The 57,671-nt window shown below is 52.9% G+C and carries 54 protein-coding genes and 3 pseudogenes; 37 read left to right on the top strand and 20 right to left on the bottom strand.

Annotated elements, in window-relative coordinates; translation table 11 throughout:
* Positions 1-302: 302 nt before the first annotated feature.
* The 4 genes from CUN67_RS05245 (at position 303) to CUN67_RS05230 (ending at position 3,547) form a co-directional block, all read left to right on the top strand.
* Positions 303-1,241: a glutamate/aspartate ABC transporter substrate-binding protein gene (locus CUN67_RS05245; RefSeq protein ID WP_208714300.1), complete on the top strand. Its 939-nt coding sequence runs from the start codon at positions 303-305 to the stop codon at positions 1,239-1,241.
* Positions 1,242-1,403: 162 nt separating this feature from the next.
* On the top strand, positions 1,404-2,144 hold the full coding sequence (locus CUN67_RS05240) for an amino acid ABC transporter permease (protein WP_208714299.1): 741 nt from the start codon (positions 1,404-1,406) through the stop codon (positions 2,142-2,144).
* Positions 2,144-2,821, top strand: a complete 678-nt coding sequence (gene gltK / locus CUN67_RS05235) for a glutamate/aspartate ABC transporter permease GltK (protein WP_208714298.1) — start codon at positions 2,144-2,146, stop codon at positions 2,819-2,821. Before CUN67_RS05240 ends, gltK begins: the two co-directional genes overlap by 1 nt.
* Positions 2,822-3,547, top strand: coding sequence for an amino acid ABC transporter ATP-binding protein (locus CUN67_RS05230; RefSeq protein WP_208714297.1), 726 nt, complete (start codon positions 2,822-2,824; stop codon positions 3,545-3,547).
* 119 nt (positions 3,548-3,666) lie between these two features.
* Here CUN67_RS05230 and CUN67_RS05225 read toward each other — a convergent pair whose 3' ends face one another.
* Positions 3,667-4,149: a zinc ribbon-containing protein gene (locus CUN67_RS05225; protein ID WP_208714296.1), complete on the bottom strand. Its 483-nt coding sequence runs from the start codon at positions 4,147-4,149 to the stop codon at positions 3,667-3,669.
* Between the two features lie 214 nt (positions 4,150-4,363).
* Here CUN67_RS05225 and leuS point away from each other — a divergent pair, with 214 nt between their 5' ends.
* From leuS to lipA, 13 genes are all read left to right on the top strand, one after another.
* The gene (gene leuS, locus CUN67_RS05220) at positions 4,364-6,946 is read left to right on the top strand and encodes a leucine--tRNA ligase (RefSeq protein WP_208714295.1); all 2,583 of its coding nucleotides are present in this window, start codon (positions 4,364-4,366) and stop codon (positions 6,944-6,946) included.
* A gap of 14 nt (positions 6,947-6,960) precedes the next feature.
* Positions 6,961-7,560, top strand: coding sequence for an LPS assembly lipoprotein LptE (lptE, locus tag CUN67_RS05215; RefSeq protein ID WP_208714294.1), 600 nt, complete (start codon positions 6,961-6,963; stop codon positions 7,558-7,560).
* Entirely contained in the window at positions 7,557-8,588 is a 1,032-nt protein-coding gene (gene holA, locus CUN67_RS05210; protein WP_208714293.1) for a DNA polymerase III subunit delta, read from the top strand. Before lptE ends, holA begins: the two co-directional genes overlap by 4 nt.
* On the top strand, positions 8,581-9,225 hold the full coding sequence (nadD, locus tag CUN67_RS05205) for a nicotinate-nucleotide adenylyltransferase (protein ID WP_208714292.1): 645 nt from the start codon (positions 8,581-8,583) through the stop codon (positions 9,223-9,225). Before holA ends, nadD begins: the two co-directional genes overlap by 8 nt.
* Before the next feature lie 161 nt (positions 9,226-9,386).
* Positions 9,387-9,704: a ribosome silencing factor gene (gene rsfS / locus CUN67_RS05200; protein ID WP_084873416.1), complete on the top strand. Its 318-nt coding sequence runs from the start codon at positions 9,387-9,389 to the stop codon at positions 9,702-9,704.
* A 3-nt stretch (positions 9,705-9,707) separates the two neighbouring features.
* Complete coding sequence (gene rlmH / locus CUN67_RS05195; protein ID WP_208714291.1) at positions 9,708-10,178, top strand: 23S rRNA (pseudouridine(1915)-N(3))-methyltransferase RlmH; 471 nt, start codon at positions 9,708-9,710, stop codon at positions 10,176-10,178.
* Positions 10,179-10,212: 34 nt separating this feature from the next.
* Positions 10,213-12,117 carry a peptidoglycan DD-transpeptidase MrdA gene (gene mrdA, locus CUN67_RS05190; RefSeq protein ID WP_208714290.1) on the top strand — a complete coding sequence of 635 codons (1,905 nt, stop codon included), beginning with the start codon at positions 10,213-10,215 and terminating at the stop codon, positions 12,115-12,117.
* 8 nt (positions 12,118-12,125) lie between these two features.
* Complete coding sequence (gene mrdB, locus CUN67_RS05185; RefSeq protein ID WP_208717073.1) at positions 12,126-13,238, top strand: peptidoglycan glycosyltransferase MrdB; 1,113 nt, start codon at positions 12,126-12,128, stop codon at positions 13,236-13,238.
* Positions 13,239-13,248: 10 nt separating this feature from the next.
* The gene (rlpA, locus tag CUN67_RS05180; RefSeq protein ID WP_208714289.1) at positions 13,249-14,340 is read left to right on the top strand and encodes an endolytic peptidoglycan transglycosylase RlpA; all 1,092 of its coding nucleotides are present in this window, start codon (positions 13,249-13,251) and stop codon (positions 14,338-14,340) included.
* A 131-nt stretch (positions 14,341-14,471) separates the two neighbouring features.
* Positions 14,472-15,683, top strand: a complete 1,212-nt coding sequence (dacA, locus tag CUN67_RS05175; protein ID WP_208714288.1) for a D-alanyl-D-alanine carboxypeptidase DacA — start codon at positions 14,472-14,474, stop codon at positions 15,681-15,683.
* A gap of 93 nt (positions 15,684-15,776) precedes the next feature.
* The gene (gene ybeD / locus CUN67_RS05170) at positions 15,777-16,040 is read left to right on the top strand and encodes a DUF493 family protein YbeD (protein WP_084873400.1); all 264 of its coding nucleotides are present in this window, start codon (positions 15,777-15,779) and stop codon (positions 16,038-16,040) included.
* Positions 16,041-16,109: 69 nt separating this feature from the next.
* Complete coding sequence (lipB, locus tag CUN67_RS05165) at positions 16,110-16,763, top strand: lipoyl(octanoyl) transferase LipB (RefSeq protein WP_208714287.1); 654 nt, start codon at positions 16,110-16,112, stop codon at positions 16,761-16,763.
* A 173-nt stretch (positions 16,764-16,936) separates the two neighbouring features.
* Positions 16,937-17,902, top strand: coding sequence for a lipoyl synthase (gene lipA / locus CUN67_RS05160; protein ID WP_208714286.1), 966 nt, complete (start codon positions 16,937-16,939; stop codon positions 17,900-17,902).
* 145 nt (positions 17,903-18,047) lie between these two features.
* On the opposite strand, the gene tatE is transcribed toward lipA, so the two are convergent.
* The 6 genes from tatE to CUN67_RS05130 all read right to left on the bottom strand — a co-directional run bounded on the left by tatE (position 18,048) and on the right by CUN67_RS05130 (position 22,747).
* Positions 18,048-18,251, bottom strand: a complete 204-nt coding sequence (gene tatE, locus CUN67_RS05155) for a twin-arginine translocase subunit TatE (protein ID WP_084873392.1) — start codon at positions 18,249-18,251, stop codon at positions 18,048-18,050.
* Positions 18,252-18,359: 108 nt separating this feature from the next.
* Positions 18,360-19,130 (bottom strand): amino acid ABC transporter ATP-binding protein, encoded by a 771-nt coding sequence (locus CUN67_RS05150; protein WP_254711379.1) that lies wholly within the window; start codon positions 19,128-19,130, stop codon positions 18,360-18,362.
* A complete protein-coding gene (locus tag CUN67_RS05145; protein ID WP_208714285.1) occupies positions 19,127-20,086 on the bottom strand; it encodes an amino acid ABC transporter permease in 960 nt (319 codons plus the stop codon). Before CUN67_RS05145 ends, CUN67_RS05150 begins: the two co-directional genes overlap by 4 nt.
* Positions 20,083-20,970, bottom strand: a complete 888-nt coding sequence (locus CUN67_RS05140) for an ABC transporter substrate-binding protein (protein ID WP_208714284.1) — start codon at positions 20,968-20,970, stop codon at positions 20,083-20,085. The genes CUN67_RS05145 and CUN67_RS05140 overlap by 4 nt, the downstream gene beginning before the upstream one ends.
* Before the next feature lie 20 nt (positions 20,971-20,990).
* A complete protein-coding gene (locus CUN67_RS05135) occupies positions 20,991-21,785 on the bottom strand; it encodes a deaminated glutathione amidase (RefSeq protein WP_208717071.1) in 795 nt (264 codons plus the stop codon).
* A 2-nt stretch (positions 21,786-21,787) separates the two neighbouring features.
* On the bottom strand, positions 21,788-22,747 hold the full coding sequence (locus CUN67_RS05130) for an ABC transporter substrate-binding protein (RefSeq protein WP_208714283.1): 960 nt from the start codon (positions 22,745-22,747) through the stop codon (positions 21,788-21,790).
* Positions 22,748-22,884: 137 nt separating this feature from the next.
* Here CUN67_RS05130 and CUN67_RS05125 point away from each other — a divergent pair, with 137 nt between their 5' ends.
* A complete protein-coding gene (locus CUN67_RS05125; protein WP_208714282.1) occupies positions 22,885-24,240 on the top strand; it encodes a PLP-dependent aminotransferase family protein in 1,356 nt (451 codons plus the stop codon).
* On the opposite strand, the gene CUN67_RS05120 is transcribed toward CUN67_RS05125, so the two are convergent.
* The 3 genes from CUN67_RS05120 to pagP all read right to left on the bottom strand — a co-directional run bounded on the left by CUN67_RS05120 (position 24,224) and on the right by pagP (position 25,929).
* Positions 24,224-24,649, bottom strand: a complete 426-nt coding sequence (locus CUN67_RS05120; protein WP_208714281.1) for a GNAT family N-acetyltransferase — start codon at positions 24,647-24,649, stop codon at positions 24,224-24,226. The two genes, CUN67_RS05125 and CUN67_RS05120, sit on opposite strands and share 17 nt — an antisense overlap.
* 347 nt (positions 24,650-24,996) lie before the next feature.
* A complete protein-coding gene (cspE, locus tag CUN67_RS05115) occupies positions 24,997-25,206 on the bottom strand; it encodes a transcription antiterminator/RNA stability regulator CspE (RefSeq protein ID WP_034829024.1) in 210 nt (69 codons plus the stop codon).
* A 150-nt stretch (positions 25,207-25,356) separates the two neighbouring features.
* Entirely contained in the window at positions 25,357-25,929 is a 573-nt protein-coding gene (gene pagP, locus CUN67_RS05110; RefSeq protein WP_208714280.1) for a lipid IV(A) palmitoyltransferase PagP, read from the bottom strand.
* Positions 25,930-26,882: 953 nt separating this feature from the next.
* Here pagP and CUN67_RS05105 point away from each other — a divergent pair.
* Entirely contained in the window at positions 26,883-27,128 is a 246-nt protein-coding gene (locus CUN67_RS05105) for a hypothetical protein (RefSeq protein WP_208714279.1), read from the top strand.
* Between the two features lie 107 nt (positions 27,129-27,235).
* Positions 27,236-28,318, top strand: a complete 1,083-nt coding sequence (locus tag CUN67_RS05100) for a malate/lactate/ureidoglycolate dehydrogenase (RefSeq protein WP_208714278.1) — start codon at positions 27,236-27,238, stop codon at positions 28,316-28,318.
* A gap of 39 nt (positions 28,319-28,357) precedes the next feature.
* On the opposite strand, the gene gntT is transcribed toward CUN67_RS05100, so the two are convergent.
* Entirely contained in the window at positions 28,358-29,674 is a 1,317-nt protein-coding gene (gntT, locus tag CUN67_RS05095; RefSeq protein ID WP_208714277.1) for a gluconate transporter, read from the bottom strand.
* A 271-nt stretch (positions 29,675-29,945) separates the two neighbouring features.
* On the opposite strand from gntT, the gene CUN67_RS05090 reads away from it, so the two are divergent.
* Positions 29,946-31,109 carry an iron-containing alcohol dehydrogenase gene (locus tag CUN67_RS05090; RefSeq protein WP_254711378.1) on the top strand — a complete coding sequence of 388 codons (1,164 nt, stop codon included), beginning with the start codon at positions 29,946-29,948 and terminating at the stop codon, positions 31,107-31,109.
* 105 nt (positions 31,110-31,214) lie between these two features.
* Here CUN67_RS05090 and CUN67_RS05085 read toward each other — a convergent pair whose 3' ends face one another.
* The 3 genes from CUN67_RS05085 to CUN67_RS05075 all read right to left on the bottom strand — a co-directional run bounded on the left by CUN67_RS05085 (position 31,215) and on the right by CUN67_RS05075 (position 33,713).
* On the bottom strand, positions 31,215-32,042 hold the full coding sequence (locus CUN67_RS05085) for a Cof-type HAD-IIB family hydrolase (protein WP_208717069.1): 828 nt from the start codon (positions 32,040-32,042) through the stop codon (positions 31,215-31,217).
* A gap of 110 nt (positions 32,043-32,152) precedes the next feature.
* A complete protein-coding gene (locus tag CUN67_RS05080; RefSeq protein WP_208714276.1) occupies positions 32,153-32,617 on the bottom strand; it encodes an RcnB family protein in 465 nt (154 codons plus the stop codon).
* 862 nt (positions 32,618-33,479) lie between these two features.
* Positions 33,480-33,713 (bottom strand): DUF1272 domain-containing protein, encoded by a 234-nt coding sequence (locus CUN67_RS05075; protein ID WP_208714275.1) that lies wholly within the window; start codon positions 33,711-33,713, stop codon positions 33,480-33,482.
* 183 nt (positions 33,714-33,896) lie between these two features.
* On the opposite strand from CUN67_RS05075, the gene CUN67_RS05070 reads away from it, so the two are divergent.
* Positions 33,897-35,000 (top strand): AI-2E family transporter, encoded by a 1,104-nt coding sequence (locus tag CUN67_RS05070; protein ID WP_208714274.1) that lies wholly within the window; start codon positions 33,897-33,899, stop codon positions 34,998-35,000.
* Positions 35,001-35,032: 32 nt separating this feature from the next.
* Here the strand turns inward: CUN67_RS05070 and CUN67_RS05065 are convergent, their stop codons facing one another.
* Positions 35,033-37,765, bottom strand: a complete 2,733-nt coding sequence (locus CUN67_RS05065; protein WP_208714273.1) for a cation-transporting P-type ATPase — start codon at positions 37,763-37,765, stop codon at positions 35,033-35,035.
* Between the two features lie 577 nt (positions 37,766-38,342).
* Here CUN67_RS05065 and CUN67_RS05060 point away from each other — a divergent pair.
* Entirely contained in the window at positions 38,343-38,513 is a 171-nt protein-coding gene (locus CUN67_RS05060; protein WP_208714272.1) for a hypothetical protein, read from the top strand.
* A gap of 85 nt (positions 38,514-38,598) precedes the next feature.
* Here CUN67_RS05060 and CUN67_RS05055 read toward each other — a convergent pair whose 3' ends face one another.
* Complete coding sequence (locus CUN67_RS05055) at positions 38,599-39,000, bottom strand: nuclear transport factor 2 family protein (RefSeq protein WP_208714271.1); 402 nt, start codon at positions 38,998-39,000, stop codon at positions 38,599-38,601.
* A gap of 167 nt (positions 39,001-39,167) precedes the next feature.
* Here CUN67_RS05055 and CUN67_RS05050 point away from each other — a divergent pair, with 167 nt between their 5' ends.
* From CUN67_RS05050 to CUN67_RS05035, 4 genes are read left to right on the top strand one after another with little or no spacing between them, the layout of a single operon-like run.
* Complete coding sequence (locus tag CUN67_RS05050; protein WP_208714270.1) at positions 39,168-40,346, top strand: ABC transporter substrate-binding protein; 1,179 nt, start codon at positions 39,168-39,170, stop codon at positions 40,344-40,346.
* Positions 40,347-40,357: 11 nt separating this feature from the next.
* Positions 40,358-41,221 (top strand): branched-chain amino acid ABC transporter permease, encoded by an 864-nt coding sequence (locus CUN67_RS05045; protein ID WP_208714269.1) that lies wholly within the window; start codon positions 40,358-40,360, stop codon positions 41,219-41,221.
* Entirely contained in the window at positions 41,218-43,701 is a 2,484-nt protein-coding gene (locus tag CUN67_RS05040; RefSeq protein WP_208714268.1) for a branched-chain amino acid ABC transporter ATP-binding protein/permease, read from the top strand. Before CUN67_RS05045 ends, CUN67_RS05040 begins: the two co-directional genes overlap by 4 nt.
* Positions 43,698-44,912, top strand: coding sequence for an amidohydrolase family protein (locus CUN67_RS05035; RefSeq protein ID WP_208714267.1), 1,215 nt, complete (start codon positions 43,698-43,700; stop codon positions 44,910-44,912). The genes CUN67_RS05040 and CUN67_RS05035 overlap by 4 nt, the downstream gene beginning before the upstream one ends.
* Positions 44,913-44,941: 29 nt before the next feature.
* Here the strand turns inward: CUN67_RS05035 and CUN67_RS05030 are convergent, their stop codons facing one another.
* On the bottom strand, positions 44,942-45,628 hold the full coding sequence (locus tag CUN67_RS05030) for a GntR family transcriptional regulator (RefSeq protein ID WP_208714266.1): 687 nt from the start codon (positions 45,626-45,628) through the stop codon (positions 44,942-44,944).
* A 239-nt stretch (positions 45,629-45,867) separates the two neighbouring features.
* Here CUN67_RS05030 and CUN67_RS05025 point away from each other — a divergent pair, with 239 nt between their 5' ends.
* From CUN67_RS05025 to CUN67_RS05010, 4 genes and pseudogenes are all read left to right on the top strand, one after another.
* Positions 45,868-47,304: an MFS transporter gene (locus CUN67_RS05025; protein WP_208714265.1), complete on the top strand. Its 1,437-nt coding sequence runs from the start codon at positions 45,868-45,870 to the stop codon at positions 47,302-47,304.
* A gap of 262 nt (positions 47,305-47,566) precedes the next feature.
* Positions 47,567-48,276, top strand: a pseudogene (locus tag CUN67_RS05020) (DUF4056 domain-containing protein).
* The gene (locus CUN67_RS05015) at positions 48,273-48,668 is read left to right on the top strand and encodes a hypothetical protein (RefSeq protein WP_208714264.1); all 396 of its coding nucleotides are present in this window, start codon (positions 48,273-48,275) and stop codon (positions 48,666-48,668) included. Before CUN67_RS05020 ends, CUN67_RS05015 begins: the two are co-directional and overlap by 4 nt.
* A gap of 699 nt (positions 48,669-49,367) precedes the next feature.
* Positions 49,368-51,170: a hypothetical protein gene (locus CUN67_RS05010; protein ID WP_208714263.1), complete on the top strand. Its 1,803-nt coding sequence runs from the start codon at positions 49,368-49,370 to the stop codon at positions 51,168-51,170.
* Between the two features lie 112 nt (positions 51,171-51,282).
* Here the strand turns inward: CUN67_RS05010 and CUN67_RS05005 are convergent, their stop codons facing one another.
* Positions 51,283-51,606, bottom strand: coding sequence for a helix-turn-helix domain-containing protein (locus tag CUN67_RS05005; protein WP_208714262.1), 324 nt, complete (start codon positions 51,604-51,606; stop codon positions 51,283-51,285).
* A 589-nt stretch (positions 51,607-52,195) separates the two neighbouring features.
* Here CUN67_RS05005 and CUN67_RS05000 point away from each other — a divergent pair.
* The 6 genes and pseudogenes from CUN67_RS05000 (at position 52,196) to CUN67_RS30350 (ending at position 55,718) form a co-directional block, all read left to right on the top strand.
* Complete coding sequence (locus CUN67_RS05000; protein WP_254711377.1) at positions 52,196-52,471, top strand: hypothetical protein; 276 nt, start codon at positions 52,196-52,198, stop codon at positions 52,469-52,471.
* Positions 52,456-53,109, top strand: a complete 654-nt coding sequence (locus tag CUN67_RS04995; RefSeq protein WP_208714260.1) for a hypothetical protein — start codon at positions 52,456-52,458, stop codon at positions 53,107-53,109. The genes CUN67_RS05000 and CUN67_RS04995 overlap by 16 nt, the downstream gene beginning before the upstream one ends.
* Before the next feature lie 979 nt (positions 53,110-54,088).
* Complete coding sequence (locus tag CUN67_RS04990; RefSeq protein ID WP_208714259.1) at positions 54,089-54,973, top strand: integrase domain-containing protein; 885 nt, start codon at positions 54,089-54,091, stop codon at positions 54,971-54,973.
* Complete coding sequence (locus CUN67_RS04985; RefSeq protein ID WP_208714258.1) at positions 54,970-55,167, top strand: AlpA family transcriptional regulator; 198 nt, start codon at positions 54,970-54,972, stop codon at positions 55,165-55,167. Before CUN67_RS04990 ends, CUN67_RS04985 begins: the two co-directional genes overlap by 4 nt.
* Positions 55,164-55,478 (top strand): annotated as a pseudogene (locus CUN67_RS30355) (ash family protein); the annotation flags it as partial. The gene CUN67_RS04985 and the pseudogene CUN67_RS30355, both read left to right, overlap by 4 nt.
* Positions 55,479-55,520: 42 nt before the next feature.
* Positions 55,521-55,718, top strand: a complete 198-nt coding sequence (locus CUN67_RS30350) for a hypothetical protein (protein WP_254711395.1) — start codon at positions 55,521-55,523, stop codon at positions 55,716-55,718.
* 3 nt (positions 55,719-55,721) lie between these two features.
* Here CUN67_RS30350 and istB read toward each other — a convergent pair whose 3' ends face one another.
* Together istB and CUN67_RS04970 are read right to left on the bottom strand one after the other, a co-directional pair.
* Positions 55,722-56,495, bottom strand: a complete 774-nt coding sequence (istB, locus tag CUN67_RS04975; protein ID WP_208714257.1) for an IS21-like element helper ATPase IstB — start codon at positions 56,493-56,495, stop codon at positions 55,722-55,724.
* A pseudogene (locus CUN67_RS04970) lies at positions 56,492-57,570 on the bottom strand (IS21/IS408/IS1162 family transposase). Before CUN67_RS04970 ends, istB begins: the two are co-directional and overlap by 4 nt.
* Between the last annotated feature and the right edge of the window lie 101 nt (positions 57,571-57,671).

Genomic DNA, 57,671 nt, shown 5'->3' with positions numbered 1-57,671 from the left:
TTTATTTCAGTGTTTTTCGCAAACATCAGCTTTTGTCAGCGTTATGTTCGCAACGAAGCACCGTAATAAGGCAACAATGCGCACCATCGTGGCGCATGGGTCAATTTTTGCTTTTTATTGGTGCGGAGCGGCTCGCAAAAAAGAAACTTTTTTGTTTCATTACGTTAACAATTCGCTATGTTAAACACTATCCTGCGTGTAGTTGCGCTATAGGATGACCAGAAAAGCAGCGAAAAATACACACAACATCACAATCTGCGCAGTTTTATCTGCTGTGCACCAGCAATACGAAGGAGTTGGAGATGAAATTACGGAAACTGGGCCTTTGCCTGGCTCTGGCTGGCCTCGCCTCCGTGGCTCATGCGGAAGATGCCAAACCGGCAACTGCTGCACCAGCCGCCACCCCAGCAGATCAGCAAGTCAGCACGCTGGAAAAAATCAGCAAAAATGGCGTGATTGTCGTCGGGCATCGCGAGTCGTCTGTTCCCTTCTCTTACTACGACAATGAGCAAAAAGTCGTTGGTTATTCGCAGGATTATTCCAACGCGATCGTTGAAGCTATCAAGAAAAAGCTGAACAAGCCGGATCTGCAGGTCAAAATGCTGCCGATCACCTCGCAGAACCGCATCCCGTTGCTGCAAAACGGCACCTTTGATTTCGAGTGTGGCTCCACGACCAATAACCTGGAGCGTCAGCAACAGGCCGCGTTCTCTGACACCATCTTCGTGGTCGGTACGCGTCTGCTGGTGAAAAAAGGCGGCGAGATCAAAGATTTTGATGATCTGAAAGGTAAAACCGTCGTTGTCACGTCAGGCACCACTTCTGAAATTCTGCTGAATAAGCTGAATGACTCGAAAAAAATGGGCATGCGTATTATCAGCGCGAAAGATCACGGTGACTCATTCCGCACGCTGGAAACCGGTCGTGCCGTGGCCTTTATGATGGATGATGCGCTGCTGGCCGGTGAACGCGCCAAAGCGAAGAAACCGGATAACTGGGTGATCCTGGGTACACCGCAGTCACACGAAGCCTATGGCTGTATGCTGCGTAAAAACGATCCGGAATTTAAGAAGCTGATGGACGATACCATTGCGCAGGCTCAGACCTCTGGCGAAGCTGAGAAATGGTTCGACAAATGGTTCAAAAATCCAATTCCGCCAAAAGGCATGAACATCAATTTTGATCTGTCGGATGACATGAAAGCCCTGTTCAAAGCGCCAAACGACAAGGCAATGAATTAACAATGAAAATAAGGGCAGCCCTGCTGCCCTCTCGATTGCTGAAACCGCGGTGCGGACAGACAGACTCTCTCAGGTCGTTCCCCTGTGAAGAGTAAACAAGACACCGTTCATCAATCTTCTGGGTAGCTGTAGCTCAGCTACCCTTTTTTTACCGGAGCTATTATGGGTATCGACTGGAACTGGGGCATTTTTTTACAACCGGCCCCGTTCGGCAATACGACCTATCTCGGCTGGCTGTGGTCCGGTTTTCAGGTGACGATTGCCGTCTCCTGCTGCGCCTGGATTATCGCTTTCTTCGTAGGTTCCTTCTTTGGCATTCTGCGTACCGTGCCTAACCGCTGGCTATCAACCCTCGGCACCTGCTACGTGGAGCTGTTCCGTAATATTCCGCTGATTGTACAGTTCTTCTTCTGGTATCTGGTGGCACCGGAACTGGTGGGAGAAAGCCTGGGTATGTGGTTTAAATCGGAGCTGGATCCCAACATCCAATTCTTCTCTTCGTCGGTGATTTGCCTTGGGTTATTCACCGGTGCACGCGTGTCTGAACAGGTACGTGCCGCGATTCAGTCGCTACCGTACGGGCAGAAAAATGCCGGCCTGGCGATGGGCCTGACCCTGCCGCAAACGTACCGCTATGTGCTGTTGCCGAATGCCTATCGCGTGATTGTGCCGCCGATGACATCGGAGATGCTTAACCTGGTGAAAAACTCTGCCATCGCCTCAACGATTGGCCTGGTGGATATGGCCGCACAGGCCGGTAAATTGCTGGATTACTCGGCACACGCCTATGAATCTTTCACCGCCATCACCCTGGCCTACATTGCTATTAACCTGGTGATTATGCTGCTCATGAGTCTGGTAGAACGCAAAGTACGTCTGCCCGGCAATATGGGAGGGAAATAATGTACGATTTTGACTGGAGTTCCATTCCTCCCAGCCTGCCCTACCTGCTAAATGGCATGGTGATTACGTTGAAAATCACCCTGACCGCCGTGGTATTCGGCATTATCTGGGGCACCATCCTGGCAGTGATGCGCCTGTCGCCCATCGCCCCGGTGCGCTGGTTTGCCAAATTGTACGTTAACCTGTTCCGCTCCGTGCCACTGGTTATGGTGCTGCTGTGGTTCTATCTGGTGGTGCCGAGTTTTCTGCAACAGGTGCTGGGATTGTCGCCGAAAACCGATATCCGTCTGATCTCGGCCATGGTGGCCTTTTCGCTGTTTGAAGCCGCGTACTATTCGGAGATTATCCGCGCGGGCATCATCAGTATCGCCCGCGGTCAATCCAATGCCGCGCTGGCTCTGGGTATGACCCACTGGCAATCGATGCAGCTGGTGATCCTGCCACAGGCGTTCCGTGCCATGGTGCCGTTGCTACTCACCCAGGGAATTGTCCTGTTTCAGGATACCTCACTGGTTTATGTCCTCAGCCTGGCTGATTTCTTCCGTACCGCTTCAACCATCGGTGAGCGTGACGGTACCCAGGTGGAAATGATTTTATTTGCGGGTCTGGTTTACTTTGTCATCAGCCTGAGCGCTTCGCTGCTGGTTAGCTATCTGAAAAGAAAAAGGACGGTTTAAATGATTAGCCTGAAAAATGTTTCTAAGTGGTACGGGCACTTTCAGGTGCTGACCGATTGCTCCACCGAAGTCAAAACCGGTGAAGTGGTGGTGGTGTGCGGTCCGTCTGGATCGGGTAAATCGACGCTGATCAAAACGGTAAACGGCCTGGAGCCGATTCAGCAGGGCAGCATCCAGGTGACCGGCATCGAAGTTAACGACAAAAAAACCAACCTCGCGCAGTTGCGCAGCAAGGTCGGCATGGTGTTCCAGCATTTTGAGCTGTTCCCGCACCTGAGCATTGTTGACAACCTGACCCTGGCACAGGTGAAAGTGTTGAAGCGTGACAAAAAGGTAGCGCGGGAAAAGGGCCTGAAACTGCTGGCGCGCGTCGGCTTATCTGCCCATGCGGATAAATTCCCTGGCCAGCTCTCTGGTGGTCAGCAGCAGCGTGTGGCAATTGCCCGTGCACTGTGCATGGACCCGGTGGCGATGCTGTTCGACGAACCGACCTCCGCACTCGATCCGGAAATGATCAACGAAGTGCTGGATGTGATGGTGGAACTGGCACAGGAAGGCATGACCATGATGGTGGTCACCCATGAGATGGGCTTTGCGCGCAAAGTGGCTAACCGCGTGATCTTTATGGATGAAGGCAAAATTGTTGAAGACACCAATAAGGATGATTTCTTTAACAATCCGCAGTCGGATCGCGCCAAAGACTTCCTCGCGAAGATTCTGCACTAAAACAGCACTGCATCGTAGCGGCGCGATTTATCGCGCAATCCTGTGCGCGATGCAGGAAAAGACGCGCGATAAATCGCGCCGCTACCGTAATGTCGGGCAGCAACGCTGCCCGATTGCTTTCAGGGTTCAAAAGGCTGACGCTGGAAATGGTCGTGCCCACATTCCGGGCAACGGGTTAAGGTTTCCGGGGTATAAATGGCGCGGGTAAAATGACACTTCTCGCACACCAGATTTCCCAGCCCCACCACCTCGCCGCTTTGATAGACACCATGATGACGCAGATCCTGAAACACCTCGCGCCATTCCAGCTGGCTCTTGTCAGTGATATCCGCCAGCTCTTTCCAGATACTCTCGCGAATCACGCGCATAAACACCGAATCGCCCAGTACGCTGGCAGACTCTTCATAGCTAAGGGCAAATTCCTGCAAATCTCGTCTGACGGCATGTAACACTTCGTCGACTTCGTCCGAGGTTAAATCCTGCTGTGCCAGCAGCCGCAAACGCGCGCTGGCGACCAGCGCATCAATATCACGTTCACCACGTTCCAGCCGCTGGGTTAATGCCGTTACCGTTGCACGATATACCTGCGCCACGTTATTCATTTTGTTCTCCTTTCTGCTGCGAATGCTCTGATTAAGTTTAGTCACTTGCGGGTCAGGTCGCGGGGGAAATCGCAAAAGGGTGAATACGGCGGCGCATTCGGCAGAAATCGCCCAGGCAAAGGCGCGAAGTGTTGTTGAGGGGCTACCTTATGGGTATGCTATGCGGATCTAAAAGTACGCTAAGTGCGATATTCATTAAGGACCACAGGCAGCCATGCAAGAGCAATACCGCCCGGAAGAGATAGAATCCCGCGTCCAGCAGCACTGGGACGAAAATGAAACCTTTAAAGTGACCGAGCAGGAAGGCAAAGAGAAATACTACTGCCTCTCTATGCTACCCTATCCTTCCGGCCGCCTGCACATGGGCCATGTGCGTAACTACACCATCGGTGATGTGATTGCCCGTTACCAGCGTATGCTGGGCAAAAACGTTCTGCAGCCGATCGGCTGGGATGCGTTTGGTCTGCCTGCTGAAGGCGCGGCGGTAAAAAACAATACCGCCCCGGCCCCCTGGACTTACGACAACATCCAGTACATGAAAAACCAGCTCAAGCTGCTGGGTTTTGGCTATGACTGGAGCCGCGAACTGGCGACCTGCCAGCCTGAATACTATCGCTGGGAACAGTGGTTCTTCACCAAACTGTATGAAAAAGGTCTGGTTTATAAGAAGACTTCTGCGGTTAACTGGTGCCCGAATGACCTGACAGTGCTGGCGAACGAACAGGTTATCGACGGCTGCTGCTGGCGCTGCGACACCAAAGTTGAGCGTAAAGAGATTCCACAGTGGTTCGTCAAAATCACCGATTACGCAGAAGAGCTGCTGAACGACCTCGACAAGCTGGAAGACTGGCCTGAGCAGGTTAAAACCATGCAGCGCAACTGGATTGGTCGCTCAGAAGGCGTGGAAATCACCTTTGACGTGGCCTACAGCGCAGAAAAAGTCACGGTCTACACCACCCGTCCGGATACCTTCCTGGGTGCCACTTATGTTGCCGTCGCCGCAGGTCACCCGCTGGCACAGCAGGCCGCAGCGACCAACCCGGCGCTGTCTGACTTCATCGATGAATGCCGCAACACCAAAGTGGCCGAAGCCGATATGGCAACGATGGAGAAAAAAGGCATGGCCACCGGCCTGCACGTTATCCATCCGCTGACCGGCGAAGAGATCCCGGTGTGGGTCGCCAACTTTGTGTTGATGGAATACGGCACCGGTGCGGTGATGGCCGTTCCAGGTCATGACCAGCGCGACTGGGAATTTGCCACTAAATATTCTCTGCCGATCAAACCGGTGATCCTGAACCTCGACGGCACCGAGCCGGATGTCAGCACTGCCGCGATGACCGAAAAAGGCACGCTGTTTAATTCTGGCGACTACAACGGCCTGAGCCACGAAGCGGGCTTCAACGCCATTGCTGACGCGCTGGCCGCCAAAGGCGTTGGCGTGCGTAAAGTGAACTACCGTCTGCGCGACTGGGGTGTCTCCCGTCAGCGTTACTGGGGCGCACCGATCCCGATGGTGACGCTGGAAGATGGTACTGTGATGCCAACGCCGGAAGATCAACTGCCGGTGATCCTGCCAGAAGATGTGGTGATGGACGGTATTACCAGCCCGATCAAAGCTGACCCGGAGTGGGCGAAAACCACTGTGAACGGCCAGCCTGCGCTGCGTGAGACCGATACCTTTGACACCTTTATGGAGTCATCCTGGTACTACGCGCGTTACACCTGTGCTAACTACAATGAAGGCATGCTGGATCCGGCCGCAGCAAACTACTGGCTGCCGGTTGATCAGTATGTGGGTGGTATCGAACACGCCATTATGCACCTGATGTATTTCCGCTTCTACCATAAGCTGCTGCGTGATGCGGGCCTGGTCAACTCTGATGAGCCAGCCAAACGTCTGCTGTGTCAGGGCATGGTACTGGCGGATGCCTTCTACTACGTCGGCGTTAACGGCGAGCGTAACTGGGTGTCCCCGGTCGATGTCAACGTGGAGCGCGATGAAAAAGGTCGCATCGTCAAAGCCATCGATAATCAGGGCCGTGAAGTGGTTTACGCGGGCATGAGCAAAATGTCGAAGTCGAAAAACAACGGCATCGACCCGCAGTTGATGGTAGAACGTTACGGTGCGGATACCGTTCGTCTGTTCATGATGTTTGCTTCCCCGGCAGAAATGACGCTGGAGTGGCAGGAATCAGGCGTGGAAGGGGCGAACCGCTTCCTGAAACGTGTGTGGAAACTGGCTTACGAGCACGTCGCAAAAGGCGCGACCACGGCGCTGGATGTCAACGCGTTGAACGATGATCAGAAAGCGCTGCGTCGCGATCTGCACAAAACCATCGCTAAAGTCGCGGATGATATTGGCCGTCGTCAGACCTTCAACACCGCGATTGCGGCGATTATGGAGCTGATGAACAAACTGCTCCGCGCCCCGCAGGAAAGCGACCAGGATCGTGCTCTGCTGCAGGAAGCGCTGATTGCCGTCACCCGTCTGCTGTATCCGTTCACTCCGCATACCTGCTACGTATTGTGGGAAGCGCTGGGCGGTGAAGGCAGTGTCGATGACGCCAGCTGGCCGGTTGCAGACGAAGCCGCTATGGTTGAAGATTCACTGCTGGTGGTGGTTCAGGTTAATGGCAAAGTGCGCGGCAAAATCACCGTTGCGCCCGATGCAACCCAGGAGCAGGTGCAGGCGCGTGCCGCGCAGGAGCATCTGGTGGCGAAATATCTGGAAGGCGTCACCATTCGTAAAGTGATTTATGTCCCCGGCAAACTGCTTAACCTGGTCGTGGGTTAAGTTCAGGAGGAACTGTGCGACAACTGATTATCAGGCTGTTTGTCCTGCTGGCGGTGATGATCACCGCTGGCTGTGGTTTTCATCCGCGCGGCACCACTCAGGTGCCCGCCGAAATGAAAACGCTGATCGTCTCCACTGGCGACCCTTATGGTCCACTGGCGCGCACCGTCCGTCAGCAGTTGCGCCTCAATAACGTGCGCATTGTTGATGACAGCAAAGAGACGCGTAACAACATTCCGACGTTGCGTCTCGGTGGCGAAGGCTTTAGTCGCGACACTGCCTCAGTGTTTATCAGCGGTACCACCGCTGAATACTCACTGGTAATGTCAGTGTCTGCTCAGGTGCTGCTGCCAGGTAAAGGTATCTACCCGATCAGCACGACGGTGTACCGTTCTTTCTTCGACAACCCGAACGCCGCACTGGCGAAGGATGCCGAGCAAGACAAGATCATGCAGGAGATGCGTCAGCGTGCTGCCGAACAGCTGGTACGTAAGCTGCTAACCGTGCATGCGGCGCAGGAAAGCAACAAAGATACGTTGCCGCAGCCTGAGACGATCTTACCCGGCGAAAGCTCACCGGAAGCACTCTCCTCGTCAGCTACCAGTCTGCAATGATCAGGATCTATCCTGAACAACTCAGCGCGCAACTCCGTGAGGGGCTGCGCGCCTGTTATTTTCTCACCGGCAATGAACCGCTGCTGATTCAGGAAAGCGCTGACGCCATTCGCACCGCGTCAACGGCTCAGGGCTTTGAAGAACATTTCAGCGTCACGCTGGATGCACAAACCAGCTGGGACGACCTGTTTGCCAGCTGCCAGTCGCTCAGCCTGTTTACCCAACGCCAGACACTGACGCTGCAATTCCCGGAAAATGGCCCGAACGCCGCCATGGCCGAGCAACTGGTCAAACTCGCCAGCCTGCTGCACAGCGATATCCTGCTGGTGCTGCGCATGGCAAAACTGACCAAAGCACAGGAAAACAGCGCCTGGTTTAAAGCGCTGAGTGCCCAGGCGGTGCTGGTGCCCTGCCAGACCCCCGAGCAGGCCCAGTTGCCACGCTGGGTCGCGAATCGCGCCAAAGCGATGCAACTGAGCGTGGATGATGCGGCGATCCAGCTGCTTTGCTACTGTTATGAAGGCAACCTGCTGGCACTGGCGCAGGCGCTGGAACGCCTTTCGCTGCTGTGGCCGGATGGCAAACTCACGCTGCCACGGGTCGAAGAAGCGGTCAATGATGCCGCCCACTTTACCCCGTTCCACTGGGTTGATGCGCTGCTGGCGGGCAAAAGTAAGCGCGCCCTGCATATCCTGCATCAGCTGGAAAAGGAAGACAGCGAAGTGGTGATCCTGTTGCGCAGCCTGCAACGCGATCTGCTGACGCTGCTGCATCTGCAACGCCATCAGGCCCGGCAACCGCTGCGCACGCTGATGGATCAACAGCGCATCTGGCAAAACCGCCGTGCGTTGTTTATGGATGCATTGCAACGGCTGGATGCCCGGCGTTTACAGCGCGCCGTTCATCTGCTGGCTGAACTGGAGCTGTCGCTGAAACAGGACTATGGTCAAAACCTGTGGCCGCAGCTGGAGACCCTGTCGCTACTGCTCTGCCACCGTGATTTCCCGATGAGCTTTGCTGATGTCTGAACTTGACGCCCTGTTCGGCGGCACCTTTGATCCCATCCATTATGGACATCTGCGTCCGGTCGAGGCACTGGCGCAGCAGATTGGGCTGAAAAAAGTGACGCTGCTGCCGAACAATGTGCCACCGCATCGCCCGCAGCCCCAGGCCAGTGCGCAGCAGCGTGTAGCCATGTTGCACTGCGCCATTGCTGATCGCCCGTTGTTTGATATTGATACGCGCGAACTGGAGCGGGAAACGCCGTCGTGGACAGTGGCGACGCTGGAAGCCTTGCGTGCGCAACGTGGCGATCAACAGCCCCTCGGGTTTATCATCGGCCAGGATTCTCTGCTAACGTTAGCCAAATGGCACCGCTGGCAGGATTTGCTGTCACTCTGTCATTTGCTGGTGTGCAAACGCCCAGGCTATCCGGCGCAGATGGACACCCCTGAGATGCAGCAATGGCTGGAAAGGCATCTCGCGCGCGATGTGCAACAACTGCATCGCCTTCCGGCTGGCCTTATCTGGCTGGCCGATACGCCGCTTTTCGATATTTCAGCCACCGAGATCCGTAAGCGACGTCAGCAGGGCGAATCCTGCGCGGATTTACTGCCTGCTGCGGTTATCGACTATATCGATCGCATCGGCTTATACCTTAAATAATTCGGCTTGCAGGCACGCTGACAGTTAACGCTCCTGCAATTTGATGTATAACGGGTATATATCGCGACCAATCACGACATGCTATACTGCGCCGCTTCATTTTTGGCTGCGTTTCCAGGGCATTCAGCCTGCCCGTAATCACCTGATTTAAGGGGAACCTTTTGCAAGGTAAAGCACTCCAAGAGTTCGTTATTGATAAGATTGATGATCTCAAAGGCCAGGATATCGTCGCACTTGACGTTCAGGGCAAATCCAGCATCACCGATTGCATGATTATCTGCACCGGCACCTCAACCCGCCATGTGACCTCCATTGCTGACCATGTCATGCAGGAGTCACGCGCTGCGGGCCTGAAGCCATTAGGCGTTGAAGGTAAAGCGGCAGCCGACTGGGTGGTCGTCGATCTTGGTGACGTGATTGTGCACGTCATGCAGGAAGACAGCCGTCAGCTGTATGAGCTGGAAAAGCTCTGGAGCTAAGCAGTGAAATTGCAGCTTGTGGCCGTCGGCACCAAAATGCCGGATTGGGTTCAGACCGGGTTTACCGAATATCTGCGCCGCTTCCCTAAAGATATGCCGCTGGAACTGACCGAAGTAGCAGCAGGCAAACGCGGCAAAAACGCCGACATCAAACGCATTCTTGAAAAAGAAGGTGAAGCGATGCTGGCGGCTGTGGGCAAAGGTAATCGCATTGTGACGCTGGATATTCCCGGGCAACCGTGGGAAACCCCGCAGCTGGCGCAGCAACTGGAGCGCTGGAAGCAGGATGGCCGCGATGTTAGCCTGTTGATCGGCGGGCCTGAAGGCCTGTCGCCTGCCTGTAAGGCGGCGGCAGAGCAAAGCTGGTCACTGTCAGCACTGACGCTGCCACATCCGCTGGTGCGTGTGCTGGTGGCCGAGAGCCTGTACCGTGCCTGGAGCATCACCGCCAATCATCCTTATCACCGTGAATAAACGCCAGGCCAACCCCGGACATTAAACGCAGCGGATGAAATTACAAAGCAACGCTTTTCGCGATTACACTGCCGAACAAAAGCTGTTTGTCCGTCGGGCTTTGGTAGCCTTTTTCGGCATCCTGCTGCTTTCCGGTATTCTGGTGGTCAACCTGTACCACCTGCAAATTCTGCGTTTTGCTGATTACAGCACCCGCTCCAATGACAACCGCATCAAGCTGGTGCCGGTGGCACCGAGCCGCGGTATCATTTTTGATCGCAACGGCGTGCCGCTGGCGCTGAATCGAACCATCTATCAGGCCGAGCTGGTGCCGGAAAAAGTCGATGACCTGAAGCAAACGCTACAGGACCTGCGCCCGATCCTCGACCTCACCGATGATGATTTGGATGCGTTTGATAAAGAACGCAAGCGCTCACGCCGCTTCACCTCCATTCCGGTCAAAACCGCCCTGAGCGATGTGCAGGTGGCGCGTTTTGCCGTGAATCAGTACCGCTTCCCTGGCGTGGAAGTGAAAGGTTACCAGCGTCGCTACTATCCCTACGGACAAACGCTGACCCATGTGGTGGGCTACGTCTCAAAAATTAACGATCGTGACGTCAGCCGTCTCGATCAGGAAGGCAAATGGCCGAACTATGCGGCGACGCATGATATCGGCAAGCTGGGCATCGAAAACTATTACGAAGATGTGCTGCACGGCACCACCGGCTATGAAGAAGTCGAGGTGAATAACCGTGGCCGGGTGATACGTCAGCTGCATGAACAATCACCACAGGCCGGACGCGATATCTATCTCACCATCGACCTCAAACTGCAGCAGTACATCGAAACGCTGCTGACAGGTAGCCGCGCGGCGGTGGTGGTGAGCGACCCACGTACCGGCGAAATCCTGGCGCTGGTTTCAACACCGAGCTACGACCCGAATCTGTTCGTCGATGGCATCTCCAGCAAAGATTACAAAGCCTTGCTCAACGATGAAAACCGTCCGCTTTATAATCGCGCCTTGCAGGCGGCCTACCCCCCTGCCTCTACGGTGAAGCCTTATGTCGCGGTATCAGCGCTCAGCGCCGGGGTGATTAACCGCAATACCAGCCTGTTTGATCCCGGCTGGTGGCAGCTGCCGGGTTCGGAAAAACGTTATCGCGACTGGAAAAAATGGGGCCATGGACGTCTCAACGTCACCAAAGCACTGGAAGAATCCGCCGATACCTTTTTCTATCAGGTTGCTTATGACATGGGGATTGACCGCCTGTCAGAATGGATGACCAAATTTGGCTACGGCCATCGCACCGGTATTGACCTGCCTCAGGAAAGCCCCGGCAATATGCCGACGCGTGACTGGAAGCTGAAGCGCTTTAAAAAACCCTGGTATCAGGGCGATACCATTCCGGTGGGGATTGGCCAGGGCTACTGGACCGCCACGCCGGTGCAAATGAACAAAGCCATGATGATTTTGATTAACGACGGGGTGATCAAAGTGCCACATCTGCTGCACGCGACCCGTGAAGGTCATACCATGGTGCCGTATCGCCAGCCAGCAGATGAACCGATTGGCGATATCCACTCCGGTTTCTGGGAGATCGCCAAAGACGGGATGTATGGCGTTGCCAACCGTCCCAACGGGACTGCGCATAAAAGTTTTGCCGACGCACCCTATAAAATCGCCGCCAAATCCGGTACGGCCCAGGTATTCGGTCTGAAAGAGAACGAAACCTACAACGCACACAAAATCGCTGAGCGTCTGCGTGACCACAAACTGATGACCGCCTTCGCGCCGTTCGATAAACCGCGTGTCGCCGTCACCATGATTCTGGAGAACGGCGGCGCTGGCCCGGCCGTCGGCTCGGTTATGCGTCAGATTCTCGACCACATTATGTTAGGCGATAACAACACGGTGCTTCCTGAAGCCGCACCGACGCCACCCGGTTACGAAGGTGAATAAGCATGTCCATGAACGATAGTCCGCAGAAAAGAACGATCTGGACGCGCATCCATATTGATCCCCTCTTTATGCTGGTGATCATCGGCCTGCTGGTCTATAGCGCTTTCGTTATCTGGAGCGCCAGTGGCCAGGATCCCGGCATGATGGAGCGTAAAATCGGCCAGATTGTGATGGGGCTGGTGATCATGATCGTGCTGGCGCAGGTGCCACCGCGCGTTTACGAGAGCTGGGCACCCTATCTCTACATCCTCTGCGTGATATTACTGATTGCCGTAGATGCCTTCGGCCATATCAGTAAAGGGGCACAGCGCTGGCTGGATCTGGGCGTGGTGCGCTTTCAGCCATCAGAGATCGCCAAAATCGCCGTGCCGCTGATGGTGGCGCGCTTTATCAACCGCGATGTGTGTCCGCCAACGCTGAAGAACACCGGCATCGCACTGATCCTGATCTTCGCCCCGACCCTGCTGGTTGCGGCGCAGCCTGACCTCGGGACCTCAATCCTGATCGCGGCATCAGGTTTGTTCGTGCTGTTCCTGTCAGGCATGAGCTGGAAACTGATTGGCGTTGCGGTACTGCTGATTGCGGCGTTTATCCCGGTGCTGTGGTTCTTCCTGATGCACGATTATCAGCGCGACCGCGTGATGATGCTGCTCAATCCCGAGAGCGATCCATTGGGTGCCGGTTACCACATTATCCAGTCAAAAATTGCTATCGGCTCGGGTGGCCTGCGCGGTAAAGGGTGGCTGCATGGCACCCAGTCGCAGCTGGAGTTTTTGCCTGAACGCCATACCGACTTTATCTTTGCCGTACTGGCGGAAGAACTTGGGTTGGTTGGCGTGCTGCTGTTGCTGGTGCTGTATCTGCTGCTGATTATGCGCGGTTTGATTATCGCAGCCAGGGCACAAACCACCTTTGGTCGCGTAATGGCGGGAGGTTTGATGCTGATTTTATTCGTTTATGTTTTCGTTAACATTGGCATGGTTAGTGGTATCTTACCGGTGGTTGGCGTACCGCTGCCGCTGGTCAGCTACGGCGGATCGGCATTGATTGTACTAATGGCCGGATTTGGCATCGTAATGTCGATCCATACTCATCGAAAAATGTTATCTAAAAGCGTTTAAGAGGCTGCACATGCGTAAGGACTGGCTTGGGGTTGTTCTGGCATCATTGGTATTGGCTGCCTGTTCCTCTCAGGAACCGCAGAATACCGCCCCACCGCAACCGGCTTACAATGGCCCGGTGGTTGAAATTCCGGGGGTGGAACCGCGCTACGAACCGATTAATCCGTCAACCAGCCAGGACTATAGCGTCAACGGCAAAACCTACCGTATCGTTAAAGATCCCTCTAACTTCAGTGAAGTGGGTTTAGCCACGTCTTATGGCAATGAAGCTCAGGGTAACCGTACCGCGATTGGCGAATCCTTCGATCCTAACGCCATGAGCGCTGCCCATCCGACCTTGCCCTTACCCAGCTATGTCCGCGTCACTAACCTGGCGAATGGTCGTCAAATCGTGGTGCGCGTCAATGATCGCGGTCCCTATACGCCGGGCCGTATTATCGACCTGTCGAGCGCCGCAGCTGACCGCCTGAATATCTCGAATAATACCCGTGTACGCGTTGACTATATCAATGTCGCGCCAGACGGCACGCTGTCGGGTCCCGGCACCATCGGTACGACGGTCGCTAAACAAAGCTACGCGCTGCCAGCACGCCCTGACCTTGGTGGCGGTATGGTAATGATGGGTGGCAGTGCCAGCACCCAAAGCGCCACGCCTCCCGCGCAGGATGTCCGCGCGGTGGACAACAGCACGCTGCAAAGCAGCGATGGTATGGGTGCCCCGGTCCGCAGCAATGGGTTTCTTGGCGCACCGCAACCGTTAGCCAATGGCGTACTGGAAGGCAGCGAGCCGCAACCTGCTGCCGCTGCACCCGCGGCGACAGCGGCGGTAGCCGCTCCCGTTGCCGCTGCTTCCGCACCGGCCAGCGCTGGAGGTTATGTGGTGCAGGTAGGCGCGCTTAATGATGCCGCCCGTGCACGCGAGCTGGCAACCAGCCTCGGCAAACGTTTCGGTGTACCGGGTTCGGTTGAGGCCAATGGTAACGTTTATCGTGTGCAACTGGGCGGCTATAAATCCCGCGCAGAAGCCGCTGCCTTGCAGCAGCGCCTGAACAATGAAGCGCAGATGAGTTCCTTTATTACCACATCGCATAACGGCATGTGATAATAACGACCAGGCATAGTGATGCCTGGTTACAACAGTTTTGCAAAGCAAGATGTCGCCCAATCAGGGCGTTTGCTTGAGTCAAGGCACTTTTTTTCACTCTTAACCCCACGGATGTTGTAGTCCTGAACATGAATACGCTGAAACCTTCTCGTTTTCTGAAACGCCTGACAGTGGGATCACTGGTCGCCCTTTCTCTCAGCCATGCCGCCCTGGCGGACGATGTTAACCTCAAAACTATGATTCCGGGCGTCCCGGACATTGATGCTGAAGCCTACGTTCTGATCGACTATAACTCGGGCAAGGTGCTGGCGGAAAAGAACGCCGATGCACGCCGCGACCCGGCCAGTCTGACCAAAATGATGACCAGTTACGTCATAGGCCAGGCGGTCAAAGCGGGCAAAATCCATCAGGATGATATTGTCACCGTGGGTAAAGATGCCTGGGCTACCGGTAACCCGGTATTTAAAGGTTCCTCGCTGATGTTCCTCAAACCCGGCGATCGCGTTCCCGTTTCGCAGCTGACGCGCGGTATCGTGCTGCAATCCGGTAACGATGCCTGTGTTGCCATGGCCGATTATGTGGCTGGCAGCCAGGATGCCTTCGTCAGCCTGATGAACAATTACGTGCAGGCGCTGGGCCTGAAAAACACCCATTTCCAGACCGTACACGGCCTGGATGCCGACGGCCAGTACAGCTCAGCCCGTGATATGGCGCTGATCGGTCAGGCACTGATTCGTGATGTACCGGATGAATACGCGGTTTACCACGAGAAAGAGTTCACCTTTAACAACATCCGTCAGCTGAACCGTAACGGCCTGCTGTGGGATACCAGCCTCAATGTCGACGGCATCAAAACCGGCCATACCGATGCCGCAGGTTACAACCTGGTGGCATCGGCGACTGAAGGCCAGATGCGTCTGATTTCGGCGGTGATGGGCGGCCATACCTACAAAGGCCGTGAAACCGAGAGCAAAAAACTGCTGACCTGGGGCTTCCGTTTCTTTGAAACCGTAGCACCGCTGAAGGCGGGTAAAGAATTTGCTTCTGAGCCGGTCTGGTTTGGTAACAGCGACCGCGTGCAGCTGGGCGTGGAGAAAGATGCTTATCTGACCATCCCACGTGGCCGTATGAAAGATCTGAAAGCCAGCTATGTGCTCAACAACACCGAACTGCATGCGCCGCTGCAGAAAAATCAGGTGGTGGGCAGCATCAACTTCCAGCTGGATGGCAAAACCATTGAACAGCGTCCGCTGGTGGTGCTGAACGAAGTACAGGAAGGCGGTTTCATCAGTCGCATCATCGATTACATCAAACTGATGTTCCACCACTGGTTCGGCTAAGGCGCGATTGAAAAAACGCCGCATTGCCCCTATATAAGTTAATATTATTGCTCCCGCTCAGGCGGGAGCCTGTTTTTTTGCACCGGAGTCAATATGAAAACCAAACTGAATGAACTGCTCGAATTCCCTACCTCGTTTACCTATAAAGTGATGGGTCTGGCGCAACCGGAGCTGGTTGATCAAGTGGTTGCTGTGGTGCAGCGTCATGCGCCCGGCGACTACAAGCCAGATGTGAAGCCGAGCAGCAAAGGCAATTATCATTCTGTTTCCATCACCATCATGGCTACGCACATTGAACAGGTTGAAACCCTGTATGAAGAGTTAGGCAACATCGATATCGTGCGCATGGTGCTGTAATGCTGACGCTGGCAAAGGGATCTTTGCCAGCGTTATACTTTGCCTCTCACTCTTTACCGGATGCCCGTTTTGTCAGCTAATACGCTTCTTGTTCGTCAACTCGGCCTGCGCGACTGGCAGCCGATTTCCGACGCCATGCACCGCTTTACCGATCAACGCGACAGCGACACCCCGGATGAAGTCTGGCTGGTGGAGCACAACCCGGTGTTCACTCAGGGCCAGGCGGGCAAAGCGGAGCATCTGCTGATGCCCGGCGACATTCCCGTGGTGCAGAGCGATCGCGGCGGCCAGGTCACCTATCACGGTCCCGGCCAGCAGGTCATGTATGTGTTGATCGATGTTAAACGCCGCAAACTTGGCGTGCGCCAGCTGGTGACGGCGCTGGAAGAAACGGTGGTGGCTACCCTGGCGGATTACGGTGTCAGCGCGCATGCCCGCCCGGACGCCCCTGGCGTCTACGTCGGCGAAGAGAAGATTTGCTCGCTCGGTCTGCGCATCCGCAAAGGGTGTTCATTTCACGGCCTGGCATTGAATGTGGCGATGGATCTCGCCCCTTTCCTGCGTATCAACCCCTGCGGTTATGCCGGTATGCGCATGGCGCAGCTGGGTCAGTTCCAGCCCGGTGTCACCACTGCGGATGTCCAGCCGCGTCTGGTGCAGCATTTTGCACGCCTGACCGGCTTTACCACCAGCGAGTGGCGAAACGATGAGCCAGCACTGTGATGACCATCTGTGCGGATTTACAATTTTGTAACCTGATGACCTTCACAGCGGCTGCTTCCCGCGCTGCGAGATGATATAATTTTTGCAATTTTTTCAAATAAAGTTGAAAGCCTGGTTCTCAGTTTGAGTGAGGAAGCTTTCAAATCGCAATCCCGACCGGAACCTGCAGATTTATGAGTAAACCAATTCAGATGGAACGTGGCGTCAAATATCGCGATGCCGACAAAATGGCGCTGATTCCGGTGAAAACCGTGGTCACTGAGCGCGAGGAAATTCTGCGCAAGCCGGAGTGGATGAAGATCAAACTTCCTGCCGACTCCAGCCGTATCCAGGGCATCAAGGCCGCCATGCGCAAAAATGGCCTGCATTCGGTGTGCGAAGAGGCGTCCTGCCCTAACCTGGCGGAATGTTTTAACCACGGCACCGCGACCTTTATGATTCTTGGCGCTATCTGTACCCGTCGTTGTCCGTTCTGCGATGTGGCACACGGTCGCCCGACGGCCCCCGATGCTAACGAGCCGGTGAAGCTGGCCCAAACCATCGCCGATATGGCGCTGCGTTATGTGGTTATCACCTCGGTTGACCGCGATGACCTGCGTGACGGCGGTGCTCAGCACTTTGCCGACTGCATCAGTGCCATCCGCGAAAAAAGCCCCTCGATCAAGATTGAAACCCTGGTACCGGATTTCCGTGGCCGTATGGATCGTGCGCTGGAAATCCTCACCGCGACGCCGCCAGATGTGTTCAACCACAACCTGGAAAACGTGCCACGCGTTTACCGTCAGGTTCGACCGGGTGCCAACTACGAGTGGTCACTCAAGTTGCTGGAGCGTTTTAAAGAAGCGCATCCAAACGTGCCGACCAAATCCGGCCTGATGGTGGGTCTGGGTGAAACCAATGCGGAAATCATTGAGGTGATGCGCGATCTGCGTCGTCATGGCGTCACCATGCTGACGCTGGGCCAGTATCTGCAACCGAGCCGTCACCATCTGCCAGTGCAGCGTTATGTCAGCCCGGCTGAGTTTGATGAGATGAAAGCTGAAGCGATGGCAATGGGCTTCACCCACGCGGCCTGTGGCCCGTTTGTGCGCTCCTCTTACCATGCTGATATGCAGGCCAAAGGGCTGGAAGTTAAGTAATCCCTGCTTCCTGCCGCAGCGACATCAAAATCAAAGGCGCGCGATAAATCGCGCCGCTACGGAAAACAAAAAAACCAGACTGGAGACAGTCTGGTTTTTTTACAACGTAATAAATTTTTACACTTATTGACGTTAGCCGTAGAGATTACTCTTTGTGGCTGACACGTTCTGCCGGTGCTTCTTCAGCAGTGCTTTTGGTTGCGGTGGATTCATCATCTTTCATGGCCTTTTTGAAGCCTTTGATTGCGGAACCCAGATCGCCACCCAGTGAACGTAACTTGTTGGTGCCAAAAAGCAGAACGATGAGAGCACCGATGATCAGCAGTTTGGCAATACTGATACCTTCCATAATTAACCTTTCAACCTTAGCGAAAAACGGTGACTGATATTTACGCGCAGATCGCTTGCCAGCTCAACTGCAATCTGTAACAGAGTAAGATCGGCCACCGGGCAAGTTTCAGATAAAACGGCTCAAAAACGCCTGAGTACGCGGGTGCTGCGGATTGCCAATCACCTGCTCCGGACTGCCCTGCTCCACCACCACGCCACCATCCATAAATACCACACGGTCAGCAGCTTCACGGGCAAAACCAATTTCATGAGTGACCACAATCATGGTTAATCCCTGATCCGCCAGCGTGCGCATGGTCGCCAACACTTCCCCCACCAGCTCAGGATCGAGCGCTGAGGTCGGTTCATCAAACAGCATCAGCGAGGGTTTAATCGCCAGCGCACGCGCTATCGCCACACGCTGCTGCTGCCCCCCTGACAGATGGCGCGGCCAGGCATCCGCTTTATCACTCAACCCTACCGTCGAGAGCAACTCACGGGCATGTTTTAGCGCATCCTGGCGCGGAAACTTATGCACGCCAATCGGCGCTTCAATGATGTTCTGCAACACCGTCATATGGGGATAGAGGTTGAACTGCTGAAACACCATGCCAATCTTCTGGCGCTGATGCGCAATCCGGCGCGGTGACAGGCGATGCAAAATGCCTTTTTTTAATTCATAACCAATTTGCTCATCCCCCACCATGATTGAACCGGCGTTCATATCTTCCAGATGGTTAATACAGCGCAGAAAGGTGGACTTGCCCGAGCCAGAAGGCCCGAGGATCACCACGACTTCGCCCGGGAACACATCCAGATCGATGCCTTTCAGTACCTCATTATCACCGTAGCTTTTCTGCACATTGCGGGCGCGCACCAGCGGCTGAACATCACTCATACATCCTCCTTCTGCACCAGGGTACGTTGACGGCTATCGTCACCCTGGCTGCGGCGTTTGGTGGCCACCACCGTGCGTTTGGTTCCACGGGCGTAGTAACGTTCGATTGCCGACTGACCGACATTCAGAATCGAGGTGATGATCAGATACCAAATCACCGCCACCATCAGCATCGGAATGATTTCAAAGGTACGGTTGTACACCGCCTGTACCGAATACAGCAGATCACCCATCGCAATCACGCTCACCAGCGAAGTGGCTTTGATCATGCTGATCAGCTGGTTGCCGGTCGGTGGAATGATGGAACGCATGGCCTGCGGAATAATGATGCGACGCAGCGCACGCGTGCGGCTCATGCCGAAAGCCTGGGTGGTTTCCACCTGGCCGTTATCCACCGACAGCAAACCGGCACGAATGATCTCCGCCATATAGGCCGCTTCGTTCAATGCCAGCCCGGCAATCGCTGCGGTTAACGGCGTGATCAGATCATTGGTGTTCCAGCTGGCAAAGGTGATACCGGTCCAGGGAACGGTAATCGACAACGTCGGGAACAGCGTTGACAGGTTATACCAGAAGATCAATTGCACCAGCAGCGGAGTGCCGCGAAAGAACCAGATGTATAGCGACGAGATGCCACTCAGCAGCTTGTTCTCCGACAGACGCCACACCGCCAGCAACAGGCCCAGCAGGGTGCCGAGAATCATCGACACCACTGTCAACCCGAGTGTCACCTGCAACCCTTTCAGCACCGAACCTTCAGTGAACCATTTCAGTACCACCGTCCACTCGAAGTTTGGGTTGGTCGCCACCAGCCAGAGAAAGTTGGAAGCGATCACCAGCACCACAATCCATGAGACCCAGCGTCCATAAGTGGGCGCGTTGCGGGCAAAAGCCACGTCGCGCAGCTGCACGTCGGCCTTATCCCTGGCTCGCGAATCGTTGGTGTTTACACTCATTTTGCCGCCCCTTGCGCCAGATTACGGCCCGGAGCCTGCAACATGTTACCGTCCAGCTTCCACTTCTTCATGATGACAGCGTAAGTTCCGTTGCTGAACAGTTCTTTATACGCATCCAGCACCACGTTACCCAGCTCAGAACCTTTCGGCACCACCGTGCCCTGGAAGATATCACCAAAGCCATTTTTCTGACCCTTGCCGGACAATTCCAGCTGACCATTAGCCTGCTCGACAAAATATGTCAGCGGAGCCTGTGATGAGAAGAAGGCGTCAGAACGTTTTGAACGTACCGCAAGAATCGAAGAAGGCTGGTCCGTGAAGGACTGCACCACCACTGCCGGTTTACCGGCCGCTACACAGGCATCCGATTGCTTACGAATCACCTGCTCCGCAGAGCCCGCCGCCATCACCGCGATGCGTTTACCGCAGGTATCATCGAGGCCGTTAATTTTTGCCGGATTGCCTTTGGGTACGCCAAATACCACGAACTCCTGCACAAAATCGATAAAATCAACTTTCTCCTGACGATCCGGGTAATCCCCAATCGGCCCAATCGCCAGCTGATAGCGACCAGAATTAATCCCTGCCAACACACCTGACAAACCGCTGACGGTGGCATGTTCGATTTTCACCCCCAGCAATTGTCCCAGCGCCACCGCAAGATCGGCGGAAGCGCCATCCATCGAGTGCGTACCATTGACGATCTCATACGGAGGGAAAGAGCCGTTGTTCACAGCGATCATTTTACCGGCGCTTTTGATGTCCGCAGGCAAACGATCGTGCAGCGCCTGGTCAACTTTCTGGGTGGGAATCGCATCATCCGCCTGGGCGAATGATGCCGACAGGCCCAGAGCCAGCGCGATAGCGAGAGTCATTTTTTTCATTCTTCAATTTCCCAGTGCTGTCAGTGTGTTTTCAGTTCAGGGCGAGCAAAGCGACGGTTCTCAAGGACCGGCAAAACGCTGCGTGCATAGGCAATACGTTGTGGATCGAGGTCGGCAAATACCAGTGCAGCTGACTCCGGTGCTTTGGCAATCGCCACACCGAGGGGATCGACAACCAGGCTGTTGCCGATATTGCGCGGGCCGCACTCTCCCACCGCCACCATGTAGCAGGTGTTCTCCAGCGCGCGCGCCGTGGTCAGAAGCTCCCAATGCATCTCTTTCAGCGGCCCTTTCACCCAGGCCGCAGGCAGAACCAGCACATCGGCACCATCCAGCACCAGACGGCGTGCCAGCTCCGGGAAACGGACGTCATAACAGGTCATCAGACCCACTTTCATCCCCGCCACTTCAACTAACGGCGGGATGACATGGCCGGGATTAACACGCTGTGATTCCTGCATGGCAAAGGCGTCGTACAGGTGCAGTTTTTCGTATTTCGCGATGATTTCGCCATTGCGAATAGCGATCAACACGTTAAGCGCCTTCTGCCCTTCCGTTGGCACATGCACGCTCATCATGGTGGTCAGCGGGTTACCTTTGCTGGCCGCGAGGATCTGCGTCAGAAACGGGCCATCGAGCGGTTGGGCCGCTTTTAACACCAGATCCGGATCAGCAATATCGCGGGCCAGCACGCCTTCCGGCAGCACCAGCAAATCGGCACCACCCGCCAGCGCGTTATTCATCAGGCCGATGCAGATATCGGCGTTTTCCTGCCATTCACGGCTGACCGCAAATTGTCCCATCGCTACTTTCATCATCATTCCCCCTGAGCCGCCGCCGGAAAGATCGCTTCCGGCGTCAGCAATGTTTTGGTTAAGCCCTGTTCAAACAACTCACTGGCAAAATCCGCAATCATCTTTTTGTTAGCGGCAAATCCGTTTTGATTCCAGTCGGCCGGTAATTCCTGCGCGGTACGTCGCAAATCATCCAGTAACCACGGCGTGGTGTCGGCGTATTTCTCGCGTTTCTTCATCCATAGCTGGTACGAACGATCGATGATTTCACTCAGCGCCTGTGGCAGCCACGGATGCTCTTGCGCCAGCGCGGGTTTCAACGCCAGAATATGAATCCCCGGCACATAGCCCACACGATTAAAGTAATCACGCTCGGCACTGGCAAAATCGACCTGTAGCTGACGCAGACCCGATTCCGGCAGGAAGAAACCTTCCGGCATAAACGGGGTGAAAACCGCATCCAGCTCACCGGCTTTCAGCAGCTCGATCAACGGGCGTTCGCCAGGGGCCACTTCAATGCGTCCCGGACGGCCAAAGCCAGCGAGGCGATCAACAATCGGATGTTCCGCCGTCAGGCGGCCAGCAAACCAGTATGCATCGTCTATACCGACTCCTGCTTCACGCAGCACGGTGCGCGTCCAGGTATTGCCGGAATCCTGCCAGCCCGTGACACCGATTTTTTTCCCTTTCAGCTGAGCCGGGGTGGTAATCGGGCTATCCGCGGTGGTGATGATGCAACGCTGCCGAAAACCACGCATCAGAAAGTGTGGCAGACCGAGCAGTGAGGTGTCGCCTTTCGCACGCGACTGGGCATAACGGCTGAAAGAAACCTCACCGGCATCGTATTTATCGCTGTTACCCAGGTTATCAACCAGCGTACCGACGCGGTCAATTTCCAGCTGAAACCCTTCTGGCTTGAGGTCGCCGAGTGCCAGCGGTGTAAAGTAATCCCAGTCACGAACCGCCAGTCTGATGGTTACCATAGTTGTTGTTTCCCCGTTCTATCTGATTGCAGTCAAGCTGCGTTTAGTTATTCAGCAAATAGTGCTTGAATTTGATACTAAATCGGGAATACTAACCTGAACAATAAATTCTTTGTTACTGAACAAAGGTTTTTCTTATGACGCAAACGGTAGATATCGACTGGTTCAGCGCGCAAATTACCGATGCGTCGGTGAAGGGCATTACGCTTACCGCTTCCACATTAATTCGTGATGGGCAGATTGCTGTGGGTATGCAAATGCCCGCGGTACGCGAGCTGGCGGAGCTGTTGGGCGTGAGTCCGGCAACGGTATCGGCGGCCTGGTCACAGCTGAAAAAGCAGAAAGTGCTGGCCGGTAAAGGACGCAGTGGGGTGTGGGTGTGTGGCAATACGGTGATGCCGAGGCCCATTCGTTTTGAAAAAATCGGCAACTACGGCGATAACATCCTTGCCGATCTGGCCATGGCCTCCCCCGATCCGGCGCTGTTACCGGATCTGCAACCGGCGATGCTGGCTGGCCTTCAGTCACCCCAGTTGAATAGCTATCATCGTGAAGCCATTTCACCGCAGTTGCTGGCGGCGATTACGCCACGCTGGCCTTATCCGGCAGAGGCATGGCTTTCAACCGATGGCGGTTTTGATGCGATGAATTTAATCGTGCAAACGCTGCTGTCTCCTGGCGACCGGGTGGTGCTCGAAGATCCCACCGCGACACGTTTACTGGATATGCTGGATAATATCGGTGCGGAGATTCTGCCGTTGCCCTGCGATGAACAGGGGCCGATTCCCTCTGCCTTAGCGGCACATTTACACAAATCACCGGCGATGTTTATCTACCAACCGCGCACCCATTCAACAACCGGACATACGGTGACGCAGCAACGTAGCGCTGAGCTGGCGCGCGTGCTGGCCAATAGCAAAACGTTGATTGTGGAAGATGACGGGATTGGCGATTTGTCACACTGGCCGGTGTGGAGCCTGGGATGCCACTTTCCCGAGCGCGTGGTGCATGTTCACTCATTCTCAAAAGCCTACGGTCCGGACCTGCGGCTGGCGGTGCTTTCTGCCCCCGGTGAACTGGTGAAGCGAATTCAGGCATGGCGTAATTTTGGTGTCAGCTGGACCAGCCGAATTTTGCAGGATGCGGTTGCCTGGATGCTGACAGACGCCACCACTCAACAGCAAGTCACACAGGCAAAAGCCCTCTATCGGGAGCGCCGCCAGAAGCTGCTGCACGCCTTGCAGGCTCGCGGGCTGGTGCTGGCCGACCGTGATGGCCTCAGTCTGTATATTCCGGTGGAGTCAGAACAATATGCCATGATTACGCTCGCCGCCCGAGGTATCGCCGCCGTGCCCGGTGAACGCTACAGCATCAATGCCGAACAATTCATTCGCGTCAGCACTGCCATGCTGCCATTGCAGCAACTTGACAGTATTGCTGACGCGCTGGTGATTGCATCGGGTCGCGAAATTAACCTCAGGCCAAATCTTTGATGTGATAACGCGGCGATTCCACATACCCTTCGCGCGCATAAAACTGGTTAGCTTTAAGGCGTGAGGCATGGCAGTGCACTTCCATGCGGTCACAGCCTCGCGCACGCGCCAGTTGCTCGGCATAGCTGAGTAACTGCTGTCCGCTCCCTTTGCTGCGCTCACCTTCCGCTATGCAGAAATAACTGATACGGGCAAAATCACCTGCCAGCGCCAGTTGCGGGATAAAGTGGAGCGAGAGAAAACCCAGCACCTGAGTGCCATGCTCGGCCACCAACAGCACTTCATCGGGATGGCTACAAAGCTGTGCTAATCGTGTCTCAATAAACCCTTCAGTGCCGGCATAACCCAGTTCGGTCAGCAGTGCACTCAGAGCAAAACTGTCTTTCGCCTGTGCCTGACGTATATTCATCCTGCCTCCTCAATAATCCATTTCCTGCTGTTATATAGCGTTGTCAGCAAAAAAGCTGCAAGTAAGGATTGTTATGGGGATGTTACAGAGATTATCTGTGAGAGACGCCGCAGTTTGTGCCCTGTCATACGCCTGTCATCAGCGCTTAAGGCAGACTTAATGTTGCTTTGCCATGCTGGCCTGAATGCTACAGGAGGCAATGCAATGAAGAGAATGATCCCACGGACCCTGGATGAAATGCTGGCATTATCCATCAGCACTTTCGCCCTGATCGCCTGGGCCATCATTTGGTGGCAGGCATAAAAAAACCCGCCAGCAGGCGGGTTTTTAGAATTCTGCGTGTTAACTTACAGAGCGATAACGTTAGCAGCAGATGGGCCTTTAGCGCCGTCAGTGATTTCAAACTCTACACGCTGACCTTCAGCCAGAGTTTTGAAGCCATTGCTCATGATTGCAGAGAAGTGTACGAATACATCTTTGCTGCCATCTTCAGGAGTAATGAAACCGAATCCTTTAGATTCATTAAACCACTTAACGTTACCTTTGATCTTGGACATCTATATTACCTTTACATGAAAAATGGACACTAAACTGTGTCGGCGTCTAGTACAGCAATTGCGGTGACATTTGTCCAGTGCGAATTGATGAAAAAGTGATAAATATCGTGTTTTTCGCCAACCTTCACACTTTCCATCCGTCTTCATCCGCTAAAACTGAAATCGTAACCAGGCAAAATAGACATTACCATTGTTATAAGTGCCTGGAATATAAGTCATTTGGAAGGTAACAGGGCCATATCCGATAGAAGCCATCGGCAATAAAACCGGAATCGGGATATATTTCCAGTTATCTCTGGCAGTGACACCCGCCGTGTAGCCGGCACCGAGGTGAAAATTATCATCACTCAGCGGACGCCAGGTTGCTTCCCAGCCGTAACCGCCAATCGGTTCCCACTTGTTGAACGAGTCCTTAAACGCCATCAGGTACAGGCCATGCCAGTTACCTTTGTCATCCCAGCGTGATACGCCGCCCCCCGCTCCCCATGGGCGTTCGTTGTACCTGTCGATGTGCTCCTGATCGTAAGTCCAGCGGTTATGCCAGGTAATGGCGGGCAGGTAAAAATCATAATTTTGTGGCTGCGACCAGGTCTCGGCCACATTGTCAGTAAAGGTATTCCAGCCTGATTTGATAGTCTGAGTGGCGGTAGATGCCGAGGCAGAAAAAGCGCTTCCGAGGGTTAAAATACAGCCTGCACAGGCTGCCGAAATGTACCGATTCACAACGAAGGTTCCTGTAAAACAATCCTTAAGACGGCAGTGCTGCGGATATCCTGGCCGGCAACTGCCCAAAAATTAACGCTACTGTCTGAAAAGTTTAGTGAAAAGTTTCCTGAAACACTCCAGGTATTGTCTGGAATGTCCGACAAGCGAATGGCCCATTTTACCATAATGACCAAACGTTGCCGGAACCGGGGGTAAACGAAGGGGCGATGGGAAAATTGATAAAATGTGCACTCTTCTCTTAGCCATCCCCGCCGGAAATGACTTAATTTTCAGCAATCTGTGCTTCATTGTTGATAACGTAAATAAATTAATGAAATTTATCGATTGAACTAATCAGATGAATGAGATAAATCTCAGCATTCCAGGAGGGAGGTAAAGAGGAATGCTGATGACTATTCGTTGTAGCCGCTGTGGGTGTGTCCGATTTTTTTATACGCTACCCGGTACCCGACAAACCAGGCAGCAAAGCCACCACGGTGCCTGTTGTGCTGAGTGTCAAAAGCCGCTCAGTCTGCGGGATGTGATTTTACCCGTCTCGCGTCCCCACTCACCTGCCTTTACCAAAGCCGAATGAACGTCAACAGGCACCCTTGGGTGCCTGTAAGCGTCAGAAAATCAATTTAAACACGCCGGTAATGGTTAACAGACCAACAATGAAGATGATAGCGATGATCCACAGGATTATTTTCATTTCCCACTCCTTTTCTCGTCATTAATAGCGCCAGTTAACTCAAGTATAGATGAAGATCCTGCTTCTGCTGTCAGGTGCGATAGCCATCACGCCATAATGCTGTCGTTGCGTTTATCTGATGATTATTTCTGCGAGGCTGGTCTCAGCTAGAGATTTTTCTTAACTTTGCCGCTTCGTTCTCCCGCCGCGCACTGTCTAAACTTACAACGCCTGTAGCAGGCCTCAATTGTTATCACTGCCTAAGTAACAAGGAGATTCTATGAGCACGATAAATACCAGCATGGGGCGTTATAGCCTGAGGGCAAAGGACTATGGCAATCACATCAGGGGAAGCATTGCCATCAATGATGAAGGTGGCACCCAGCTCACCATGCAGGAGTTTGAAGAACATTATCTTGACGATGTCGTCAACAATGTCATTTATCCTGTCACGGGTGGGAACCGTGAGATTACCCGCGCATTGCGCGATCAAATGGTTAAAGCAGGTTTTGAACAACCACACTGAGTTTTTGGGGCCACATTTTGTGGCCCTTTGCTTTCTGCAATTCTCACTTGCCGTTATTAAGCATTCGTCGCAGGATGAAGTACCTATTTTGAAAGGAGATCAACCGCGTGAGTGCCCTTCTTCGTATCCCTTCTTCCCGGCTCCATCAGTTTGTTCAGGCTATCTGGTTACATGCAGGCAGTAGTGCCGACGAAGCGCGGCTGGTAGCCGACCACCTGGTGGCGGCGAATCTGGCAGGTCATGATTCTCATGGCGTCGGCATGATCCCAAGCTATATGATTTCTCTCTCTCAGGGTTTTTTGCAGCTGAATCAGCACACCACGATTGAAAAAGATGTCGGCGCGGTGCTCACTCTCAGCGGTCATAATGGTTTTGGCCAGGTCGCCGCATGGGAAGCGATGAAGATGGGGATTGAGCGTGCGGCTAAATTTGGCATCGCCGCCGTGGGTCTGCACGATTCACATCATATCGGGCGCATCGGTCACTGGGCTGAACAATGTGCCGCTGCCGGGTTTGTCTCTTTTCACTTCGTCAACGTCGCGGGTGATCCGATGGTTGCGCCATTCAACGGCAGCGACCGTCGTTTTGGGACTAACCCCTTCTGTGCCATCTTCCCACGTACCAACGCCAAACCGCTGCTGCTTGATTTCGCCACCAGCGGCATTGCTTTCGGCAAAACCCGCGTGGCCTGGAATAAAGAACAGCAGGTGGCACCGGGTTATCTGATCGATCATCAGGGCAAAGGCACCACCGAGCCTGGCGTGATGCATCAGGAACCCTACGGTTCACTGCTGCCCTTCGGCCTGCATAAGGGTTATGCGCTGGCTACCATGTGCGAAATTCTCGGTGGCGCGCTCTCCGGTGGACGTACCACACATGATGAAACCCTGGTGAGCTGCCACGATGCCATCTTCAACTGCATGACCACCATCATCGTGAATCCAGATGCCTTTGATGCGCCCGCCATGCAGCAGGAAGCAGAATCCTTCCTCAGTTGGGTAAAACGCTCACCGCAAAGTGGCGATGCGCCGATTCAGATACCGGGCGAATGGGAAGAGAACAATCGTCTGGAGCGTGAATGCGACGGCATTCCGCTGGATACCAATAGCTGGGAAAAAATTTGCCAGGCGGCTTTACAGGCGGGGATGCCTGAAGAGGAACTGGCGGCCTTCCGCGCACTGGCGCAGTAGACCGCAACTGCTGAGGCGCAATGCCTCAGCAGCTTCACATCAAATCACCATCGACAGCAGCAGACAACCCACCAAACCACAGACTGAAATGATGGTCTCCAGCACTGACCAGGAACGAATGGTTTCGCCGATCGTCAGGTTGAAATACTCCTTAAACAGCCAGAACCCCGGATCGTTGACGTGAGAAAAAATCACGCTGCCTGAGCCGACGGCAATGACCATCAGTTCCGGGCTGGCTCCGGAGGTGGCGATCAACGGCGCCACAATGCCACCCGCCGTAATCGCGGCCACGGTAGCGGAACCGAGTGCAATACGCAGCACCGCCGCAATCGACCAGGCCATAAAGATCGGGGACACATTGGTTTCATGCATCATACTGGCGATATATTTATCGACGCCGCTATCCACCAGCACCTGCTTAAATGCCCCGCCGCCCCCGATAATCAGCAACATCATGGCAATGATTTTGATGGAATCGCTCAGCGTGCCCATCACTTCATCCATGCTGCGTCCGCGATTCAGGCCAAAGGTGAAGATCGCAATCAACACCGCAATCAGCGTCGCCATGATCGGGTCACCAAAGAACTCAGCGTAAGGCAGAATCACATGCCCTTTTGGCAAGACCATTTCGGCCACCGCACGCAGGGCCATCAGAATCACCGGCACCAGCGCGGTGCCAACGCTGACGCCAAAGCCCGGCATCTCCGCTTCACTAAAGGTTTTCGGGTTCCACAACCCTTCAGGAATCGGTTTATCGATACCTTTCAGAAAACGAGCGTAGACCGGTCCTGCCAGAATAACGGTAGGGATGCCCAGCAGGGTGCCGAACAGCAGGGTTTTGCCCATATCCGCATTGAACAGCGTGGCAATCGCGGTTGGACCCGGGTGCGGCGGTAAAAAGCCGTGTGTGACCGACAGCGCAGCCGCCATCGGCACGCCGACAAACAACAAGGGGACGCGGGCTGACGCGGCAATACTGAACACCAGCGGCAGCATCAGCACAAAGCCCACTTCGTAAAATAGCGCAAAGCCCACGGTGAAGCCGGTCAGCACCAGCGCCCACTGAATATGCTTTTGCCCAAACTTTTCGATCAACGTGGTGGCAATACGTTGTGCACCACCACAATCGGCCAGCAGTTTGCCCAGCATGGCACCGAACCCCATGATCAGTGCCAGGCTGCCCAGCGTGCCGCCAACACCGGTTTTGATCGATCCGATCACTTTGTTGACGGGCATGCCCTGCATCATGCCGACTGCCAGCGCCACCAGAATCAGCGCGATAAAGCCGTTCAGTTTGAAGCGAATCATCAGCAGTAGCAGTAACGCCACGCCAATTGCCACGTAGAGTAATGGCATAATTTTTCTCCACCTTTTTGCACGGTCTTTCACCGGCAGCGGTTTGTTGTGATAAGTCCTGAGGACGATGGATACAGCAGCGTTTGAGATGTTGTTACATCGCGATGCATCTTGTTACCGGTATCATGTTAAGGGTAACAAGATGAAGAAATCACCTGCTGCGGCAGGTGAATTTCTGAATTGAGAAGGTGATCAAATTTTTGCCCGTCGGTTATCAGAATGTTTGTCCCGGCAGCTGGGAGGGTTTGGTTACACTAAGGGTTTTCCGCCCATGAAAAAGGATCTGCAGGTGAGTGAGAATCTGATTGAGCTGTACAGTAATCAACAAACCCTGTTTGCCCGCGGCAGCATTGACCGTCTGGTGCCGTTACTTGCCGCGAATCCGCAGTCGACGCTGCTGTTCTGCGGTCGCTCGTTTCTCAACGGCCCGGCCTGGGCGCGTCTGGGTACGGCGCTTAACGATCACATTCTTGGCTATGAGATCGTCAGCCATGAGGCATCCCCCGCGGAGATCGACGCCTGGGTGACTCGCTGGCGCGGTCATGTGGATCGTGTGGTGGCGATCGGGGGCGGCAGCGTGCTGGACGCGGCCAAAGCCTTCAGCGCCATGATGCAACACCCGCTGCCTACCGCACGTTATCTGGAAAAAGTCGGTGATACGCCGGTGCAACCCGTGACACTGCCGCTGATCGCCATTCCCACCACCGCCGGTACGGGTAGCGAAGCCACGCAGAATGCCGTCGTCACCGATCAGCAAAATATCCAGGTGAAAGCCTCGCTGCGCCATCCGGTATTTGTGCCACAGGTGGCAATTCTCGACCCTGATTTACTCAAAGGTGCGCCCGATACGGTGCTGGCAACCTGCGCCATTGACGCCTTCACCCATTTGTTTGAGGCGTATCTGTCACGCAAAGGCAATTTGTTCAGTCAGCAAATGGCGCTGAATGGCCTGCGACTGTTCTTCAAAGCCTGGCCAGCGCTCAATCGTCACGACCAGACGGGTGATGATGCGCGCGAAGCGATGATGATGGCCTCATGGTTGGGAGGCGTATGCCTGAGCAGCGCCGGATTGGGGGTCATCCACGGCATCGCCGGGGAACTGGGGGCGATTAAGCCTTTCCATCATGGGGAGGTCTGTGGGCGTCTGTTGTTCCCGTTCCTTGAGGTTCTCGCTGAAGGTGAACACCCCGAACAGCAGCGTCTGATGGCACAACTGGCGCAGCAACTGTTGCCCGATGATCCGGCACCTCCGGCGCTGGCGTTAAAAGCCTGGTTGCAACAGCACGCTATCATGCCGTTCTGGCTGGATGGCCCCACCTTATCCACCGCCGAGGTAGAGTGGATTGTGGCGCGCGCGAACAGTAAAAATGGCTGGGTCAATTACGACCAGGAGATCCTGCGCGACATGATTGCCGCCGCCTGGCAGATCGTTTAATCCGCGCAAGCACAGACCCCATTCGTAGCGGCGCAATTATCGCGCATTTTTGGCAGCATCGCCGAAACGAACCCGCGCGATAAATCGCGCCGCTACGCCAATGCATCAAACCTGGAACGGCCCCTGCCCTGCCAGCATCTGCTCAATCACCTGCAACACGCCCTCGTCATTGTTGGACGGAGCCTGATAACGCGCGGCCTGTTTCACACGCTGCGGCGCATTTTGCATGGCAAAGCTAAAGCCAGATTGCACCAGCATTTCCAGATCGTTGCCGCCATCGCCGAAAGCCAGCACTTCATCATTGTTGATGCCCCAGCGGGTTTGCAGCAGGCGCAGACCATTAGCTTTATGCAGGCCCGGCACAATCAAATCCACCGAACCATGGCCGCTGGACGTCGCTGCCGCAGCACCATGATGCAAACGCTCAATATCGGCCATCAAAATCGCCACATAGTCGTCGGAGAGGTTGAGGGCAAATTTGAACAGTTTGTCATCGCCGGTGTCACTCAGATTATCGATGGCTGTTAACCGATGGCAGTAATGACGCATCTTCGTCAGCCATTGCTCATCGATACCCGAGAAGTAGTAAGCGCTGTTGCGACCGGCGATCAGGTATTTCAGGTCCGGATAGTGGCCGCGTTGCAGCGTATCCATCACCGCATGAATGTCTTCGCGTGAAAACGCGCCACAGAACAACTCTTCATCCCGGTCAATAATCCATGCGCCATTTTCGGCCACAAAAGCGATGTCACTGGCAATGTCGGGGAAGAAAGATTTGAGTTGATAATACTGGTTACCGCTGGCGACCACGAACTTGATGCCACGTTGCTGCATCTGGTGGTAACAGGCTTGAAAACGCGCGCGATTGTACTGTTTCTTATCGTCGAGAAAGGTGCCGTCCATATCAACCGCCACCATTTTTACCACGGCCATCATCACTCCTTAGCGCTTTGAAAGGAAATACAGACGCTTTACAGGATAGCCTGGCAGGGGGGAGAAAACAGCGAAAAGACGGATGGCGGGTGCCATCCGTCTGCGGGAGATTAGTTGAAGGCGTTATTCAGCAGAATGGCGGTGATGATACCGGTGGCTGCTGCGACCAGAACATAGTTACCGTCGATATAAGCCCAGTGCTCGCCGCGCGGCGGCTCATACAGACCGCGTCCACGCCAGTCATCAACGCGATAATGCGGGCCACGGAACTCCGGCGGTGCCGGATAGCCGCGACGGAAGTCATGGCCATTCCAGGCGAAACGATCCCCGCCGCGATGGCCTTCCGGCATCGGACGACCCGCGTAATGGTCATTACCACGATCAGGGCCACGGTTATAGCCATGGTCGGGACCACGATTGCCACTATGATCGGGGCCATTGCCGTGATCCTGATGCTGGTTGCCACCGTGTGGCTGCCAGTGTTGATCACCCGGACCATCGGCCCAGGAGACGCTGGAAATAAGTGAGCTGCATGCAATAAGCGAAGCGACGACTGTCAATGTTGTTTTTTTCATGGTGTTACCTCCAATGATAACGGCTATGGTAGCGCCGTTAAGCCATACTATTGATGATATGGAGGCAAAAGCGCATTTCCAAAAATCCTAAAAAACCGCCGACTTACAATAAATTACCTCGAATTATCGCTTTCTTAACGTTTGTGTCTGGACTGACATTCATTGGACCGAAAAAGCAGCAATATTTGCCATGCGGAAACATACGGGAGAGAAAAGAAAGCCCGATCGCAGGGATCGGGAGGAATCAATTTCCATTTATTGCATAAAGAGGGAGAACCCTGCAAAAAGTGAGGGTAAAACTGAAGCACACAACGCCACATCACTAGCATTGCCGGTAAACAATACCATTTAAAAATGAAAAAAACTTTTAAAAATGACTATTTTTCGGAAAAATACGTAAAGAGTTAGCGGGGTAAAGAAATAATGTATTGCGCTACATCATTTCGCCGGGAATAAGGTCTGTGCTCCGACCAGCACAAATCATACGATATTTTACCGGATCAACTAACTCCAGAGAAGCGAACCACTGAAATCATAAAAAAACCATTAAAATCAATAAAAAACCCACCCTAAACAGAAACCGCCCGGTAATCTCTTCCGTCTCACGGCCATTAAGACAAATTTTATTTTTCACCAATTGGTATAAATTCCGGTCGGGAAGATTTAATACACAACAGTGATTAATACAGAGCTCAATATTAGCAGTATTAATGAAGTCCATAAGATGCATTAATTCTGCCTGAATCAGCCCTCTGGAGATTCTTTTCTTTTTCCACCTTAAAGATGAAGCGAATAATACCCTGTGCAATACTCATGTTTAGGTATTTGCTTTGGAACAAACTGCCAGTGGAAAAAATGTCACTCAACGCAAAACCGATTTACGACGCGTGGTTGACGCCGGATGCAGGAGCAACTCAGCAGCCGGACGGATGGGGCGACGCACCAGCTCCCCGCCACAGTTGGGGCAACGTTCATGCAGAATCTCGCTGGCACAGCTGGCGCAGAAGGTACACTCGAACGAACAGATACGCGCGTCATGCGCTTCCGGCGGCAAATCTTTATCACAGCATTCACAGTTGGGGCGTAATTCCAGCATGGTTTTCTCCTGTCGGTAAAATGCCATCATCGCTGGCGGCAACGGTATCTGAATAGTCCCTGGCCGGACGAAGCTGGGACAAATCGGGACATCAGTTGGCCGGTTTCCTGTCATCCGAATTTGTTACGTTCCTCATCAGACCTTCTATAGTTCATTCGTCCCCATTATTTAAGAGACGTGTTAATGCAAGTTAAAGGATTGAATATCGGCTTTTTCATTGTCATCCTGGCGATTGTCACGGTGGCGTTTTTTGATGTGCTCGCACCTTACTTTTCCGCCATTTTGTGGGCGGCGATTCTGGCGGTGATTTTCCATCCACTGAAATCACTGCTGCGGCAAAAACTGGGGGATCGGAATGGGCTGGCTTCGCTGATTACGCTGTTGATTATCTGCCTGATCGTCTTCACACCACTGGCAATCGTTACATCGTCGCTGGTGGTGGAGATCAACACCGTCTACAACAAACTGCAAAACAACTCCTCGCAGTTTCCAGCGGTGTTTGCCGATCTGTTTCAGCATCTGCCCGAGTGGGCGCGCAGTTACCTGTCCGAGCATCACCTGAACAACGCCGCGCAAATTCAGGAAAAACTCTCCGGTTTTGCCCTCAAGGGTGGCCAGTACATGGCAGGCAGCGTGTTCATCATTGGCAAAGGCACCTTCACCTTTACCGTAGGTTTTGGCGTGATGTTGTACCTGCTGTTTTTCCTGCTGAAAGACGGTGCCTGGCTGGTCAGCCTGATCCTCGAATCGCTGCCGCTCTCCACTCACGTTAAGCATCACCTGCTGCTGAAATTTGCCGCTGTATCCCGCGCCACGGTTAAAGGGACGGTGGTGGTCGCGGTGGTTCAGGGGGTGCTGGGCGGGCTGGCATTCTGGTTCACTGGCATTGACGGCAGTCTGCTGTGGGGCGCGCTGATGGCGTTCCTGTCACTGGTTCCGGCAATTGGTTCCGCTATCGTGTGGGTACCGGCCACCATTTTCTTCTTCGCCACCGGTGCGCTGTGGAAAGGGTTCTTCCTGATCGGCTTTTTCGTGGTGGTCGTGGGTCTGGTGGATAATATCCTGCGCCCATTGCTGGTGGGGAAAGACACCAAAATGCCGGACTATATGATTCTGATCGCCACCCTCGGCGGCATGGAAGTTTATGGTATCAACGGCTTCGTTATCGGTCCCCTCATCGCCGCGCTGTTTATCGCCTGCTGGAATCTGCTCTCCGGACGTGACAATCGCGATAACGTTGAGGAAATTGACGAAGAATTTATCGAAGAAGGTAAAAAACGCGATTGATGGCGAGTGCCAAACGGCACCCGCCTTGATAATTAACGCACTATCCCCTGCTCGCCTGATGCACGCCAGCCGCGCGTCAGGCGTTTTTCTATCTCCACCAGCACAAAGATACCGGCGCTGACCACTAAGGCGATCAACCAGTATTTCAGCGGCAGCGGTTGCGTACCAAACAAGGTATTCATCAGCGGCACATAGATAATCAACGCCTGAAGCAGAATCAGCACCACCGTCACCAGCCAGATACCCCGATTCTTCAACAGCCCGGCATCAAGTGAGAAGCCATCGCTGTTACGGCAGTTGAGCATATAAACCCACTGTGCCGTTACCAGCATCTGCAACAGCACGGTACGGATAAATTCCGGACTATAACCGCGCGGTTGCAGCCAGGCTTCCAGCATAAAGGCGCTGACCGAGATCAGCAGGCCAACAAACACCACACGCCAGATGGCAAATCCATCCATCACATTGCTGCGCACGTTACGCGGCGGACGGCGCATGATGTTCTGCTCCGCCGGTTCAAAGGCGAGACCAAAGGAAAGCGTGGCCGAGGTTGCCATGTTCATCCACAGAATCTGCACCGGCGTAAGGGGCAGCAGATTGCCCATCAGAATCGCAATGATGATCAACAACCCCTGAGCAAAACAGGTCGGCATCACAAACAGAATGGTTTTCTTCAGGTTGTCATAGACACGACGCCCCTCTTTCACCGCTGCAGCAATGGTGGCGAAGTTGTCATCGGCGAGGATCATATCCGCCGACTCTTTGGTCACTTCCGTGCCCTTGATCCCCATCGCGATACCCACGTTGGCCTGTTTCAGCGCAGGCGCATCATTCACGCCATCGCCAGTCATACCGACTATTTCGCCCACCGACGCCAGCGCTTTCACCAGTCGCAGCTTATGTTCCGGGCTGGTGCGGGCAAAAATGTCATACTCCTGTGCCGCCACGCTCAGCTCGGCATCATCCATATGCTCCAGCTGATAACCGGTCACCGCCGCCTGGCTGTTGCCGATGCCCAGCATCTGACCTATGGCCATAGCCGTTTCCTGATGATCGCCGGTGATCATCTTCACGCGGATACCGGCCTGCTGGCAGTCGCGAATGGCAGTAATGGCTTCCGGACGCGGCGGATCCATCATGCAGGCGAGGCCGAGCAATACCATGCCATCACGCAAATCGTCATGGTCAAGCGTCTGTTTAGCCGTCGGTAACCAGCGCCATGCAGCCGCCACGGTACGTAAACCCTCACTGGCGTAGCTGCTGATGGCATGTTCCCAATACGCGGTATCGAGGGGGGCGATGCCCTGATCACCCTGCTGCTGCTGGCACAGAGACAGCAGTACATCCGGTGCACCGGTCAGCATAATGCCAGGTTTACCGTCAATCACCGCACTGACCGCCTGATATTTGTACAGCGAATCAAACGGCAGCTTACTGACTATTTCAACTCTGTCGGACCTGATGCCCGCTTTGGCTGCCAGCACCTTTAACGCCCCTTCGGTCGGGCCGCCGACGATACCCCAATGACCGTGGGTGTCCTGATGGAGCTGGCTTTCATTGCAGATATCGACAATCTGCAAAAAGCCCTGCAATACCTCATCCTGCGCCGCCGATGCGCCGCTGGCACTGACTTCAGCGTGAAACTCACCTTTCGGTTCATAGCTATTGCCGCTGATACGCCACTGGCTATCGGCCAGCACCACCGCCTTGACCGTCATCTCGTTCATGGTCAGGGTGCCGGTTTTGTCGGAGCAAATGACCGACATTGCCCCGAGGGTTTCCACCGTGGGCAATTTGCGGATAATGGCCTGATTGCGCGCCATCGACTGCACACCAAGAGACAAAATGATGGAGATAATGGCCGGCAATCCTTCCGGCACCGCCGCCACCGCCAGACTGATCACCGACAGCAACAACTCCCCCAGCGGGATGTCGCGCAGCAGAAAACCAAACACGAACAGGCCCACCATCATCAGCAGAATGATGGCGAAAATGGCTTTACCGAGTTTATCGATCTGCACCAGTAACGGGGTTTTTGCCTCCTCAATCGAAGAGATCATCGCATTGATATGCCCCAGTTCCGTATCGCCACCGGTGGCAATCACCACACCGGCTGCGGTGCCAGCGCTGACGGTGGTGCCGGAATAAGCCAGATTGAAACGGTCACCCAGGGATTTTTCCCCCTCCAGCGCAGCGGTGTTTTTCGACACCACCGTGGATTCACCGGTCAGAATCGCTTCTTCGACGCGCAGGTTATGAACGTCGAACAGACGCAAGTCGGCCGGGATCTTGTCGCCTGGACGCAACATCACCACATCTCCTGGCACGATATTTTGCGTCGCCACGGTCGCCTGCAACCCTTCCCGCAACACGATGGCATCGTTCGACAGCATATTCTGAATGCTTTTCAATGACTTCTCGGCGTTACTTTCCTGGATATATCCAATCAGTGCGTTGATGACAGCAACGCCGAGAATGACAAAGGTATCGACCCAGTGGCCCATCAGCGCGGTGATCACCGCAGCGGCCAGCAGGATATAAATCAATACATCTTTAAAGTGGGCAATAAAACGCATGAAAGCAGATTTGCCCTGCTTCTGCGGCAGAACATTAGGGCCATGATCGCGCAGCCGCGTCTGCGCTTCTTCACCACTTAATCCTGACGGCGAGCTATTTAATGCCGTAAATGCCGCCGTACTATCTTGCTGATATAAAGGCCGGTCGGACGCTTCCGTTCGCCTCGCCTCAAAAGGAATGATGTTCATAATTACCCCGTGCGGTTAAATCAATAAATGACAAGCGAAATAAAAATCATACTTTAATAAAATTTCCCGCTGGCGTGATGACCGACATCATGTTTTCTTCAGTTAAAAGCTGCCAGGATAATTTAGTGCGGGCTAGTAACTGCGGTAAATTATTATCAGGGTAAGAAGATTCTAACCCACAAATAATAAGAGGTTATCATCTGTATATTTTGTTTTTAATCAACGACAAGGGGGTCAATAAAATCCATGAATAAACAATTAGTTAAATTGGTTGTTTTCTTTGTTTTAGGTGCCGTAATCGCCACCACACTTGTAGGCCTGCTGACGTTTAATATCGTATCCAGACTGGCCTCGTAGCACAGACAACATTTAACGGGAGCTAAACAGAGGCGGGGAAATTTAATTTCCGTAGCAAACTTTGCGGGTAATCAGTATTTCATCCAGGATATCCCGCTATATTCTCTCCCACGATTAATTACCAGGGATACGGAAAATGAACAACTGGCCGATACTCACCGCACTGCTGTGCTGTCTGGTTCTTATTGGTTGTGATAATAAAAAAATAACGGGAATGATAGTGCCCCACGTTATTAAATCCGCTGGCTTAAAAAATAATAATACGCAAGGCCTGCGCCTGGCTCCGCCCCCCGGTGATACCGGCGCGAAAAACATGCTGTCACTGGAGAGGATTTTCAGCATGCCGGAAAATCTGTATATCAGTTTCGATGCGCAAAACGCCAGCAGCTAGCCAGCATACCGGCGCGATTTATTGCGCAATTCCATGCGTGGTGCAGGTAAACCCGCGCGATCAATCGCGCCGCTACAACCTTACGCTACGCCACCCGACTAATCTCCGGCATCAATATCCATTCGGCGCTGTCGTTCCAGACATCCATTTTCACGATCAATCCGTCGCGGACTTCATAACGATCCAGATAACGATTGCCAGCAAAAGGCTGACCATCCGGCCATTCTCCATACAGCGTGCCGTTGGAGTACACCACCACGTGATCGCCGCGATCCATCCAGTCAAACTGTCCGAGTGACTTCTTCACCCATTTATAGCGCACGCCATTAAAATCGGTGATCCCTTGAGTCCCAGGAAACTCACGTTTACCGGTAAAGGTAATGCTCACCTGCGGATGCATATAGGTTGCTGCTAACACCGCATCGGGGGCCATTGATGCCGCCAGAAACTTCTTCACCACTTCAACTGCCTGCTCAATACCAGACATAACGCCTCCTGAAGGTAATTTGCACAACGCTGGCGCACCAGCACCAAAATGGCGCAGTTTTGTCGCTAACTTGCGTTAAAAAGCGCCTGTTTCTAAGCAATATCAAACTGGCATCGTAATTGCTAGAAATAAAAATATTATTGCTAGCAATCTACCCGAGGTGAGAGATGTCCGGAAAATCGTTACTGAAAAACTGGCGTAAATGCGCTGTCGTGACCGTGATGACCATGATGTCGGCAGCCGCTATCGCAGCGGAACCGATCAAAGTCGGCCTGGTCACGGCCTTATCCGGTCAGTCAGCAAAATCAGGTGAAGCCCTGACTCGCGGGCTGACCATCGCCATCAACGAGATCAACGCAGCGGGCGGTGTGAAAGGCCATCCGCTGGAACTGGTACGCCGTGATGACGAAAGTAACCCCGGCAAAGGGATGCTGGCCGCACGCGAGTTGATCCAGCGAGAAAAAGTCGCCGTGCTGTTTGGCGGCCTCGATACCCCGGTGTCACTGGCGATCGTCCCGCTGGCTAATCAACTGAAGACGCCTTTTGTCGGACTGTGGGCCGCCGGTACCGGCATCACCCATAACGGTGCAAAGGAAAACTACGTGTTCCGCGTCTCTGCTGTGGATGAGCTGGTGGATGAAGCGCTGGTGGAATATGCCAGTGAAAAGAAAGGCATGAAAAAAGCCGGCATGATTCTGGTCAACAACCCGTGGGGTGAATCGAACGAGAAAGGCTTCCGTGCCGCATTGCAGAAAAACAATATCCCGGTAGCGGGCGTCGAGCGTATCGAAGACAGCGATGTTGATTTGGTGCCGCAGCTGACCCGACTGAAAAACGACGGTGCCGATACTCTGCTGATGGTCGGTAACGTCGGCCCTTCTGCGCAGGTGGTCAAATCGCTGCATAAGATGAACTGGCAGGTGCCGGTGGTTTCGCATTGGGGACCGGCCGGTGGACGCTTCAGCGAGCTGGCGGGACCGGGTGCCGATCAGGTGACCTTTATCCAGACCTTTGTCTTCACCGATCACAATTCGGCCAAAGGCAACCAGGTGATGGATGAACTGAAAAAACAGTATCCGCAAATCAAAGGGCTGGCGGATGTCACCCCGGCAGTGGGGATTGCCAATGCCTACGATGCGATGCACCTGACAGCGATGGCGCTGAATAACGCCAGCAGCCTGGATGGCACCGCCATTCGTGACGGTTTCTACGCCATCAAAGACTACGACGGATTGATTAAGCACTACCAGCAACCGTTCACCGTGCAGCAGCACGATGCGCTGGGGCCGAAAGATTACGTTTTCGCCCAGTTCAAAGGCGAGCAGATCCTGCCAGTCACTGAGTAAGGAGACAGATTATGTGGAGCACTGCCCTGTCCACCGGACTGAGCCTTGGCAGCATGTATGCCCTGCTGGCGCTTGGCTTTCACATCACCTGGATTGTGTCGCGTACCCTCAATTTTGCCCAGGGTAGCGCGATGATGGTCGGTGCTACCCTTGGCTACAGTTTGTACGTGACATTTGGCTGGCCCTTGTGGCTGGCCTTACCCGCCACGCTGTTGTGCTGCGCGCTGTATGGCGTAGTGATTGAGCGCCTGCTGGTGCGCCCGTTTGTGGCGCGCAATTCTGAAGCCTGGCTGATGGCAACGGTGGCAGGCGGGATCCTGGTCGATAACCTGGCGATGTTCACCTTTGGTAAAGAACCGCGCCAGTTCCCGGTGACCGACGTCACCTTTACCCTGTTCGGCACGTCATGGTCACTGATCAACCTGCTGATCCCATTGACCGGTGTGGTGATCGTCGTGGCCCTGACGCTGGTCAGGCGTTACAGCCGCATCGGCAAAGTGCTGGAAGCGACGGTGCAAAATCCGCGTGCTGCCCAGTTAATGGGGATCCGGGTCAACCGGGTGGTGGCTGCGGCCTTCGCCCTCTCCACCGTCTTTGCCGCGCTGGCGGGTTTGCTGATCGCTCCCTTGTTCAGCATCCAAAGTGATATGGGCACGCTATTCGGGCTAAAAGCCTTTGCAGTGGCGATCCTTGGCGGCCTCGCCAGTAGCAGCGGTATCTGGGTCGCCGGTTTACTGTTTGGCCTCAGCGAAGCGCTGGTCACGCTGTGGTTTGGTTCCGCCTTCACGCAAATCTTCACCTTCTCTCTGGTTATTCTGGCGCTGGCGCTGCGCCCGAACGGTCTGTTTGGGCAAAAATTAAGGGTCAAAGTATGATCAAAACCCGCCGATTCAATGCACTCGCGCTGGCAGCCGTCGCGCTACTTAGCCTGCTGCTGCCCTTCGTGCTCGGCAGCTATGCCCTGCTGGTGTTTTCCCTGTTTGCCCTCGCCGTCACCACGGTGGTCGGGTTGAATATTTTGCTGGGACTGAGCGGACAAATCTCCTTCGGTCACATCGCTTTTTATGCCGTCGGAGCCTATATCTCGGCGGGGCTGACCATGAATGGCGTGCCATTGGGTATCGCGATGCTGGCAGCCATGCTGGTATGTGGCGTGATTGGCGGGCTGCTGGCTATCCCGGCGTTGCGCGTCAGCGGTCCGTTCCTGGCGATGATCACCATCGCCTTTGCGCTGGTGGTACGCCATGTCCTGATTGAGTGGCGCGAGGTGACGGGCGGCTCGAACGGGCTGATGGGGATCCCGATGCCGGACTTTGGCCCGCTGGATCCCACCGTGGGTCTGGCGCTGTGTTGCGCCCTGCTGATGATTGTGGCGCTGGCGCTGTTTGCTCGTCTGCAACGCAGCCAGTGGGGACTGGCCATGCGTGCCGTCAAGGCCAGCGACATTGCTGCACGCTCGCTGGGTTTTAATCCGGTGGTGAGCAAAACGCTGGCGTTTACCCTCTCCGCCATGCTGGCCAGCGCCGCCGGAACCCTGGTCGCGCCTCTGATGATGTTTATCAACCCGGATTCCTTCCCCTTTTCACAGTCGATCCTGTTCGTGCTGGCGGTGGTGGTCGGCGGCAGCGGTACCCTGTTCGGCCCGGTGCTCGGCGCGTTACTGATTGTGGTACTGCCGGAGCTGTTGTCATCCTTTGCCGAATACCGTCTGCTGATTTTCGCCGTGCTGTTGCTCAGCGTACTGTGGCTGGCACCGCGTGGCCTGCTGGGTACCCTGGCACGCTGGCTGGCCAAACCCGTCGCCCAATTCGCCCCGGACACTGCAGATGAAACCCTGCTGCAACGCCATTTCCAGCGTGCCGGCCAGGATGTCCTGAAAGTTGAAGGTATCGGTATCCGTTTTGGTGGCGTGCAGGCGGCAAAAGACGTCAGCTTCAACGTGCGCGCCGGAGAAATCCTTGGACTGATGGGGCCGAACGGGGCGGGTAAAACCACGGTGCTGAATATGATCAGCGGATTCTATCGCGCCGACAGCGGCAGCATCCGCCTGCAACAGGAACTGCGTGGTCTGCCCGCATGGCGTGTGGCGCGTGCCGGTATCGCTCGCACCTATCAAACCACCCAGTTGTTCAGCGGCATGAGCGTACTGGAAAATCTGCTGGTGGCGCAGCAGCGTGGCCGTCAGGGCTTGCCATGGCGTCATCCGGGCCTGGAGGCACAGGCAGTCGCGATGGCCCTGCTGGCGCTGGTGGGCTATCGCGGCTCAGTGCATACCCCGGCAGAAGATCTTCCCCATGTTGATCGTCGCCTGGTGGAGATTGCCCGTGCGCTGGCGCTGGATCCCGCCCTGTTGTTACTGGATGAACCCGCCGCCGGACTGAGCCGTGAAGAAACCGATGCATTGATCCCGCTGCTGCGTCGCCTGGCTGGCTTTGGTCTGGCGGTGATTGTGGTTGAGCACGACATGGCGCTGGTGATGGCGGTCAGTGACCGCTTGCAAGTGCTGGATGCCGGTAAACCACTGGCACAGGGTAACCCCGCTGAAGTGCAACGCAATCCGGCGGTGATCGCCGCCTATCTCGGCGGTACGGAATATCGTGGCAAGCCACGCGTGATGCCATTGCGTTCCAACGGCGAACCTGGCCTGGTGGTGGATAAACTGACGCTGGATTATGGTGCCGCGCCGGTGGTACGTAACGTCAGTTTTACGGTGAATCCGGGCGAGACCGTCGCCATCCTCGGGGCGAACGGTGCCGGGAAATCAACCATTCTGCAAACGCTGGCGGGCCTGCATCCGGCACGCAGCGGAGCAATCTATCTGCACGATCACTCGATTAAGGAACTCAATGCCGCTCAGATCGCTGCACGTGGTCTGGCGCTGGTGCCGGAGGGGCGTCAGCTGTTTCCACAGATGACAGTGCTGGATAACCTGTTGATCGGCCAATATGCCTGCAGCGAACGCCTCGATCCACAGGCCGAAGTGGAGGCCATTCTGCGCCGCTTTCCCCGTCTGCGCGATCGTCTGCACAGCCAGGCGGGGCTGCTTTCTGGCGGTGAGCAGCAAATGGTGGCCATTGGTCGTGGGTTGATGTCCCGCCCCTCGATCCTGTTGCTGGATGAACCCAGCCTGGGTCTGTCGCCGGCGATGATCGGCGAGCTGTATGACGCACTGGCGGGATTACGCAATGAAGGCGTCACGTTGCTGCTGGTCGATCAGATGGCTAACCTCGCCCTGACCATTGCTGACCGTGCGCTGGTGCTGGAATCGGGTGAAGTGGTGAAAGCCGGACGTGCACAGGATTTGCTGGCGCAGGCCGATCTGGCGGAAGCCTGGCTGGGAGCAGGAAACGCATGAAGCGACTCACCATCATCAACGCTCGCGTGCCGGGTGAAGCTGCATTGCAGACCCTGCACATCGCCGGGGAGCATTTTGTTGCTACGCAGAATGGACCCGCAGAGACGCTGGATTTTGCCGGTGCGCTGGTGCTGCCCGGCCTGCTGGAAACCCATATCCACCTCGACAAAGCCTGCATCATTGATCGCTGCCATCAGCAGGAAGGTACGCTGGCAGAGGCGATTCGTGAAACGGCACGCGCCAAAGCCGATTTCAGTGAACAGGATGTCTGGCAACGGGGTGCCCGCGTGCTGGAGCAAGCCATCGCGCAGGGCACCACGCGCATGCGCACCCATATCGAAATCGATCCGGTGATCGGTCTGAAGGGTTTTCGGGCCATCCGGCGTTTGCAGGCCGAGTATGCCTGGGCGATGGATCTGCAACTTTGCGTCTTTCCGCAGGAAGGGATGCTGAATAATCCCGGCACCGAAGAACTGTTGTGTGAAGCGCTGGCATCGGGCGCAGATCTGCTGGGGGGATGCCCGTATACCGACAGTGATCCGGTTGGGCAGATCCGCAGATTATTCACCTTAGCCCAACGCTATGATGTCGATATCGACTTCCACCTCGATTTCGATCTCGCGCCAGAGAACCGCCTGATTGACTGCGTGATCGATGAAACGCAACGTGCCCATTGGGGTGGTCGCGTCACTGTCGGGCACGTCACTAAGCTGTCGATTCTGGAAAGAGAAGCGCTGCGTGAGTTAGGCCGGAAACTGGCCAAGGGGGGAATTCAGGTCACTGCCCTGCCCGCTACCGACCTGTTCCTCACCGCGCGGGATCGCTTTGCACTGCAACCACGCGGTGTAGCACCTCTGGATGAACTGGATCGCTGCGGCGTGGTGTGTTCCCTCTCCACCAACAATATCGCCAATCCTTTTACACCGTTTGGTGATGCTTCACTGGTGCGTCAGGCAAATCTGTTCGCTAACTTGCGTCAGTTAGGTACCCAGGCGGATTTGTTGCGCTGTTTGAGCTGGATCTCCAGCCAGTCGGCAAAATTGTTGCGCTTAACCGACTATGGTTTAGCACCGGGATGTCTGGCCGATATGGTGGTGTTTGATGTAGAGCGCGCTGACCAGATCGTGGCGCAGATTGCGCCGCCGATCGCCGGATTTAAACGTGGGCGGCAAACATTTTCCCGTCCACAGGCCACGTTGTATCGCCCCTGAAACCTGTAACGGCGCGATTTTTCGTGCCGTTATATCAACGCCTGGCTAAGCGACAAATCTTCAGTAACCACCTCAGTTAAATCCAGCTCGGCTTCCAGCTCATTCAGATGCGCCAGCATGGTTTGCTGTGCCTCTTCGATATTGCCTGCTTTTAATGCGGCCAGAATGGCACCGTGTTCAGCGCACTGGCAGGATGGCACATCATTGCGTTGGTAAAGCGCCACAATCAGCGAGCTGCGCACCATCAGGTTCGACAGGATCTCGCTAAGTACCTTGTTGCCACTAACCTTTGCCAGCAACAGATGGAACGCACTTAATTCACGCACAATATGGCGGCGATCCTGTTGCCCGGTGGCGGCATGTTCCGCCGTTTGCTGCGCCTCGATTTCATCGGCAAACTGCGCCATTTGATCGGGGGTGATGGAGGCCACAATCGCGCTCTCAATCGCCCGGCGCGCGATAAAAATCTCACGGGCTTCTTTCGCTTCCGGATGTGCCACCATCGCCCCGATATTGGGTTCAATGGTGACGATATGCTGCAACGCCAGACGCTGCAATGCGGCCTGAACATGGTTGCGATTGGCTTTCAGCGCTTCAACAATCTGCGCTTCGACTAAGCGCCGACCGGGCTTTAGACGATGCTGCGCGATGGCCAGCGACAACGCATCAACAATACGCTGTACTTCTCGTTGTTTCGCGGTGGCGACCTGACTCATTCTGACCTCTTCCCGGGCTGATTATTGCCGTATCTTAACATCCCGGGCACCGGTTGCAGAACGGCTTGTGATGGAAATTACGCGCGCCCGGCGAGAAGGAAATTATTGCCAAATATCAATATTTAGCTAACAAGTATGAAGAGAGGCTTCTTACATCATTTGTTTTTTTGGTATAACAACTTTTCCAACCTGTCACACACCAATCTCTGCTATGAAAAGTTGCATACTAAGGACGCCTCATGGCTTTATCTGATTCAACCGGGGAAGACATTTCCCGTTCTGGTTCGGGCCGCATTTCAGGGCTGGCGCTGCTGGTAGCGAGCGCATTCTTTATGGAATTCCTTGATGGCACTGTCATCGCCACCGCGCTACCGGATATGGCGAAAGCGTTTGGTGTTTCAGCTGTCGATCTTAACATTGGTATCAGCGCTTATTTGCTGACACTGGCGGTGTTAATTCCGGCCAACGGCTGGGTGGCAGAGCGATTTGGTGCGCGGAATATCTTCACCCTCGCACTGAGTATTTTTACCCTGTCTTCGTTGTTCTGTGGCCTGACGCATAACGTCACAGAATTCATCTTGATGCGAATTCTGCAAGGTGTTGGCGGCGCCATGATGGTGCCTGTTGGGCGTCTGGTGGTGCTGCGTACCACACCTAAAAATCAGTTGATAAAAGCCATCGCCACCCTGACATGGCCAGCGCTGGTGGCTCCAATCATCGGACCGCCGCTGGGTGGATTTATCACCACTTACGCCAGCTGGCACTGGATCTTTTTCCTCAATGTGCCGCTGGGGATTATCGCCATCGTGCTGTCCCTGCGGATGATGCCGAATCAGTCGGCGCATGAACGACGTTCCTTCGATTTCACCGGATTTGTTGCCACGGGCGTCACGATGCTGTGCCTGGTCGCCGGGCTGGAAATGCTCAGCCAGCAAAGCGCGAACCTGGCAAGTGCGGCGGTGACAATTGCCATCGGGCTGGCAACGCTGGTCTGGAGCATCCGGCATTTGCGCCGCAGCCAGGCGCCGCTGATTGGGTTGTCATCACTTTCTGTGCCCTCTTTTCGCATCACCATGCGCGGCGGCTTTCTGCTGCGCGCCACCATCAGTTCTGCCCCGTTTATGCTGCCGCTGATGTTTCAGGTAGGTTTTGGTATGAACGCGTTTCAGGCGGGCTCTCTGGTGTTGGCAGTATTTGCTGGCAACCTGGCGATGAAACCAGCCACAACCCCGCTGATTCGTTACTTTGGCTTCCGTAAACTGCTGATTGGCAATGGGGTGGCATGCGTATTGACGCTGTTGTTATGTGCACTCCTCACGCCGACATCGCCGCATGTCATTACGCTGGTGCTGCTGTTTTTAGGGGGGCTGAGCCGCTCGATGCAGTTTACCGGGATTAGTTCTCTGGCGTTTGCCGAAGTGCCTGCCCAGGAAATGAGTTCGGCGAATACGTTATTCAGTACCTCACTGCAACTGGCAAATGGGCTGGGTGTAACGCTGGGCGCGTTGTGTATTCGATTGGGGACAGTACTTGGGGATGACTTAGGCTATGGATCGGTGCCCGGGATGGGATTTAAGGTGGGGTTTGTGGTGATTGCGGTTATTACGCTGATTGGGGTGCTGGATATGGTGAGGCTGGCCCCGGATGCGGGAAGGAGTGTTTCGGCGGGAAAATAAGGCGTTATTTGGTCGGGGATGTTGGCGTTACTTAAAGATCCCCTCCCTGAATTAATAATCACTCTTTTTCACCAACTATTTATCTTTATAGTTCCTGCTAACAAGACAAGTTAACCACTTGTAGTTACATTGAGTCTTGTAATTATATTTAGTTATCTCTTTAATCCAATTCTGACATTGAAATTTTCGACAAAATTAATCATGACAACCTCGCCATAAAAAGCTAACCTGTTATCCCCTTACAGGTTAACAAGGAGTTGTTATGAGTAAGAGAATGATATTCTTTCCGAACCGTCTAAAGCAGAGCAATCCCCACATTCATATGGTCTCATCTATACAGAAGATTTGGGTTGGATAGATCTGGGGCATGCACGAGGCTCTGATATTAAAACGCTATTGCAACATTTTCGCATTGGCGAAAACAGTAATAAGGAGACCTACAGAATCAAGTACCAACAGATGATGTTTATTGGTTCTCGTTTTATTGGCACAGGGCGTTTTGTTGAGTGGGAAATCCAACGTGGCAGAACCATAGCTGAGATATACAGTATTGCGCTAGCAATGATGATGCATACGGCTCATGCATTCGAACGTTGGCAAACCTATTTTAGCTGGGCGACTGATAGTGGTTTCAGCGCTGAGGATTTAGTGTCAAATCTCCTGGGTTTCTATTACGCTATATCACCTCAGAATTACCTCCATCAACTCAAACCGGTTTCTCAGGAAGCCGCACTTCGACGCTGGGATTACTATGGCCCTTTAGGTAAGTATAAGAACACCTCATTTTGCCCAATACTTTTTCCTGATCCTCAAATCCCTAGAATCAAACATCATCCTTACCGTGGTCAATTGCCGGTATGGATGCAACGCATAAAACCCTTCACTGAAGTTCAATCAGGCATTGCCTATCTTGTTAGCAAGAATGGTATTATCTTTAGCCTTCTTGAACCCAAACATGCTAAGGGTCAATGATGAAAATTGTGCGCAAACTGCCTGTTGTTTTGATTTTAGCTGTTCTTCTCATTTCATCCCTAATATGGGGAATGGGGAAGACGATTGATGCGCGCCCTGAATACCGACAGAACAATTTTTTCAGATATCACTATTTCACTGATGATCAGATAAAGAATGCCCCACGAATCAGCAATCACTATAGCTTTAGGTATCGAGCACAAGACGGCATGGTGCCATTGATGAGTAGTATTATTTTTAATGGTGCTACAGATGTCATGCCGTTAAAAAAATACGTTGAATCGCTCGGCTATAAGTATACGGGAAAAGATGAGGCATACGGTGAGCGCTGGGAAAATGAAAGGAGTAATGAGGTCTTTTTGCTATGGGTTAGCGAGGCCCTACAGGATTGAAAAGTAAGGCGTAATTATATGATTTATAGGGAGAAATCGTGTTTTGGTTTTGGGTCATGCCCCCAGAGGTGCCCCCAAATATCTGGACGATATCCGTTTTTGGTCAAAAAACTTACTCGCATAGGCACATCATCACTTTGGTGCTACCTAAATCGGTATGTAGTGTTTAGCTGATAAATACATGATCAATCGCCATATCAAGCAAGCTACGGGTCACATAGCCCACAATTCCTTTGAATACCTCTAATTCATATAGCTCTGAAAATGTTGGTGTGGCCGGGCAGCAGAATTAAGTAAAAGGACTGGAGAAGTCTAAAAAGCCGAGGCTATTGCAGCGTGGTGGGCAGCGAGCAGAAACACATCAGATAGAAGAATCTGCTTAGTCTAACCAGCAATCCCTGACGGATCTGAGTTGTAAGCCACATGTATTACATATGTTTATCAGAACCGCCTATAAAAAACATTAGGATCAATAATTAGGCTTCAATACCATCAAAGGCAATAAATCTTTTTTAAGATAAAAAATCAAAATATTTTATGTTAAAAAACAAAATTATCAGTCATTTGATTCAATTTAATAACAATATATAACTAGCTCGCACTGATAATTGATAAATAATTTAGCATGCTATATTTTATTCACGTCAGAAACGTTTCCATCTCGGATGATGTTAGTTAAACATTTAGAAGGAGTCTTTCATGATCGATAGGCTGGAGCTTACAAAAAACATTCAGTTTTATGATCTTATAATACCCGAAAACGATCCAACACGAGTCATATCAGATTTAGAGATATCTAACATTCTTAATGCTTCAGATGATAATATAGAACATCAAGGATTGTACCTATTAGATGAGTTTAGAGTTACAGGCAATTTGGTTAAAGATAATACGCCTTATAAATATTCAGTGCGTATATTCCCAACATTAAGACCCGTATATTTCATTTCTGATCTTGAAGGAGGTGATAACTATCAAGATAAAATATATGCCTTCATATTAATTTTGGAATTTGATAATCACATAGCCATAGTCAAGAAAAGCTGTGCAAACATTACGGAACAGATAGAAAAAGATTTTAATTTAGTATCTAGTCATTTACTAGCCAGTACATTTAATGATTCTGATGTTTCATTCCAAAAAATCTCGGCTAGAACCATGACAAATTCAGATAAAGCAATCAGGGCCCGTTCGTTCGAGTCAGCAGATCTGAAAGGTTCATTTTCTACTCATGCTGCCGGTAGAACCATACCTTATTATATGAAACTTAGACAAGGAGCTATAATAAAAACCATCTCAGGTTCAGGAAGATTAGTAGAGGCTTCACAAAGGGTTAACCTAGATGAAATTGCAACTTGGTCATATAATCAGTTGCTATTGATTAAACAAGGCGGTGGAGTAAAAGACTTTTTAAATTCATTTGCAAAACAAAAAGAATTGAGCGAGGTGCTAGCTTTAACTCAACCAAATGCTCTATTAATAGAAAGCACTTCTTTATATGAAAAGCTTCAATCAGAAAATGCAAGGATAAAATATAAACTACCTGATGGATCAGATGAGTTTTTAAGTACACTGCAGATTAACAGATTACTGAGAAAATTTGAAAAGGTTTATGAGATACAAGCGGATTTATCTATCCCGGTTGAGGTAGGCAATGCAAAAATAAAAAAGAACAGTAAAACATTGACTATTGACTCTACCTTGCTGAGAAAACTAAAGGTTATCTCTAATAATAAAGAGATGACACTACAGAGTTTTATTTATAAAAACGGATTCTATAGCATAACATTCAATGATCCACGCTATATGTACTTCATGGGCAATTGCTTTGAGGACTCATCTGGAATATCTGAAATAAACAGCATTCTTGAAATGCTGGTACCACAAAAAAACATGAAGGCCGTTTCAAGTGAAAAAGGTGTCTTCTCTAAGACAATCACTGATTTCTCCACGAATTCAATGTTTTACTTTGTTGAGAATATACATAGCAATGATGATTATGTTTTCTGTGATGATTTAGGTAGCGAATGGGCAGACCACATAACATTCAATAAGCAAGAATCCTGCATTTGCTTTATTCACTCCAAACATGGAAATAAAAGCACGTCTGCAAGCAAATTACACGATGTTGTCGGGCAAGGTATTAAAAACCTTGGCTACATGTATTTTAGCTCCACCGACTTCATGAAAAAGGCAAAGAGTAAGCTTAAGAAAAAATACAAAAACCAATCAATAACCACTGAAATTAACAAAATAAGAAAAGGCGATCCAAAACAATTAAATAAATATCTGGGTGAGTTATTAAAGGATGTTAAGTTACATCGGAAGTGCATTTTAAGCTGCTCTTTTATTTCTAAAAAAGAGATTAGAAAAGAGTTTATAAAACTACGAAATAAAAAACCCACAAAACCACATGTGACTCAATTACTTTGGATATTATCTTCGTTCTCTCATGCTGTAAAAGATGCCAATGCTGTGCCTATCATATATTGCGATGATTAGAGAATAAACCAGAGGGGGTGTAATAATCCTCTCTGGAACCCCATATCGTCCTTATTTACCCTCGCCAGCATTTCTAGACCTCTCAGTTGATGATATTTTCGTAATTTCCTGCTCAAATTAGCACTTCCAACCCATGTTTTTGCACAACAGAGAGTAGCTTCAAAGACATCCCGCTCGGGCGTTTCATCCCGGTTTCCCATTTCTGAATTGTCGAAACGCTGGTATTCAGATAACGGGCAAAAACCGGCTGACTCACGTTGAGTCTTTCACGTAATCTTTTTATTTCAGATGGTTGTAGCTCTTCCACTTCTTCGATGCAGGTTGCATCAAAGCTACGCATGGTTTCCTGTGGGATCACACCGGCTTTAAACATCCCGGCAGCTGCACTATGGATAGCTTCAGATGCAGGGCTTTTGAATTTAGTTTTTGCAGTCATAGCAAATCTCCACCAGTTCTTTAATCTTCATGTGTGCTGCAATGTTCTGAGCTGGGAGAGCAGCGTAATGCTTTGCCAATTCACGGAATCCAGATAGTTTTTGAGAATCAACGTTCGCTATGTCCTGCCAGTTTTTACTATAGCACCTGGTGCTATACATATCATCTTTTCTTTCGATGAAAAGCATCTTTATGGCGGATGTTTAGCTACGAAATATGTTGTCATCAATACCCACCCATCAATATGATTTATATATACTTTTTACGTATAAAGTGTTGCCAGAAATCTTTTATCTCTGACATTAAGTTTTCGTACTAATGTCGGTGAGCCGTGGTAAAAAGGGCTGGCGATATGAAGGGAAGCATCAAAACGACACCTCATGCAAGATCGTTTGATTTTTAAGCGAAAAAGTGTAGATTTGTACATCTCAGTGGACGTCAGCCGCATCAAGCAAAATTGTCTCTAAATGGACGTACAATTGGTGAGCGATTAGACTATCCACATATATCTCACGTCATGGAGGCTGAATATGATTTCACATTCGCCACACACAATCTCAAACAGAACCGAGCGTATCGGGAGCTTTTCTGTGCCTGGTATTACGGGAGATTTTGAAGTGAGAAGCATGAAAAATCGCAAAGAACGCCCATTGTTCATGGTGTTACGTTCTGACTGGGAAAACACCCCAGTCTACGGAAAGGTTAACCCTGTAGTTGAATTGACTATCGAGAAAAACGGTAAACCGCATCCAGTTAGCCAAGTCTCACTTTGGCAGGATCTGAAAAATCTGGAAGTGAACTTTTCTCAACGTGTATTAGAATTTCTTTCTAAGAATGGATTCGCTCGTCAATGTCACCAAATCTGATAGATCAACACGAAAAAAATTTGTACTGGCCGGATTCTGTGGATATGGATTCCGGCCATTTTGTATGGATTGGAATTACCAGTAGCGATGGAAAAATTTATAACGGGCTGCTGGAAGATTATCAAAATAAAATGGCATCTATCTACGTTAGAGATGAGCTATCAGGTGATCACATCGCCAGTTATGTTCTGTCATTTGAATTAACGCCGCCGTCTGATTTAGGCACGCGTATTCCTCAAGTTGAATCCGCGTACGTTGATCCTGAATATCAAGGTGGAGGCATCACTGTTGCTACTTATAAAGCTATCATTGAGCATTATGGTGCTGTAATCAGCGACACTCATCAAACTGAAGATGGAATGTTACTTTGGCTGTTTGGTATTCCCAAAGAAAATAGTCTGGAAATTACTCCGTTAACTGTAATTGGCGATCGGTGCGAATTTAGAACCGATGTAGCGGGTCAAAAACTTGTTTATCAGGCAGATATACGAGCAATGCTGGCCGTTGCAGATACTATTTGGGGTAATCCAGATAGCGTGCCTTTAACCGATCCTGCAAAACTTGGCTTTACTCCAACCTGGAGAAATCTTAGCGACCAAGTCCTTGCCGCCAAAAAAGCCGAAAACAAGCATGGGTAACTCCGGGGATAACGGATATTTAGGAAATGTGATTTCTACATTGTTCCGCACTTAACTCTGTTATCCCATTATATCTTTACCACTCCCAGCATAGAAAAAACTATTGAACCTGCTAGCTCGTTGTCGTAGATTTGACCACGAAAACCCGCTGTCTACGACAGCCATCCAATGCTTCTGCACTCTGAGAGAAGCGCCTTCGGGTGAGTGCCAGTCAATGTTTCGTATGACCTGAGAGAAACGCCTTTGGGTGGTCAAATATCCTTGTAGCCTGAAAGAGGATGCCCTTGTGGCGGAACCCCTTTTTAACCTTTGAGAATTGGGATCACAATTGTGATGAAGGTCAGGAGCTAATACACCGCGTCAAACGGCTTATTCCGAGCGTTTCGAATATCAGCAAGCATCACATTCGTATGATTGTGTGGGAGCTGATTACTAAATCTACTCTTCGTGACCAACGGCCTTCTAAGCCGTAGGTCTCGTACAAAGCTGTATTCATACTCAATCAGGATTGTTCCTTACATCCTGCCATCTGCATATCACTTTCTGGCGCGTATTAAACGCTGCTGGCTGCGCCTTGCAATGCCGTCAGGCATCTGCATGCGCCTGCCCTGCTGCGTGTTAATACGTGGCGTCACTTTTTGCGTGCTAACGCATGAAAGTGACGCCACAGCGTACCCCGCCGCCAGTTGTTTACCTCTGCCCCTTACATCCGGGGCACTGAATCTGACACCGCGCTTTACGCGCTAACTATCCATTTTCACAGGAGATCTGAATTGTTGCCGAGGCAGGCTTAAGCCTGGGGATTACCTGCAATCGCAGGCAGTTGCACCGAGTGCATCACTGACACCCCGCAATACCTCAACTGCACCCACTCTGGCGCACAGGCAACGTTCAGCACGGAAACAGCATTGCTGTTACCGCTATTAGCCATGCGCCAGAGAAGCAATTCGGTATTGAATTTTAAAAGGAAAAATAACTGATGAGTCAGACAGGAAGAGAAATGAAGCAACTGGCGAAGCAGGTCGGGGGCAGTCATAAAACGGTGCATGACCGTATTCGGATCGCCGACCAGTTTAGCCGCCATTTGCTGGCACTCAATATTCAGGTACGCAGCGTCAAGTATCTGAAAGCCAGGCATATCGAAAGCTATATCGCCGCACGCCGTTCACAGGGAATCGCTCCGCGTACCCTGCAAAACGAAATGGCCGCATTGCGTTCCGTATTACATCAGGCCGGACGGGAAAAGCTGATGTCCTCTGAAAGACTGACAAACCGGGCATTAGGTCTCGGTGGATGCAGTCGGGCTGGAACGAAATTAGCCATTTCATCAGAAAAATATCAGCAAATTATTCAGAAGGCTGAACGGCTCGATGAAGGATTAGCGGCGGCTTTGCAACTGTCGCGTTTGCTGGGATTACGGTCGCAGGAAGCAGTTCAGTGTTCTGCCTCCCTTAAAACATGGCAGAAGCAACTGAGTCAGGGTGCTGAACGGTTAAGTATCGTTTTCGGCACCAAGGGAGGCAGGCCACGAGAAACACGGATTTTAAATCATCAGGAGGTCAGTAACGCAGTAAACCATGCCCTGAGCGTTGCCCGGCAACGTAACGGCAAACTTATCGATAAAAGCAGCCTGAAAACAGCGATGAATTTCTGGCGCGCTGCAACCACCCGCATTGGTCTGACAGGGTCTAATTCCCCTCACAGCCTGCGTTACGCATGGGCACAAGATGCCATTCGTTTTTATCTGGCTCAGGGCTTCAGTCGCAAAGAAGCCAATGCGCTTACCTCAATGGATTTAGGGCACGGCGATGGCCGGGGCCGCTATGTCGAACGTGTATACGGCCTTCAGGGAGAAAAATCATGAGCAGACACACTCTTATCCGCCTCAGAGACGTCATGGCTAAAACCGGTTTCAAACGCGCATGGATTTACAACTTGATGAGCAGGAACGAATTTCCTCAATCGGTAAAACTGGGTATCCGCTCTGTCGCCTGGGTTGAAAGCGAAATTGACGAATGGATCGCTAATAAAATCAATCAACGTGACGGGGTGCAATGATGCTGAATTCATCTTTTTCCCTGGCGGGCGTTTTTCAGTATAATCAGCACGCTGCGGCAAAATCCGCAGCCGGAATTGGCGTTCCGAATTCCCCAACGATACCCAAATATACCCACAGAGTATATTTGGGTAAGGCTTGTGCACACCTGTTGTCAATGGTGGCTCGGGCAGGGCTTCCGAAAGGAAGGCCGGAATCAGTTGGGGCCGGTACGCCAACCCTGTTCGGGCTACCACCCAATGGGATTGGCGTCTCTGGTGGTAGCTTTACACATACCCCAACTGAGGCGGCCATATGGCTACTACCCTTCCTTGTCTGTACCCGCAATACATCCGTACCCATCCGGGGGTGCGCCATGTATGACTCTACCCCACTCTCTGCTGAAGAAGTTCTCGACCACTGTCGCGCCCTGGCATTCGCTATCGTCGAGCTGGATCAGTCCCTCGTAAAAGAGCTGCTCATGTATGTTCTTCATGTCAACACCACGACTGGCTGGCCGTTTTTCAGCACGCGTTTTGCCCGGTTTTCACCATTTTCGGTGTCCGCTTTTTAGCATCTATTCTTCGGCTTCTTCCTTCACCGCCGGTTTTGGTACTGCACCAGCCTTACGTTTATCTTTAAGACGGTAACTTTCCCCTTTGATGTTCACTGTGGTTGAGTGATGCAGCAACCTGTCCAGGATCGCCGTTGCCAGTACGTGATCTCCGAACACCTCGCCCCAGTCCGTGAAGCTCTTGTTGGACGTCAGGATGATGCTCGCTTTCTCGTAACGCCGGTTCAGCAGACGGAAGAACAGGTTCGCTTCGTCACGCGTCATCGGCAGGTACCCGATTTCATCCAGTATCAGCACCCGCACGTAGCTCAGCTGCTGCAGCTGACGCTCCAGACGGTTTTCCTGACGTGCTTTCACCAGCGTCGCCATTAGCTTGTCCAGCGGCATGAACAGTACCCGATGACCCGCGTCGGCAGCTTTTACTGCCAGCGCCACGGCAAGGTGCGTTTTTCCGACCCCGGGTGGCCCCAGCAGGATGACATTTTCGTCACGCTCAACGAACACCAGACCCGCCAGCTCACGGATGACCTTCTGGTCTATACCCGGCTGGAAGCTGAAGTCGAACTGCTCCAGCGTCTTCACCCACGGCAGCCGTGCCGACTTCAGCCGCGATTCGAGCCCCTTATGCCGCCTGCCGTTCCACTCGTGGGCCAGCACCCGGGTCAGAGTCTCCCGTGCGTTCAGTTCTTCCTTTACTGACTGTTCCAGCAGGTTGTCCACCGCGTCCGTCAGGTGCTCCAGCTTCAGCCGCTGCAGCAACTCGTTAAGCACGTTCATCGCAGCAGCTCCTCATAGTCCGCCAGCGGTCGATGCTCAACATGGCAGGTACGTTCCCACAGCGGCTTATGATGTTCTGGCACCGTCTGCCAGACCCGCCCGACGCTGAGCTGGTGCGTGGCGATAAGCACGTCATCGCCGAACACCCGCAGCTCATCGTCCAGCGTAATGCGGATGGTCACCGGCCTGCCGCACCAGGCCTCCGGCACGCTATAGCGGCTGCCGCGAACTTCGATATATCCATCCCACGCCGCCTGCCGGATGTCGTGGTAGCTGGTATCGAAGTGGCCTGCGGGTAGCGATGACAGATGAGGCCTCTCCTGTGCGAAGCGTGCTGTCGGTGTCTGTCCGAACCGGCGCAGCAGTCGGGCATCGGCGACTTCAGCGAGCCACTGCAGCATCAGCTGGTTGAGGTGGACCAGGCTGTCGAACTGCTGCCAGCGCACGAAGAAGTTCTCCTTCAGGTACTTCACCATGCGCTCAACCTTGCCTTTGGTCCGGGCCCGCCGGGGGCGGCAGGCCCGGGGTGTAAAACCGTAGTGCTTTGCCAGCTGCAGGAAGCCGTCATTGAACACCACTTCACCAGTGCGGCTGTGCTTCAGCACAGCCGCCTTCTGGTTATCAACCAGCACAGTTTTCACGCCGCCGCCGAAGTAGCAGAAGGCGCGCACCAGCGACTCATAGGTGTGCTCCGCATCCTGACTGTCTGTGGCCCAGACGTGGAAGCACCTGGCAGGGTCTCGAAGCGGACGGTCTGTTTTGAGGGACGCATTGCGCGCTTCGGGTGGATATAGTAGCGCAGTGTGGAGCAGCAACCGGTGTACCCCAGGAGGCGTATCTCCTGGAAGATCACCGAGGCATTCCATACATGCTCCCTCAACCGCTGATCGATGTAAGGCATGAAGGGTTTAAGTTTCTTCATAGGCTGGCGGTCTGGCCTTGCCGGTTTACTTTGTTGTTTAAGGTGACGTCTGACCGTGCGTTCAGAACATCCGACGTGATGAGCGATGTCGATAATATGTGCGCCATGAATGCGCATCTGCTTTATCATGAGATGGTCCCCTCTGCTTAACATGCGGTTTCTCCGGATGGTGTAGGAACCTTAAGAGAAACCCATGTTGGGTGGAGTGGACAAAATTCATGCTGATTTTAGGACTTATATCAGTCGCGCCGACA

Source organism: Pantoea cypripedii (assembly GCF_011395035.1).
GTDB lineage: Bacteria > Pseudomonadota > Gammaproteobacteria > Enterobacterales > Enterobacteriaceae > Pantoea > Pantoea cypripedii_A.
Note: the sequence above shows the minus strand (reverse complement) of the source record. Positions and strands in the feature narration are given on the sequence as shown.

Bases quoted from the DNA above. Each gene is read 5' to 3' on its own strand.
- CUN67_RS05245 (WP_208714300.1), top strand. From the start codon at position 303: ATGAAATTACGGAAACTGGGCCTTTGCCTGGCTCTGGCTGGCCTCGCC.
- CUN67_RS05240 (WP_208714299.1), top strand. From the start codon at position 1,404: ATGGGTATCGACTGGAACTGGGGCATTTTTTTACAACCGGCCCCGTTC.
- gltK (WP_208714298.1), top strand. From the start codon at position 2,144: ATGTACGATTTTGACTGGAGTTCCATTCCTCCCAGCCTGCCCTACCTG.
- CUN67_RS05230 (WP_208714297.1), top strand. From the start codon at position 2,822: ATGATTAGCCTGAAAAATGTTTCTAAGTGGTACGGGCACTTTCAGGTG.
- CUN67_RS05225 (WP_208714296.1), bottom strand. From the start codon at position 4,149: ATGAATAACGTGGCGCAGGTATATCGTGCAACGGTAACGGCATTAACC.
- leuS (WP_208714295.1), top strand. From the start codon at position 4,364: ATGCAAGAGCAATACCGCCCGGAAGAGATAGAATCCCGCGTCCAGCAG.
- holA (WP_208714293.1), top strand. From the start codon at position 7,557: ATGATCAGGATCTATCCTGAACAACTCAGCGCGCAACTCCGTGAGGGG.
- nadD (WP_208714292.1), top strand. From the start codon at position 8,581: ATGTCTGAACTTGACGCCCTGTTCGGCGGCACCTTTGATCCCATCCAT.
- mrdA (WP_208714290.1), top strand. From the start codon at position 10,213: ATGAAATTACAAAGCAACGCTTTTCGCGATTACACTGCCGAACAAAAG.
- mrdB (WP_208717073.1), top strand. From the start codon at position 12,126: ATGAACGATAGTCCGCAGAAAAGAACGATCTGGACGCGCATCCATATT.
- rlpA (WP_208714289.1), top strand. From the start codon at position 13,249: ATGCGTAAGGACTGGCTTGGGGTTGTTCTGGCATCATTGGTATTGGCT.
- dacA (WP_208714288.1), top strand. From the start codon at position 14,472: ATGAATACGCTGAAACCTTCTCGTTTTCTGAAACGCCTGACAGTGGGA.
- ybeD (WP_084873400.1), top strand. From the start codon at position 15,777: ATGAAAACCAAACTGAATGAACTGCTCGAATTCCCTACCTCGTTTACC.
- lipA (WP_208714286.1), top strand. From the start codon at position 16,937: ATGAGTAAACCAATTCAGATGGAACGTGGCGTCAAATATCGCGATGCC.
- tatE (WP_084873392.1), bottom strand. From the start codon at position 18,251: ATGGAAGGTATCAGTATTGCCAAACTGCTGATCATCGGTGCTCTCATC.
- CUN67_RS05150 (WP_254711379.1), bottom strand. From the start codon at position 19,130: ATGAGTGATGTTCAGCCGCTGGTGCGCGCCCGCAATGTGCAGAAAAGC.
- CUN67_RS05145 (WP_208714285.1), bottom strand. From the start codon at position 20,086: ATGAGTGTAAACACCAACGATTCGCGAGCCAGGGATAAGGCCGACGTG.
- CUN67_RS05140 (WP_208714284.1), bottom strand. From the start codon at position 20,970: ATGAAAAAAATGACTCTCGCTATCGCGCTGGCTCTGGGCCTGTCGGCA.
- CUN67_RS05135 (WP_208717071.1), bottom strand. From the start codon at position 21,785: ATGAAAGTAGCGATGGGACAATTTGCGGTCAGCCGTGAATGGCAGGAA.
- CUN67_RS05130 (WP_208714283.1), bottom strand. From the start codon at position 22,747: ATGGTAACCATCAGACTGGCGGTTCGTGACTGGGATTACTTTACACCG.
- CUN67_RS05125 (WP_208714282.1), top strand. From the start codon at position 22,885: ATGACGCAAACGGTAGATATCGACTGGTTCAGCGCGCAAATTACCGAT.
- CUN67_RS05120 (WP_208714281.1), bottom strand. From the start codon at position 24,649: ATGAATATACGTCAGGCACAGGCGAAAGACAGTTTTGCTCTGAGTGCA.
- cspE (WP_034829024.1), bottom strand. From the start codon at position 25,206: ATGTCCAAGATCAAAGGTAACGTTAAGTGGTTTAATGAATCTAAAGGA.
- CUN67_RS05105 (WP_208714279.1), top strand. From the start codon at position 26,883: ATGAGCACGATAAATACCAGCATGGGGCGTTATAGCCTGAGGGCAAAG.
- gntT (WP_208714277.1), bottom strand. From the start codon at position 29,674: ATGCCATTACTCTACGTGGCAATTGGCGTGGCGTTACTGCTACTGCTG.
- CUN67_RS05090 (WP_254711378.1), top strand. From the start codon at position 29,946: ATGAAAAAGGATCTGCAGGTGAGTGAGAATCTGATTGAGCTGTACAGT.
- CUN67_RS05085 (WP_208717069.1), bottom strand. From the start codon at position 32,042: ATGGCCGTGGTAAAAATGGTGGCGGTTGATATGGACGGCACCTTTCTC.
- CUN67_RS05080 (WP_208714276.1), bottom strand. From the start codon at position 32,617: ATGAAAAAAACAACATTGACAGTCGTCGCTTCGCTTATTGCATGCAGC.
- CUN67_RS05075 (WP_208714275.1), bottom strand. From the start codon at position 33,713: ATGCTGGAATTACGCCCCAACTGTGAATGCTGTGATAAAGATTTGCCG.
- CUN67_RS05070 (WP_208714274.1), top strand. From the start codon at position 33,897: ATGCAAGTTAAAGGATTGAATATCGGCTTTTTCATTGTCATCCTGGCG.
- CUN67_RS05065 (WP_208714273.1), bottom strand. From the start codon at position 37,765: ATGAACATCATTCCTTTTGAGGCGAGGCGAACGGAAGCGTCCGACCGG.
- CUN67_RS05055 (WP_208714271.1), bottom strand. From the start codon at position 39,000: ATGTCTGGTATTGAGCAGGCAGTTGAAGTGGTGAAGAAGTTTCTGGCG.
- CUN67_RS05050 (WP_208714270.1), top strand. From the start codon at position 39,168: ATGTCCGGAAAATCGTTACTGAAAAACTGGCGTAAATGCGCTGTCGTG.
- CUN67_RS05045 (WP_208714269.1), top strand. From the start codon at position 40,358: ATGTGGAGCACTGCCCTGTCCACCGGACTGAGCCTTGGCAGCATGTAT.
- CUN67_RS05040 (WP_208714268.1), top strand. From the start codon at position 41,218: ATGATCAAAACCCGCCGATTCAATGCACTCGCGCTGGCAGCCGTCGCG.
- CUN67_RS05035 (WP_208714267.1), top strand. From the start codon at position 43,698: ATGAAGCGACTCACCATCATCAACGCTCGCGTGCCGGGTGAAGCTGCA.
- CUN67_RS05030 (WP_208714266.1), bottom strand. From the start codon at position 45,628: ATGAGTCAGGTCGCCACCGCGAAACAACGAGAAGTACAGCGTATTGTT.
- CUN67_RS05025 (WP_208714265.1), top strand. From the start codon at position 45,868: ATGGCTTTATCTGATTCAACCGGGGAAGACATTTCCCGTTCTGGTTCG.
- CUN67_RS05015 (WP_208714264.1), top strand. From the start codon at position 48,273: ATGATGAAAATTGTGCGCAAACTGCCTGTTGTTTTGATTTTAGCTGTT.
- CUN67_RS05010 (WP_208714263.1), top strand. From the start codon at position 49,368: ATGATCGATAGGCTGGAGCTTACAAAAAACATTCAGTTTTATGATCTT.
- CUN67_RS05005 (WP_208714262.1), bottom strand. From the start codon at position 51,606: ATGACTGCAAAAACTAAATTCAAAAGCCCTGCATCTGAAGCTATCCAT.
- CUN67_RS04995 (WP_208714260.1), top strand. From the start codon at position 52,456: ATGTCACCAAATCTGATAGATCAACACGAAAAAAATTTGTACTGGCCG.
- CUN67_RS04990 (WP_208714259.1), top strand. From the start codon at position 54,089: ATGAGTCAGACAGGAAGAGAAATGAAGCAACTGGCGAAGCAGGTCGGG.
- CUN67_RS04985 (WP_208714258.1), top strand. From the start codon at position 54,970: ATGAGCAGACACACTCTTATCCGCCTCAGAGACGTCATGGCTAAAACC.
- CUN67_RS30350 (WP_254711395.1), top strand. From the start codon at position 55,521: ATGTATGACTCTACCCCACTCTCTGCTGAAGAAGTTCTCGACCACTGT.
- istB (WP_208714257.1), bottom strand. From the start codon at position 56,495: ATGAACGTGCTTAACGAGTTGCTGCAGCGGCTGAAGCTGGAGCACCTG.